General features: G+C 30.7%; 55 protein-coding genes, 1 other RNA gene and 1 pseudogene (1 of these 57 running past the window's edge). 14 read left to right on the top strand and 43 right to left on the bottom strand.

Features of this window, described 5'->3' with window-relative positions:
- On the top strand, positions 1 to 97 hold the 3' portion of the coding sequence (locus ELQ09_RS07400) for a DUF2860 family protein (RefSeq protein WP_070316875.1). It extends 833 nt beyond the left edge of the window; only the last 97 of its 930 coding nucleotides appear in the window; its start codon lies off the left edge, out of view; its stop codon occupies positions 95 to 97.
- Positions 98 to 135: 38 nt separating this feature from the next.
- Here the strand turns inward: ELQ09_RS07400 and ELQ09_RS07395 are convergent, their stop codons facing one another.
- Both ELQ09_RS07395 and ELQ09_RS07390 read right to left on the bottom strand, forming a co-directional pair.
- Positions 136 to 1464: an MATE family efflux transporter gene (locus ELQ09_RS07395; protein ID WP_134263871.1), complete on the bottom strand. Its 1329-nt coding sequence runs from the start codon at positions 1462 to 1464 to the stop codon at positions 136 to 138.
- A 206-nt stretch (positions 1465 to 1670) separates the two neighbouring features.
- A complete protein-coding gene (locus ELQ09_RS07390) occupies positions 1671 to 2606 on the bottom strand; it encodes an NAD(P)-binding domain-containing protein (RefSeq protein WP_070316876.1) in 936 nt (311 codons plus the stop codon).
- 70 nt (positions 2607 to 2676) lie between these two features.
- On the opposite strand from ELQ09_RS07390, the gene ELQ09_RS07385 reads away from it, so the two are divergent.
- Positions 2677 to 3909, top strand: a complete 1233-nt coding sequence (locus tag ELQ09_RS07385; protein ID WP_002933483.1) for a glutamate-5-semialdehyde dehydrogenase — start codon at positions 2677 to 2679, stop codon at positions 3907 to 3909.
- Complete coding sequence (locus ELQ09_RS07380; RefSeq protein ID WP_052785385.1) at positions 3906 to 4991, top strand: FUSC family protein; 1086 nt, start codon at positions 3906 to 3908, stop codon at positions 4989 to 4991. Before ELQ09_RS07385 ends, ELQ09_RS07380 begins: the two co-directional genes overlap by 4 nt.
- Here ELQ09_RS07380 and ELQ09_RS07375 read toward each other — a convergent pair.
- The 6 genes from ELQ09_RS07375 to efp all read right to left on the bottom strand — a co-directional run bounded on the left by ELQ09_RS07375 (position 4988) and on the right by efp (position 10582).
- Positions 4988 to 5785 (bottom strand): amidohydrolase, encoded by a 798-nt coding sequence (locus ELQ09_RS07375; RefSeq protein ID WP_052785384.1) that lies wholly within the window; start codon positions 5783 to 5785, stop codon positions 4988 to 4990. The genes ELQ09_RS07380 and ELQ09_RS07375 overlap by 4 nt on opposite strands.
- Positions 5786 to 5795: 10 nt before the next feature.
- The gene (locus ELQ09_RS07370; RefSeq protein WP_075888367.1) at positions 5796 to 7088 is read right to left on the bottom strand and encodes an SLC13 family permease; all 1293 of its coding nucleotides are present in this window, start codon (positions 7086 to 7088) and stop codon (positions 5796 to 5798) included.
- A gap of 117 nt (positions 7089 to 7205) precedes the next feature.
- Complete coding sequence (locus tag ELQ09_RS07365; protein ID WP_134263870.1) at positions 7206 to 8210, bottom strand: DUF2891 domain-containing protein; 1005 nt, start codon at positions 8208 to 8210, stop codon at positions 7206 to 7208.
- Between the two features lie 9 nt (positions 8211 to 8219).
- Positions 8220 to 9173: a DUF979 domain-containing protein gene (locus ELQ09_RS07360; protein ID WP_070316879.1), complete on the bottom strand. Its 954-nt coding sequence runs from the start codon at positions 9171 to 9173 to the stop codon at positions 8220 to 8222.
- On the bottom strand, positions 9160 to 9852 hold the full coding sequence (locus ELQ09_RS07355) for a DUF969 domain-containing protein (RefSeq protein ID WP_002856730.1): 693 nt from the start codon (positions 9850 to 9852) through the stop codon (positions 9160 to 9162). Before ELQ09_RS07355 ends, ELQ09_RS07360 begins: the two co-directional genes overlap by 14 nt.
- Positions 9853 to 10012: 160 nt before the next feature.
- Positions 10013 to 10582 carry an elongation factor P gene (efp, locus tag ELQ09_RS07350; protein WP_002855210.1) on the bottom strand — a complete coding sequence of 190 codons (570 nt, stop codon included), beginning with the start codon at positions 10580 to 10582 and terminating at the stop codon, positions 10013 to 10015.
- 113 nt (positions 10583 to 10695) lie between these two features.
- Between efp and rnpB the strand changes: the two genes are divergently transcribed.
- Positions 10696 to 11016, top strand: an RNA gene (rnpB, locus tag ELQ09_RS07345) — RNase P RNA component class A.
- Here the strand turns inward: rnpB and ELQ09_RS07340 are convergent.
- The 21 genes from ELQ09_RS07340 to ELQ09_RS07240 all read right to left on the bottom strand — a co-directional run bounded on the left by ELQ09_RS07340 (position 11013) and on the right by ELQ09_RS07240 (position 32839).
- Positions 11013 to 11288, bottom strand: coding sequence for a hypothetical protein (locus tag ELQ09_RS07340; RefSeq protein WP_134263869.1), 276 nt, complete (start codon positions 11286 to 11288; stop codon positions 11013 to 11015). The two genes, rnpB and ELQ09_RS07340, sit on opposite strands and share 4 nt — an antisense overlap.
- Entirely contained in the window at positions 11269 to 11655 is a 387-nt protein-coding gene (fliS, locus tag ELQ09_RS07335) for a flagellar export chaperone FliS (protein WP_134263868.1), read from the bottom strand. The genes ELQ09_RS07340 and fliS overlap by 20 nt, the downstream gene beginning before the upstream one ends.
- An 11-nt stretch (positions 11656 to 11666) precedes the next feature.
- Complete coding sequence (gene fliD / locus ELQ09_RS07330; RefSeq protein WP_134263867.1) at positions 11667 to 13688, bottom strand: flagellar filament capping protein FliD; 2022 nt, start codon at positions 13686 to 13688, stop codon at positions 11667 to 11669.
- A gap of 2 nt (positions 13689 to 13690) precedes the next feature.
- A complete protein-coding gene (locus tag ELQ09_RS07325) occupies positions 13691 to 14053 on the bottom strand; it encodes a FlaG family protein (RefSeq protein WP_070316882.1) in 363 nt (120 codons plus the stop codon).
- Positions 14054 to 14209: 156 nt separating this feature from the next.
- Positions 14210 to 16012, bottom strand: a complete 1803-nt coding sequence (locus ELQ09_RS07320; RefSeq protein WP_134263866.1) for a menaquinone biosynthesis decarboxylase — start codon at positions 16010 to 16012, stop codon at positions 14210 to 14212.
- On the bottom strand, positions 16009 to 16932 hold the full coding sequence (hemC, locus tag ELQ09_RS07315; protein WP_134224938.1) for a hydroxymethylbilane synthase: 924 nt from the start codon (positions 16930 to 16932) through the stop codon (positions 16009 to 16011). The genes ELQ09_RS07320 and hemC overlap by 4 nt, the downstream gene beginning before the upstream one ends.
- Entirely contained in the window at positions 16929 to 17318 is a 390-nt protein-coding gene (locus ELQ09_RS07310; protein ID WP_052794795.1) for an FxsA family protein, read from the bottom strand. Before ELQ09_RS07310 ends, hemC begins: the two co-directional genes overlap by 4 nt.
- Complete coding sequence (locus ELQ09_RS07305; RefSeq protein ID WP_096702595.1) at positions 17315 to 19024, bottom strand: proline--tRNA ligase; 1710 nt, start codon at positions 19022 to 19024, stop codon at positions 17315 to 17317. Before ELQ09_RS07305 ends, ELQ09_RS07310 begins: the two co-directional genes overlap by 4 nt.
- Positions 19008 to 20306 (bottom strand): glutamyl-tRNA reductase, encoded by a 1299-nt coding sequence (gene hemA, locus ELQ09_RS07300; RefSeq protein WP_096702593.1) that lies wholly within the window; start codon positions 20304 to 20306, stop codon positions 19008 to 19010. Before hemA ends, ELQ09_RS07305 begins: the two co-directional genes overlap by 17 nt.
- Positions 20306 to 21199, bottom strand: a complete 894-nt coding sequence (locus ELQ09_RS07295; protein ID WP_096702591.1) for a hexaprenyl-diphosphate synthase — start codon at positions 21197 to 21199, stop codon at positions 20306 to 20308. Before ELQ09_RS07295 ends, hemA begins: the two co-directional genes overlap by 1 nt.
- A gap of 13 nt (positions 21200 to 21212) precedes the next feature.
- Positions 21213 to 21749, bottom strand: coding sequence for an exporting protein (locus tag ELQ09_RS07290; RefSeq protein ID WP_096702589.1), 537 nt, complete (start codon positions 21747 to 21749; stop codon positions 21213 to 21215).
- Between the two features lie 2 nt (positions 21750 to 21751).
- Positions 21752 to 22015 carry a DUF2018 family protein gene (locus tag ELQ09_RS07285; RefSeq protein WP_052782879.1) on the bottom strand — a complete coding sequence of 88 codons (264 nt, stop codon included), beginning with the start codon at positions 22013 to 22015 and terminating at the stop codon, positions 21752 to 21754.
- 138 nt (positions 22016 to 22153) lie between these two features.
- The gene (locus ELQ09_RS07280) at positions 22154 to 22711 is read right to left on the bottom strand and encodes a 2-oxoacid:acceptor oxidoreductase family protein (protein WP_002870949.1); all 558 of its coding nucleotides are present in this window, start codon (positions 22709 to 22711) and stop codon (positions 22154 to 22156) included.
- Positions 22708 to 23553, bottom strand: coding sequence for a 2-oxoglutarate ferredoxin oxidoreductase subunit beta (locus ELQ09_RS07275; RefSeq protein WP_002854895.1), 846 nt, complete (start codon positions 23551 to 23553; stop codon positions 22708 to 22710). The genes ELQ09_RS07280 and ELQ09_RS07275 overlap by 4 nt, the downstream gene beginning before the upstream one ends.
- Complete coding sequence (locus ELQ09_RS07270) at positions 23554 to 24678, bottom strand: 2-oxoglutarate synthase subunit alpha (protein WP_002921590.1); 1125 nt, start codon at positions 24676 to 24678, stop codon at positions 23554 to 23556. It abuts the gene before it with no gap.
- 8 nt (positions 24679 to 24686) lie between these two features.
- On the bottom strand, positions 24687 to 24998 hold the full coding sequence (locus ELQ09_RS07265) for a 4Fe-4S binding protein (RefSeq protein WP_052782880.1): 312 nt from the start codon (positions 24996 to 24998) through the stop codon (positions 24687 to 24689).
- Positions 24999 to 25011: 13 nt separating this feature from the next.
- Entirely contained in the window at positions 25012 to 25881 is an 870-nt protein-coding gene (gene sucD, locus ELQ09_RS07260) for a succinate--CoA ligase subunit alpha (protein ID WP_052782881.1), read from the bottom strand.
- A gap of 9 nt (positions 25882 to 25890) precedes the next feature.
- Positions 25891 to 27054 carry an ADP-forming succinate--CoA ligase subunit beta gene (gene sucC / locus ELQ09_RS07255; protein ID WP_052782882.1) on the bottom strand — a complete coding sequence of 388 codons (1164 nt, stop codon included), beginning with the start codon at positions 27052 to 27054 and terminating at the stop codon, positions 25891 to 25893.
- Positions 27055 to 27957, bottom strand: coding sequence for a malate dehydrogenase (locus ELQ09_RS07250; RefSeq protein WP_052785375.1), 903 nt, complete (start codon positions 27955 to 27957; stop codon positions 27055 to 27057).
- Positions 27954 to 30158 carry an NADP-dependent isocitrate dehydrogenase gene (locus tag ELQ09_RS07245; protein ID WP_134263865.1) on the bottom strand — a complete coding sequence of 735 codons (2205 nt, stop codon included), beginning with the start codon at positions 30156 to 30158 and terminating at the stop codon, positions 27954 to 27956. The genes ELQ09_RS07250 and ELQ09_RS07245 overlap by 4 nt, the downstream gene beginning before the upstream one ends.
- Before the next feature lie 116 nt (positions 30159 to 30274).
- Positions 30275 to 32839, bottom strand: coding sequence for a DUF3971 domain-containing protein (locus ELQ09_RS07240; RefSeq protein ID WP_134224940.1), 2565 nt, complete (start codon positions 32837 to 32839; stop codon positions 30275 to 30277).
- Here ELQ09_RS07240 and mltG point away from each other — a divergent pair.
- The 5 genes from mltG to ELQ09_RS07215 all read left to right on the top strand — a co-directional run bounded on the left by mltG (position 32754) and on the right by ELQ09_RS07215 (position 36888).
- The gene (gene mltG / locus ELQ09_RS07235) at positions 32754 to 33755 is read left to right on the top strand and encodes an endolytic transglycosylase MltG (protein ID WP_052785373.1); all 1002 of its coding nucleotides are present in this window, start codon (positions 32754 to 32756) and stop codon (positions 33753 to 33755) included. The genes ELQ09_RS07240 and mltG overlap by 86 nt on opposite strands.
- A gap of 79 nt (positions 33756 to 33834) precedes the next feature.
- Entirely contained in the window at positions 33835 to 34266 is a 432-nt protein-coding gene (flgB, locus tag ELQ09_RS07230; RefSeq protein WP_070316889.1) for a flagellar basal body rod protein FlgB, read from the top strand.
- Between the two features lie 9 nt (positions 34267 to 34275).
- Positions 34276 to 34770 carry a flagellar basal body rod protein FlgC gene (gene flgC / locus ELQ09_RS07225; protein ID WP_002855235.1) on the top strand — a complete coding sequence of 165 codons (495 nt, stop codon included), beginning with the start codon at positions 34276 to 34278 and terminating at the stop codon, positions 34768 to 34770.
- A gap of 6 nt (positions 34771 to 34776) precedes the next feature.
- Positions 34777 to 35073, top strand: coding sequence for a flagellar hook-basal body complex protein FliE (gene fliE / locus ELQ09_RS07220; RefSeq protein ID WP_070316891.1), 297 nt, complete (start codon positions 34777 to 34779; stop codon positions 35071 to 35073).
- A gap of 6 nt (positions 35074 to 35079) precedes the next feature.
- Complete coding sequence (locus ELQ09_RS07215) at positions 35080 to 36888, top strand: penicillin-binding protein 2 (protein WP_134263864.1); 1809 nt, start codon at positions 35080 to 35082, stop codon at positions 36886 to 36888.
- On the opposite strand, the gene ELQ09_RS07210 is transcribed toward ELQ09_RS07215, so the two are convergent.
- The 11 genes and pseudogenes from ELQ09_RS07210 to ELQ09_RS07160 all read right to left on the bottom strand — a co-directional run bounded on the left by ELQ09_RS07210 (position 36885) and on the right by ELQ09_RS07160 (position 46482).
- Complete coding sequence (locus ELQ09_RS07210) at positions 36885 to 38654, bottom strand: Na/Pi cotransporter family protein (protein ID WP_134263863.1); 1770 nt, start codon at positions 38652 to 38654, stop codon at positions 36885 to 36887. The genes ELQ09_RS07215 and ELQ09_RS07210 overlap by 4 nt on opposite strands.
- Before the next feature lie 3 nt (positions 38655 to 38657).
- Positions 38658 to 39092, bottom strand: coding sequence for a hypothetical protein (locus tag ELQ09_RS07205; protein WP_002893739.1), 435 nt, complete (start codon positions 39090 to 39092; stop codon positions 38658 to 38660).
- On the bottom strand, positions 39092 to 39409 hold the full coding sequence (locus tag ELQ09_RS07200; RefSeq protein ID WP_002870957.1) for a rhodanese-like domain-containing protein: 318 nt from the start codon (positions 39407 to 39409) through the stop codon (positions 39092 to 39094). The genes ELQ09_RS07205 and ELQ09_RS07200 overlap by 1 nt, the downstream gene beginning before the upstream one ends.
- Complete coding sequence (htpG, locus tag ELQ09_RS07195) at positions 39406 to 41232, bottom strand: molecular chaperone HtpG (RefSeq protein WP_070316894.1); 1827 nt, start codon at positions 41230 to 41232, stop codon at positions 39406 to 39408. The genes ELQ09_RS07200 and htpG overlap by 4 nt, the downstream gene beginning before the upstream one ends.
- 72 nt (positions 41233 to 41304) lie before the next feature.
- The gene (crcB, locus tag ELQ09_RS07190; RefSeq protein ID WP_134224942.1) at positions 41305 to 41673 is read right to left on the bottom strand and encodes a fluoride efflux transporter CrcB; all 369 of its coding nucleotides are present in this window, start codon (positions 41671 to 41673) and stop codon (positions 41305 to 41307) included.
- On the bottom strand, positions 41667 to 42359 hold the full coding sequence (locus ELQ09_RS07185; protein ID WP_070316895.1) for a lysophospholipid acyltransferase family protein: 693 nt from the start codon (positions 42357 to 42359) through the stop codon (positions 41667 to 41669). The genes crcB and ELQ09_RS07185 overlap by 7 nt, the downstream gene beginning before the upstream one ends.
- Positions 42340 to 43536, bottom strand: coding sequence for an SH3 domain-containing protein (locus ELQ09_RS07180; RefSeq protein WP_134224943.1), 1197 nt, complete (start codon positions 43534 to 43536; stop codon positions 42340 to 42342). The genes ELQ09_RS07185 and ELQ09_RS07180 overlap by 20 nt, the downstream gene beginning before the upstream one ends.
- Positions 43508 to 44180: pseudogene (gene purQ, locus ELQ09_RS07175) on the bottom strand (phosphoribosylformylglycinamidine synthase I). Before purQ ends, ELQ09_RS07180 begins: the two are co-directional and overlap by 29 nt.
- A gap of 1 nt (position 44181) precedes the next feature.
- A complete protein-coding gene (purS, locus tag ELQ09_RS07170; protein ID WP_002857003.1) occupies positions 44182 to 44427 on the bottom strand; it encodes a phosphoribosylformylglycinamidine synthase subunit PurS in 246 nt (81 codons plus the stop codon).
- Between the two features lie 8 nt (positions 44428 to 44435).
- A complete protein-coding gene (gene purC, locus ELQ09_RS07165; RefSeq protein ID WP_134224944.1) occupies positions 44436 to 45146 on the bottom strand; it encodes a phosphoribosylaminoimidazolesuccinocarboxamide synthase in 711 nt (236 codons plus the stop codon).
- A gap of 1 nt (position 45147) precedes the next feature.
- Positions 45148 to 46482 (bottom strand): S41 family peptidase, encoded by a 1335-nt coding sequence (locus ELQ09_RS07160; RefSeq protein ID WP_040966503.1) that lies wholly within the window; start codon positions 46480 to 46482, stop codon positions 45148 to 45150.
- A gap of 117 nt (positions 46483 to 46599) precedes the next feature.
- Here ELQ09_RS07160 and ELQ09_RS07155 point away from each other — a divergent pair, with 117 nt between their 5' ends.
- Positions 46600 to 46890: a metal-sensing transcriptional repressor gene (locus tag ELQ09_RS07155; protein ID WP_002855280.1), complete on the top strand. Its 291-nt coding sequence runs from the start codon at positions 46600 to 46602 to the stop codon at positions 46888 to 46890.
- Between the two features lie 111 nt (positions 46891 to 47001).
- A complete protein-coding gene (locus ELQ09_RS07150; RefSeq protein ID WP_134263862.1) occupies positions 47002 to 49575 on the top strand; it encodes an AAA family ATPase in 2574 nt (857 codons plus the stop codon).
- Positions 49576 to 49603: 28 nt separating this feature from the next.
- Here ELQ09_RS07150 and ELQ09_RS07145 read toward each other — a convergent pair whose 3' ends face one another.
- From ELQ09_RS07145 to alaS, 3 genes are read right to left on the bottom strand one after another with little or no spacing between them, the layout of a single operon-like run.
- The gene (locus ELQ09_RS07145; RefSeq protein WP_134263861.1) at positions 49604 to 51535 is read right to left on the bottom strand and encodes a penicillin-binding protein 1A; all 1932 of its coding nucleotides are present in this window, start codon (positions 51533 to 51535) and stop codon (positions 49604 to 49606) included.
- Positions 51532 to 52083 (bottom strand): septum formation inhibitor Maf, encoded by a 552-nt coding sequence (gene maf / locus ELQ09_RS07140; RefSeq protein ID WP_070299690.1) that lies wholly within the window; start codon positions 52081 to 52083, stop codon positions 51532 to 51534. Before maf ends, ELQ09_RS07145 begins: the two co-directional genes overlap by 4 nt.
- Positions 52083 to 54611 (bottom strand): alanine--tRNA ligase, encoded by a 2529-nt coding sequence (gene alaS, locus ELQ09_RS07135; RefSeq protein ID WP_134263860.1) that lies wholly within the window; start codon positions 54609 to 54611, stop codon positions 52083 to 52085. Before alaS ends, maf begins: the two co-directional genes overlap by 1 nt.
- A 114-nt stretch (positions 54612 to 54725) precedes the next feature.
- On the opposite strand from alaS, the gene ELQ09_RS07130 reads away from it, so the two are divergent.
- From ELQ09_RS07130 to hemH, 3 genes are read left to right on the top strand one after another with little or no spacing between them, the layout of a single operon-like run.
- Positions 54726 to 55799, top strand: coding sequence for a DegT/DnrJ/EryC1/StrS aminotransferase family protein (locus ELQ09_RS07130; RefSeq protein ID WP_088303900.1), 1074 nt, complete (start codon positions 54726 to 54728; stop codon positions 55797 to 55799).
- A 4-nt stretch (positions 55800 to 55803) separates the two neighbouring features.
- Complete coding sequence (locus ELQ09_RS07125; RefSeq protein ID WP_134263859.1) at positions 55804 to 56670, top strand: Gfo/Idh/MocA family oxidoreductase; 867 nt, start codon at positions 55804 to 55806, stop codon at positions 56668 to 56670.
- A complete protein-coding gene (hemH, locus tag ELQ09_RS07120) occupies positions 56667 to 57596 on the top strand; it encodes a ferrochelatase (RefSeq protein ID WP_134224948.1) in 930 nt (309 codons plus the stop codon). Before ELQ09_RS07125 ends, hemH begins: the two co-directional genes overlap by 4 nt.
- Positions 57597 to 57671: the final 75 nt, after the last annotated feature.

Here is a 57671-nt window from a genome sequence, read left to right as displayed (position 1 = left end):
TTTTGCAAATTATGGTATAGAAAAAAGAAATAGCGATATAGGATTTTATGATGAAACCTATCAAGTTGTTTTAACTGGAATAGGATATAAATTCTAAAAAAGCTCCTTTGATAAAATTTAAAAAAGATCTATCCACTATAAAGATAGATCTTTAAAAATCCTTTTAAAAAAAATCCAAGCTAAAATCAAAACACAAAATTCAGCAAAAAATGGACTTAACCATACTCCATTTAAACCTATAAAACAGGATAAAAGCAAAAGAAAAAATAAAGGCATGAATAAATTTTGCGTTAAACTTAGAACCAAAGAAAAGCTTGCCTTATTAAAAGCTGTCAAAAAAGAACCGCTTAGAATATTAAACCATGCAAAAAGATAATTAAAAGCAAAAAGCATCAAAGCTGTATAAGCAAAAGTTTTAAATTCTTGATCATTTTCTTTTGCAAAAAGTGTTATCAAATTTTCTCCAAATATCAATATAAACACTATAGAAAATAAAGATAAAATTCCCCCTGCAAAAAATACCACTTTTATAATGGCTTTAATCCTTAAAAAATCTTTTTTAGCATAATTATAACTAAGCGCAGGTTGCATCGCATCCCCCATAGCAATAATAAGCATTATGATAAAACTATCAATATATAAAATAATAGAAAAAGCTGCCACGGCTTGAGTGGTAGAAATTTTTAATAAAACAAAATTTGCAAAAATACTATATAAAGAACCCGAAACATTGCCAAAAAACTCGCTACTTCCATTATAAAGAATATTTTTAAAAATTCTCAAATTTATATATAAACTTGAGAATTTAAGCTCTAAATTTTGAAATAAAAAAGGAATAATTCCAAAAATACCACTTAAAACAATTCCTAAACAAGTTGCAAGGGCTACCGAAAACAAGCCCCAACCAAATACAACTATAAAAAGATAATCAAATACAATATTACTTAAAGCTATGATTATATTCATAATCATACTATAGGTTGTTTTTCCACAAATTCTTAAATAATTGTCCAAGGCAAAAGAAAGCATGGTAAAAGGTGCAAATAAAGCAAAAACAAACATACATTTTTTAGCCATAGTTTTAATCTCATCACTAACATTTAGACAATCAATCAAAACAGGTCCTAAAAAATACTCCAAAATTCCAATAAAGCAAGAGATTAGAAAAATAATCAATATACTAGAACTAAATATCTTTCTAGCTAAATTCTTCTTGCCCAAACCCAAATGCATAGAAATTTGCACTGCTGAACCTATAGCTATCATATCAGCCAAAGCAAAAGACATCATAATAAAGGGAATAATCAAGGCTAGTGCCGCTAAAGCATCACTTCCTAGATATTTTCCAACAAAAATTCCATCAACTATATAATAAAAAGAAATAAAAGCCATGCTTATAGCATTTGGCACGGCGCATTTTATAAAAAGCCTAAAAGGGCTTAAAGTGCTAAAAATATTTGACATATAAATCCTTTAAAAATATTAAAATAAAATATTTTTAAAGACGCTAGTATAGTGCTTGAAGTCCTAAAATATAGAAATTTAGACGATAAGTTCTTATTGTTGTTTTTGTATTGATTTTATTTTGCATTTTCATAGATTTAAATTAAAATAATAAGAATTATAAAATTTACTTATTAATAAGTCAAATTTAGCCCAAAGGCTAAATTTTAAAGCACGGAAAGAATTTTTACAGCGTCATTTAACCCTGTAACTATACTTGCTCCATTTTTAGTAGCAATATCTCCTGCTACAAAGATACCTTTAACATTGCTTTGTTTATTTTCATCCATTAAAGGCACACCTTTATCATCAACATTAATCCCGCATTTTTGTAAAAAATCAAGTGGAGTAGAACCACCAATAGCATAAATGATTCTATCATAAATATCGCTTGTACCATCGGTAAAATTTACCTTAGCCTTGCCACTATCATCTTCTACTTCATTAATGTCGATTCCTAGTTTTAACTCTACTTTACCCGAATTTCCAGCTTCGTGAATATCTTTAAGATTGATATCATTTAATCTTGTAAATTCTTTTTTACGATAACAAAGGCTAACTTGATTTGAATTAGCCAAATCCACAGCGTATTCTGCTGCTGAATTTCCGCCACCTACAACAAGAATTTTTTCATTTCCCAAAACTGAATTGGCATTAAAATTAATGATTTTTGTTAAAGTCATAGGAAGTTTGTAATCAGGCTTATTAGGTTTGCCCATTCTACCTATAGCAACGATAATGTTTTTACACTCATAAACACCTTTAGCTGTGCTTACTAAAAAAACTCCATTTTCATTTTTAACACTCTCAACTTCAGAGCCAAATTCAATTTCTATATTGTGCTCTTTCAATGCGTTTTGAAAAGTTTCTATAGTGCTTTCTTTGGTGCCATCTTCAAAAGGAACATGTCCATGATTAGTTCCTTCGCATCCCTTATAAGCTTTATCTACTCTCTTGCCATCTTTATAAAATTGCATTAAAGTTTGGCAAATGTTATTTGATTTTTCCAGTATCAAAACTTCTTTGTTTTTAAGCTTGGCTTCAACCGCACAGCCTATGCCTGTTGGACCTGCACCTACTATAATTAAATCTATTTTTTTCATTTATATTTACCTTTCAATTCTGATTTTTTTTGTATAATTTATCAAGTTTTTTGTAAATAAAGGATTAAAAATGCGAAATTTGCTTGAAAATATTAAGAAAAATTCTCAAAAACTACTTAACTTAACACCCAAAGATAAAGAAAAAATTATTTTAAAATTAGCTCAAAATTTAAGAGAAAATTTCAAAATTATCCTAGAAGCAAATGAAAAAGATATAGCAAATTTCACAAAAAGTGAAGCAATAAAAGATAGGCTTTTGTTAGATGAAAAACGCATTTTAACTCTTTGTGAAGGCCTAGAAAAAATCGCTTGCATCGAGGATCCTATAGGCAAAATTTCTAAAGCTTGGAAAAATTATGCGGGTTTGAGCATACAAAAAATAAGCATTCCTTTAGGACTTATTTGTGTTATTTACGAAGCAAGGCCTAGTCTTAGTGCTGAAATTGCAGCTTTAATGATAAAAAGTTCTAATGCTTGTGTATTTAAAGGTGGAAGTGAAGCAAAATTTACAAACAAAGCTATATTTACTCTTGTTAGCAAAGCACTTAAGGAATTTAGTTTGCAAGATTGTTTTGCCATGCTTACTCAAAGAGACGAGATCAAACAAATTCTAACTTTTGATGATTTAATCAATGTGATCATACCTCGCGGTAGTTCAAATATGATACAAGAAATTGCAAACAATACTAAAATTCCTCTCATTAAGCAAGATAAGGGCTTGTGTCATGCTTTTGTAGATCAAAGTGCTAACTTAGATATGGCTTTAAAAATAATCCTTAATGCAAAGTGTCAAAGAGTAAGTGTTTGCAATGCTTTAGAAACGCTTTTAATCCATGAAAAAATTGCTAAAAATTTTATAAGTCTTTTAATCCCTGAATTTAAAAAATTTAAGGTAAAAATTCACGCTCATGAAAATGCTTTGGCTTATTTTAACAACTCAAATTTAGAAGTTTTTAAAGCAAATGAAAATACCTTTGATACAGAATGGCTTGATTTTGCTTTAAGTGTAAAATTAGTAAAAGATTGCGATGAAGCTATAGAGCATATCAACAAACACAGCTCCTTGCATTCTGAAAGCATTATCTCAAATGATGCTTCAAATATCGCTAAATTTCAACGCCTTATAAACTCATCTTGTATTTATGCTAATGCTTCAACGCGTTTTAGTGATGGAGGAGAATTTGGCTTTGGTGGAGAAGTTGGAATTTCAACTAACAAATTGCATGCTAGAGGTCCTATGGGGGTTGAAGATATTTGCACTTATAAATATATAATCAATGGGGAAGGACAAATTCGAGAGTGAATAAATTAGAAATACTAAAGCAACACTTTAAAGAAATTGCTAAACTAAATTCAAGCGAACAAGTTTGGCAAATGCCTTTTTTTGCGGCTTTGGGTGTGGGTATAGTTTTAGGGTTTAGTGTATTTTTTGGAAAATTAAACTATGGGCTCATTGCCATGATAGGAGCTTTATCTTTTTTATATGTTCCAAACACTCCTTTATATCATAGAATGGCTGTTGTGATGTGCTGTTCTTTTGGCATAGTTTCTAGTTTTTTCTTAGGAATTTTAACTCATTTTTTGCCTTCAGTTTTTGCCTTCATCCCTATAGGACTTGTGGCCATGGGAAGTTCTGTTTTAATTAGATATTATAACATTGGCGCACCTGGATATTTCTTCTTTGTATTTTCTTGTGTTTTAGGAGCTTATTCTCCTTTTGAAGCTAAGGATTTTATTTTTTTAGTGGGTCTTGTTTTTCTTGGAGCAATGGTGGCTAATTTAATGGCTTTGTTATATTCTATCGTTGTGATTTATGGATTTAAAAATGCTTTACCTGGCGAAATTCCACCTAGAGAATACATAGGTTTTGATGCAGTTTTTGTGGATTCTTTGATTATGGGTTCTTTTGTGGCTTTTTCTATATTTTTAGGAACTTTTTTAGAACTTGAAAGAAGTTATTGGATAGCCATTTCTTGCACAGCTATTATGCAAGGTGTAACTTTAAACTCTATATGGATTAAACAAATTCAACGTATCATAGGAACGGCCTTAGGAGTATGTTTTGCATGGTGGCTTTTATCTAAACAATTTCACAATATAGAGCTTGTTTTACTTATGATGTCTTTGTTTTTTATAGGACAATTTTTAGTCAATCGAAACTATGCTTTAGCTATGATTTTCTTTACTCCTTATGCTACTTATCTTTCAGAAGCAGCTAATTTTATGAGTGAAAATGCAGATACATTGATACTCGCTCGTTTGATTGATGTCGTAATAGGAAGCATTTTAGGACTTTTGGGTGGTTTTGTAATTTATAAACCTTATCTAAGGGTACATTTTGAACGCATTGCAAAATACATCTTTAGGATAAAACAAAAAGCTTAAAAGTCAAATAAAGCACAAGCATTATCCCCCAAAATTTGCTCTTGTTCTTTTTTAGATGCGACAACTTCATTGAAAGCTACTAGAGCCGATGAAAAATTAACATTTACTTCAAAATTTGTATGCGGCCAATCGCTTCCAAAAACAAAATTGCTAAGTGGAAAATGTTCTTTTAAAATTTCATATATTTTCTTTGCAAATTTTACAGCTTGTTCATTATTAGCATAATCTATTTTTGCCCTATAAAAACCGCTAATTTTAAAAAATATTCTAGAGTTTTTTAAACAAATTAGATCCTCTAAATTTGTTAAGTTTGTATTAGCTCTTGCTAAATGATCGATAACAATATTACAACCATAAGGAATTAAATTTTCAACAATATCAACAAGATTATTGTCTAAATCTCTTTGAATTTCTATTTGCATTTTAAGCTTACTTAAATTTTCAAAAAATTGAGTCCAAACCGTACTTTTAAAATTTGGCAATTCTTTGCCAATTAAATTTAATCTAACTCCACAAGCTTTTCTTTGTTTTAGTTTTTTAAGCTCATCAAATTTAATACCTTCATCAACCACAACTATAGCTTTTATATTTTCATCTTTTTCGATACTCTGAAGCAAAAATTCATTATCAACACCTAAAAAACTTGGCTGAACTAAAACCCCTTTATCAAAATCATAATGATCTAAATTTGCTTTATAATCTTTAAAACTAGCGTCATAATCAGGTTTATATCTTGCATTTGCAACCGTATTTAACTTTTTCAAAAATATATGTGCATGAGTATCAATCTTCACTAAATTATCCTTATAAAATAAAACTCATTATAATAGTGGCTAAAATCGCCGCCATAAATCCTATAGGCACAGCTTTAATAAGCAAATCTTTAAATAATTTTTCCTTATATTTATCAGGACAAGATCCTAAAATTAAACTTCCTCCAGAAGAAAAAGGAGAAATAGCAGAAGCTTGAGCCCCTATAACAATACAAGAAAAAAGCAATGCCTCGCTTAATCCACTGCTTGCAGCAATGCTTGGAACTATAGGAAAAAGCGCTGGAGTAACCACACCCAAAGTACTTGAAAAAAGCGACATAAAAGCTGCAATAGCACACATTATTAACGGAATAAAAATCACATTGATCTCATTTTCTACAAGATCTGAAAATAATTTTATAGCCCCCGCTTCAACCGCTATACTAATTAACATCCCTACTCCACAAATCATTATCAAGGTTCCCCAAGGAATTAAAGCAACAACTTGTTTCTCATCGGCTAATTTTAAAAATAAAGCAATGGCAACAAAAATCATGGCTATCATGGCTATATCTATTTTTTTATTAAAATAACTAATTGTCTCATTATGTGGAAAAATAATATTTAACACAGGAAAGATTAAAACAACAATAATCATCATAAACATGAGAATTAAAGTAGTTTTTTGTTTATAATCAAATGGATCAGGTTTTGAAATAACACTGATTTGCATCTTATTTTTAAAAGCATTAAACACAAAAAAAGATAATACTATAATAGGCAAAATTATAGTAAAAGCAAAAATAATACTAGAATTTACAAAAGCTTCATTTGCTTCAATACCTGAATTTTCCATCAATCCTCGAAAAATAATCCCACTTTGAGAAGTCATAAAATTTGCTCCTCCCAAAGCACCATAGTTTATAGCCATAGCTCCAGCAATTTTACTTAAACCGATTTTATCGCAAAGTAAAAAAGTAAGTGGTGCCATAAAAGCCAAAACCGTATAAAAACCCGCTCCTAAAGCAGCTATAATAGCACTAACCACAAAAATAACAAAAGGAAGCAAATAAGGATGATTAGCAAAACGATACATCAAATGTCCAGCTAATTTTTCAAGAGTTCCATTTACGGTTGCAAAATTATAAAACAATGAAACAGCAAAAATAACAAAAAATATAGAAATAGGCCAAAAAGCTATGATTTTTTTAGGAGCCAAATCCATAAAAAAAGCTCCTATAACATAAGCAAAAATCATAGCAAAAATTCCAACATTATGTCTAGTAATATAGCCTAAAATGATGGCTACTATAATACTAGAGATGATTAAAAAAACCATTATCATCCTTTAAAATATTATAGGGCTTATGATATCAAAAATATATTTTTCAAAGCATAAAAACAAAATCTAAAATTTAAAAAATATCTATTTAGTAACAAATTTACTCATCTTATGAAATTTTTATAAAATATCCACATCCATAGCAAGCAAAGCAAAGCTTCCTAGCCAATGCGACCCAAGATAATCATCTTCTATATGAGCTATGGCTTTATCAAAATGCTCTGTAGCATTGTTTCTTAAAAGAATTTTTAAATTTTCATCGCAAAAATTTGAAAGTATTTTAAAACACCAAGCACGACTTAAATTCAGCCCATCTAGATGTGCTATTTTACCATCGCTCCTATCACTCACACTCACAGGGGTAAATAAAGTTGCAGGTTCTTTTGTTTCTAAATTTGGCAAATATGCTTTAAAAAATTTTACAAAATCATTTTTAGGTAAAACAGCACTTAAAAGCACCGCTTCCATCAAAACAGGAGATAAAAACTCATCTCCACAAGGCTCTAAAGCTTGCATATTTTTATCATTTAAAAACCACTTTTTAGCACTTTGGATGATGCAATACTCCAATTCTTGATCTTTTTTAAATCTTGCATATTCTAAAGCAAAATACAAAGCAAAAGAGCTATTAAAATGAGTTCCAACTCGTATAGGATAATCCATCTTAGGCAAAAACTCCTTAAATTCTTTAACAAAAAAATCAGCTATACCTTCTAAATTTTTAGCCCAAATTTCAGCTTTGTCATTTTCCTTAGTAAGTAAATTTATCTCCAAAGCCAGTTTTAAAAACCATCCCCATCCATAAGGTCTTTCAAAACCTTTGTGCGCAGGGTTTTGAAGATACTTAAGCTCTCCTTCTGCTTTTTCTTTGGTAAATTGAGAATCTAGGGCTTTGATGATTTCATCCTTTGGAGCAAAATGAGAAAAATCTTTTAAAATTTTCACCAAAAGCCAGTGAGAATGCACACTAGAATGCCAATCATAAGAACCATAAAATATAGGATACATAAGTTTTGGTGGTTTAATATCATTGATATCATTAAAAGAATGTGTAATTTTATTTGGTAATTCTCTAAAAATATTTTCTAGCGCAATAAAGCTAAATTGTTTTATAAATTTTTCCATTGTTTCTCCTTAAAATCTAAAAGCTAAAAAATACATTAAAAAGATATTAGCTACAAGCAAAACAAGTCCTGACATAAACTGGGCTTTAATTACGCCATTTTTATCATCTAAATTTAAAAGTGCTGCAGGAACTATATTAAAATTTGCAGCCATAGGCGTCATTAAAGTTCCGCAAAATCCACTAAGCATTCCAATTGCACCTATAATAGCAGGATTTGCATACATTTGTATGATTAAAACCGGCAAAGCAATGGCAGCAGTAATCACAGGAAAAGCTGCAAAAGCATTGCCCATTACTATAGTAAAAATCGCCATAGCGATACAATACACAGCTACTGCAATAAAAGCATTATCTAAACTAATATAACTAGATAAAAGTTTAGATACTTGATCGCCCATTCCTGTAGAAACAAAAACTACCCCAAGTGTAGCCAAAATTTGCGGTAAAAGCGCCGCCCAACTAATGTGATCCATAGTATGTGCTGCATCTTTAACGGCTCTTTTAGGAGAAGCCTTAAACATAAAACAAGCAACCACTGAAGAAATAATTATACCTATAATCAAAGCCATCAATGTAGCATTTTTATTTTCAAAAAAACTCAAATGGGGAAATAAAAAAGTCCCAATAAGTGTAATCAAAGGAACCATTAAAGCAGGAATAAAAAGTTTATTTTTATAAATATTTGCATGTTTTATCTCGTATTCTTTTTCTTCTTTGCTAACTTCAATCTTTGCTGGTTTTAATAAATTAAACCCTGCTATAAGTGCTAGTAAAATCACTATACAACCCATCACAAAATGAGGCAAAACTCCTGCTAGCAAAAAAGTAAAACTATAACTTATCCAAAATACCCCGCCGCTTATTCTTGATTTTATATCTTTAGCTTGATTAGAAAAACTTAAAATTCCAAAAATTAAAAATAAAATTCCTACAATATAATAAAGTAAATCAAGACTTATCATCACTCAACCCTTTATAAGTTTTTTCTAATCTTTTATCAAATAAATAAAGTCTAGAACAATGGATAATTAAAGCCAAAATTCCAGTTGGTATAGCCCAAACTGATAAATGCAATGGCTCAACAATAATACCATTGCTCTCATAAAAAGCTTTAATAAATAAAATAGAATGCACGGCTATAAAAATATCCTCTCCAAAAAATACAGCAACATTATCCGTTCCCGCAGAAAAAGCTTTGATTTTTTGACTATCTTTATGTGTTAAGTTTTTAAATTTAAGCTTAGCTGCAGCTTCTGCCATAGGGGCTATTAAAGGTCTTATCATCTGTGCATGTCCGCCTAAAGATAAAAGCCCTAAAGCTGCAGTAACTTGTCTAAAAACAAAATAACACATTAAAATTCGTCCTGTACTGGCAACTTTTATTTTGGATATTAAATTTTTAGCCTGCTCTCTTAAGCCTTTGCGTTCCAAAACAGCAAGTAAAGGTAAAATAAGCCAAATTATAGCAACATAGCGATTATCTACAAAAGATTTTCCTATATCACTAACAACCTTAACAAAATCAAAACCTGAAACAAGTCCAGCATAAATTCCAACTGAAGTTACCACTAAAAAAGGATTAATCTTTAAAGCAAAACCTAAAACAATCAAAGGTATAGAAGCAAGAAGTAACCATTCCATCAACCATCTCCACAATATAAATTAGGAATATTATAGAAATTTTAAATTGAAGAAAAGTTTAAAAAAATATTTTTAAGAATAGAATGAGAAATTAAGTAACAAAATAAATTTTATATAAATTTAAAAAAGCCTTGGAATAGTCCAAAAGCTTTTTTTTGTATTATTTGTTCGCTCTTTCTATATACTCACCACGCACAGTATCAACACGTATAACTTCACCTTCTAATACATGAAAAGGAATTTGCACTACCGCACCTGTTTCTAATGTAGCTGGTTTTTTATTTGATCCTTGAGTATCACCTTTGAAATTTGGAGCCGTTTCGATGATTTTGAGTTCAACAACTTGTGGAACTTCTACGCCGATAGCTTTACCATTGTGGAAAAGCACATCTACCATCATACCATCAAGCATCCATTTTTTTGCCTCACCCACATCATCATCACTTATAGCTACTTGCTCATACGTTTGTGTATCCATAAACTGGCAATTTTCACCATCATCATAAAGATACTGCATGGTTTTATCTTCTAGATTTGGAGCTTCGCATTTATCGCCTGCATGGAAAGTTTTTTCAAGCACTTTACCATCAATAAAAGATTTGATTTTAATACGCACAAAAGCAGGGCCTTTACCTGGTTTTACATGCTGATACTCAACTATTTTAAAAGGAATTCCATCAATTTCTATTTTAAGTCCCTTTTTTAAATCACCCATTGAATAAGATGCCATAAATTTCCTTTGTTAAAAAATAAAAAATAATTTTATCAAATTTTGATTGATATCGCAATAAAATTATTTTATTTGATGAAAAAATAAGTAAAATTACGCTAAAATTTAAATTTAAAGCATAGTAAATGCTCGCTTCTTTTTAGAAGAGGAAAGTCCGAGCTGCTAAAGACAAGCATTCCATCTAACAGATGGCTAGGGCAACCTAAGGGATAGTGCAACAGAAAGAAAACTACCACACAAGTGGAAAAGGTGAAACGGCGGGGTAAAAGCCCACCAGCGATTTTGGTAACAATTTCGGCTATGTAAACCCAATGTGCAGCAAGAAGGGATGGTTAGCGTCTTTGTTTTAACCCTTCGCTTGATTTTGTTTGCAAAAACAAAACTAGATAAATGAGCATTCAAGACAGAACTCGGCTTATCGCTATGCTTTTTAAGATCTAACATAGGTCAAAGCTTTTTGAAATTTTTGAATTTCAACAGCCTTTGTTTTTTTCTTTTGTTCGATTAGTGTAACAGCTTCTTGCAAAAGAGCTTGAACTTGATAAAATACATCATTTGCATTTTCTTTTAAAAAATCTTCTGAAGACGATTTTTTGGCTAAATTTTTAACAAAAGCTTTCATATCAAGTTCATCAAGTAAATTTTTAAGTTTGTTAACATCTTCTTGAATTAATGCGAGTTTAAAATCATTGAGCCATTGTTTCATTACTATGCACTTCTCTCCAAGCCTCTAGTAAACCTTTGGTTACATTTATAACTTCATTAATTCTTTCTTCGTTATTTTCTAAATTTGCCAAAGATAGAAGTTGAATTTCTCTAGTATAAAGGCCACTTAAATAATGCGCCACTTCTCCACCTTTTTCATAATCTAAAGTATTGATTAATTCTATAAAAATAGCTGTAGTTCTTTTAACAAAATAAACTCTTTGCTCTATATCTTCATTTCTAATAGCTACTTTAGCTCTAGCACAAAAACGCAAAATGCCCTCATAGAGCATTTCGATCAATTTTTGAGAAGATTCTATCCCTACTTGATTTTGGGAATAAGCATTATAAGCCAAACTATTTTGCATCGATATTTTCCTTAATTATTTGAATTATTTGCAGCATTAATCATATTTGTAACTGTGGTCAACTGCTGATTAAGTTTATTTAAAATACTTTCATATTGCAACCACTGATTTGCCATTGTATCATATCTTGCATCGATCATATCTTGAGCTGATTTTTTTGATTCATTTAAAGATTTAGTATCATTAGTTAAACTCTCATCATATTTAGTTAATGAACCATTTGTTCCTGTCATCCCTTGAAGTGTTGATTTAAGTTGAGCAAAGATACCTTTACCTTCTATAGGTTTTGCAGCTATAGTGGTTTCACTTAAACCAAATAATTTTAATTTTTTAGCATCTCCTTTAATCGAAAAATCAGAACTTCCATCGCCACTAAATTTAAGTTTAAAACCTTTTTCGTTATTTTTATTATATTCTTCAACTTTAACCTTTAAACCATCTATACCAAGACTATTGATATGAGTAGCCAAATTTTTAAGCATTTCTTCTTCGGTTGAGCCAGTAAGTACAAAATTTTCACCACTAGTAGTCTTTGATATATCATAGGTTTGACCATTATAAACTATCTTAAAATCACCTGGCTTAAATGTAATTCCTTTATTTTTTTCATCTTCACTTCTTGTTTCAACACTATCACTAGTTTCTTCTTTAGGAGTTAAATAATCTTTTAAACTATCTTTTTCAATCAAGTCTCCAGTATGAGAAATATCTTGATATTGGGTGATACCTGCAAAAAAACTTTCCGCAAAATCAGGATTTTCTTTTACCTTGCTTTCAAATTTAGAAGAATCAAAACTTAAAGTCCCAGCATCATTCAAAGTTAAACCAAAATCTTGCATAGAAAGCATAACTGTAGCATTAACTTTGTTGCCATTATCATCAATTACAGTTCCACTAACTGATTGAGAATCAAACAAAGCAGAAAGTATACTAGAGCGTATAGAATTTACTTCAGTTACACCTTGTAAAGTTCCTTTAGTTCCTGTTTCAGAATTATAATCAGTAGCAGCATTAAGATTGGTTACTAAGTCATTATAAGCATCTACTAATTCTTGCATAGCCTTAGTTACAGCTTCATTATCTTGCTGAACATCAAAATCAATTTCTCCAGTTTTATTCAAGGTTAAAGTAAGTCCAACACCAAGATCTGTCACAGTATTACTTTGGCGTATCATCTTAACCCCATCAAGGGTAAATTCAGCATTTTGAGCTTTTTGTATATGTAAAGGACTTTCTTCATTATCTTTTATCCCATAACCCTTAAAAGTTTCTGAATCAAGAGTAAGAATATAATCACCATCGACACTTCCTTCTCTTCCTGCAGTATCTGATAAAGGTTTATCTAATTCCCAACCAAGATTTGAAAAAAGCTTTGAAGCATTTTTATCAACTACATATCTTCCTTTATCATCTTTATATCCATCAAAAAACCCGATAGCATTATCTTCTCCGGTTTCCTTGCTGGTTAAAGTTAAACGATAAGGAGCATCTTTTTCACCTGTATTTACAATCTTTGCAACGATCTCACCACCTGTAGCTTCATTAATTTTATCAGCTAAATCTCTATAGGTTGTGTTTTTATCATAGGTAACAGTATATTGTTTTCCATTTTGAATAAGTGTAAAAGAAGCTTGTTTATCCCCTAAATTAGGATCAACATACCCACCATCATTTGCTAAACCTTTGCTTTGATAAACATCTTTTTGAGCAAGTTGCTTAACATTTATTTTCATGCTTTGTAAAGATACCCCACTGCTAGCTGTTAGGCTTGCTGGAGGATTAGTGGTAACACTAGCACTTACTTTTCTTTTTGCAAAAGCTGTTGCATCTGCTAAAGAAGAAACTGCGGTTTGAAACGTAAGCAATTTTGTTTTTATTTCAGTTAAATCTTTTTGTTTAGTTGTATTTTCTTCGATTTTTTTAGTATAAGGATCAATGCGAGCTTTTTGTTCAGCTTCTTTCAACTTATCTAAAGTATCTTGAGTTAAAACTCCAGAACCAAATCCTAAACTAGATAAACTACCAAATGCCATTTTTAACTCTCCTTATCAAATATCATTCCTATCACATCCCTAAAATACTCAGCTAATCTCATAGCTTCTTCACTAGGGATTTGACGAATTTCCCTTCCAGTACTTTTTTCAGTCACGCTAATATACATAGAATTAATTTTATCGCTATAACCAAAACGAACATTAGTATCTAAAGAATCCATTTGCTCATTTAACTTTTTTGTAATATTAGCTAACTTTTCACTCACACCTTGTTGTCCATCATCGCCTCCTTGGCTTTGACTTCTATCGGTTTGAATGTTTGAACTAGCCTGTGTCTCACTTGTTCTTTGGCTAATGTTTGCCAAAGCTGTATCCATTTGCCCATTTGCCTTCGATATTTCCATTTTAAAATCCTTTTTAAAATTTCTTATTGCTAGTTACAAGCTTATATCGACAAATTTATAAATTTATGAACACTTAGTAAAGAAAAATTTTATTTTTCAATATAAAAAAACAATAAGCAAAAACTGTACCAAAATTTTAAAAAAATCTCAACTATCTTAAAAAATTTCAAATTTATTAAAAAGATCTGGATTATTTTCTAAAATATTACGCAAGATTAAATCTTCTATCACGCTTTTAGTGCAATCTGTTTGCTTAGGCCAAGTTCTTAAATAACCCTCGGCTTCACCCTTAGCACTTGCATCCACTCCAAGTCTTTCTTCTTTGATAAAAATATCTCTTTTAGCATCTATATTATTTACCACACGCCAAACAAGCATATAAGGGTTTTCAAGCTTATTTTCGGTATCCAAAAATACTAAAATCCTAAAATGTTTTTTAAATTCTAAAAGTTTATTAAAACTTTGTTCGATTTTTTCTTTTTTATCAAGCAAAATGCAAACTATAGGACTTTTGCTTTCTTTATAAAATTGCTTTAAATTTAAAAGCTCTACCTTGGTTTTAAAAAGTTCTAACAATTTTTCATCTTCTAAAATTTCAAGCTCTTCTACTTGTGTTTCCTTACAAGCATCAAGTCCTGCTTTACCCCCAAAACAAGCATTAGGCGAAGCATGATCTAATTGATCGCAAATTCCTTCTGAAATTAAAATTTTCTTTGTATCAAAACGATTTAAGATATAAGGAATTAAAGCATCATAATCTTTCAAAGAAGGTGCATTTTTATCTACAAAAATCGCATGTTTAACAAAACTCATTTGCCCCACTCCCCAAAATGCATGCATGATTTGTTGTGCATGAGCTGGATATTTTGCATCAATTTTTGCCAAGATAAGATTATGAAAAACTCCATTTTCAGGCATATTATAATCAATTAAATCAGGCACTGAAGTTTGAAGCAGAGGTAAAAAAAGTCTTTCGGTACCAAGCCCCATGATCTTATCTTCTAAAGGAGGCTTTCCTACAACCGTTGCTTGATAGATCGCATCTTTTTTAGCATAAATTTTTTCTATTTTCATCACAGGAAAAAGTTCAGCAGGAGTGTAAAAACCCGTATGATCTCCAAAAGGACCTTCGATTTTAAACTCTTCTAAATCCACATAACCTTCAATAACCACATCACTATCATAAGGTACAAAAATACCATTTTCACAAGGGGTAAGTTTTGCAGGAGTTTTTTTAATAAAACCATAAAGCAAAAGTTCAAAAATTCCTTTAGGTAAAGGTGCTTGAGAACACCAAATATAAAGCGGATCTCCGCCTATAGCTATACTTACAGGCATTTTTTTAAAACCAGCATTTTTATATTCGTGATAAAAATTTGCTCCATCTTTATGAATTTGCCAATGCATTAAAAGTTCATTTTTATCACTCATTTGCAAACGATACATTCCAAGATTATTTTGACTTTTATCTAAATTTTGTGTATAAACTTGCCCCATGGTGATAAATTTACCCGCATCATCTTCCCAAGTTTTTAGTATAGGAAGTTCTTCAAGTGAGTTTAAAATTTCATAATCATACAAGGCTTTATTTTTTTTCAGTCTTTTAGGAGGAACATTTTTAAAACTTAACAAATTCATAAAAAAATCCATTTTTGCTTTAAAACTCGTAGGAATATGAAGCTTGGTGAGTTTTGAAATTTCTTCAGCCACCTCTTCATAATCACGCCCAAAAGCTAAATTTAAAGCCTTTTCATTGCAAAAAGTATTCATCAAAACAGGAAATTTATATTGTTTATTTAATTTTTTATCTATAGGATTTTTAAACAATAAAGCCTTACCTTTTTCTCCTTTTTTAGCTTCTATATAAGCTAAATGAGCGATTTCAAGATCTACATCTACAGGCTCTTCAATTACCCTTAAAAGATCATTTTCTTTTAAAATTTGAATAAATTCTTTCATAGCATGCTCTCAGCTTTTTTTAAAAGTTCTTTAGCACCTTTAGCAATAAACTCCTTAGCCAAACTCTCCCCAAAACCTTTAAAATCATTCTTTTTAATCATTCTTTTATCTTTTAAAATTTCACTTCCATCAGGAAGTCCAAGCACTGCACGCACACAAATTTCATCTCCTAAAAGCTCTGCGTTAATACCTATAGGAACTTGACAACCCCCTTCTAAAGTAGCAATAAATTCTCTTTCAATGCTTGTTTCAATCAAAGCATTTTCATCATTTAAACATTTTAAAAGTTCTAAAATTTTTTCATCATTTATGCTTTCTATACCTAAAGCTCCTTGAGAAGCCGAGGGAATAAGCTCATCCTTGCTAAATTCATAAACAAAATTCACTTGCTTATCTAAGTTTAAACGTTTAATTCCCGCCATAGCTAAAATGATCGCATCAAAATCATTATTTTTTAATTTCTCTATACGAGAATTAACATTGCCACGCAAAGAAATAATCTCTAAATCAGGTCTTAGTAATAAAATCTGCATCTTGCGTCTAAGACTAGTAGTGCCTATTTTTGCACCTTTTGGTAAAGAAAGAAAATCTTTATAATTTTGACTTAGCATGGCATCATTGCTTTGCTCTCTTTTACTTACCGCTGCCAAAACTAAACCTTTAGGAAAAAAACTAGGCACATCTTTTAAACTATGCACCGCCAAATGCGCTTCTTTTCTTAACATACTTTCTTCAAGTTCTTTTGTAAAAAGTCCCTTACCGCCAATTTTTGCCAAAGGAGAATCCAGCAAAACATCACCTTTTGTTTTAAAACCTTCTAAAAGCACTTCAATTTGATGTGTATTTTTTAAAATTTGGGCTACATGCTCACTTTGCCAAAGGGCTAATTGACTTTTTCTTGTTGCGATAATAAGCTTCATTTTCTATCCTCTATAATTTCAACATCAATGATTTCTTCATTAGAATTTTGATACTCTTGCTTAGCGTATTGATATTTTGATTTAGTTATTAATTTCAAAGCAATACCAAAGAAAAATACAAAAATTCCAAAAACACTTGTAATAATCCCTGGAACAACAAGCAAAAATCCTGCGATAACAAAAGAAAATTGTGTTAACATATCCTTTAAGCCACCCATTTGAAATTCAAGCATATTTTTCCAAAAAACACCCAATAAAACCACCCCAAAAATCATACTCAAAAGTATGAAAAACAAAAAATTACCAAAACCAAAAAAAACTATAAAAAGCACACTTGCAATAATTTCAAGTACAAACAAAGGACTTAAACTTAATTTATAATTCATAACACTTTCTTTTTAAGAATTTCCATAAGTTCATCAGTTTTTATAAGTTCTTTTATCAAACCTTCTCTTTGGATAAGCTCTATTTCATTCTTTTCTAATCCTTTACCAACAACTAACGCATAAGGAAAGCCCATAAGTTCAAAATCATTCATTTTAACCCCAAAACGCTCATTTCTATCATCAAGCAATACCTCTAATCCAAGATTGGTTAAATCCTCATAAAGCTTATTGGCAAATTCTAAAGCCTTTTCATCTTTGAGATTTGAAACAATAATTTCAAGCACAAAAGGAGCTAAAGTTTTATTCCAAATACATCCTTTTTCATCATGACTTGCTTCAATAGCTACAGCCAACAAGCGTGAAACACCTATGCCATAACATCCCATGTAAAAAGGCTGACTTTTGCCATTTTCATCTAAGAAATTTGCATTCATCGCTTTGGAATATTTTTGTCCTAGTTTAAAAATATGCCCTACTTCTATACCTTTGCTTTGTTTTAATTTTGCTCCACATTTAGCACAGCAATCCCCTTCTTTAACTTCAATCAAATCTTTAAAACGATCTTTGTTTAAATTTACAACATCAATGCCGATTAAATGATAATCTTTTTCATTCGCACCCATAATCATTTGTTTTTCGTTTTCAAGCTCAAAATCTATATAAAAATCTATATCTTTTAATCCCACAAAACCTATAAAACCAGCTACTAAACCAGCTTTTTCCAATTCTTCTTCGCTTGCATCGACTAGTTCAAGGGCATTGCAAGCATTTTGAGCCTTGATTTCTTGTAAATCATCACTTCCTCTTATAAAAAACACAACTAATTTGCTTTCATTTTCATAAATAGCTTTTTTTACCACTGCTTTAATCGTATAAAAAGCATTAATTTTAAAAAATTGCGCTAAAGAATCTATAGTTTTAATATTTGGAGTGTGAAATTTACTTGCATAATTTGCTTCAGGACGCTCATCTTGACAAATTTTTTTAGCTCTTTTTGCAGCTTCAACATTAGCCGCATAATCACAATTTTCACAAATTAAAATATCATCTTCCCCATTTTTTGCCAAAACCATAAATTCCTTAGAACCGCTTCCACCAATAGCCCCACTATCAGCTTCAACTGCTCTAAAATCAAGTCCCATTCTTTGTAAAATTTGAGAATAAGTTTTATACATAAGCTCAAACTCACGCCCTAAATCTTCTTCATTAGCATGAAAACTATATCCATCTTTCATCAAAAATTCACGACATCTTAAAAGTCCAAATCTAGGCCTTGCTTCATCACGAAATTTAAGTCCGATTTGATATAAATGTAAAGGAAGTTGTTTATAACTTGTGATTTTGTTTTTTACCAAAGAAAGCATAGCTTCTTCATGTGTTGGACCTAAAACAAATTCATTTTCTTTTCTGTCTTTAAAACGCAAAAGTTCTTTTCCAAAAACATTATAACGCCCACTTTCTTGCCACAAACTTGCAGGAGTAATAAAACTAAGATTTACTTCTTGTGCTCCAGCCTTATCCATTTCTTCTTTAACTATATTTTTAATTTTGTCCAAAACTCTTTTTCCTAAAGGCAAGAAATTATAAAGTCCGCTACCAATTTGTTCTACAAAACCTGCACGCGTTAAAAAAATATGACTAGGCAAACTCGCATCTTTTGGCGCTTCTTTTAAACTTGGTGCATAAAATTTAGTAAATCTCATCATTATTCTCCATATCAAATTCACATTTATATTGATTTAAACCTTCAAGATTATTTTGTAAATCAAAAACATAACGCATAGCATTAATCACTGTATCACTTTGCATTTTACCTTGTAAATGTTTCAAATTTACAGTAGGCGTGTGTAAAAAAGCCTTAAAAACTTGATGAATCAACTTTCTAGCCTCTTCTTTATCGGATTTTTTCAAATATCCTTTTTTTAACGCAATTTCAAGTTGTTTATCTGCATATTCTTTAGCTTGCAAGCGCATAGCTTTGATAATAGGCATCAAAGCCAAATCGTTTAAATACCTAAAAAATTCACTTGTTTCACGACCTATTATCCCATAAGCCATGCGAGCTTCTTGTTCTCTTAGTGCTAAATTTTTTTGAACTACAATCTCAAGATCATCTACAGCAAAAACAGATATATTTTCATTTTCATTGATATCAATATCCCTTGGAACTGCAATATCAAAAAAATACCTTTTGTAAGGAAGTTCTTCTATTAAAGAATTTGTAATAATAGCATTTGGTGCATTGGTAGCTGAGAAAAAAAACTCGTATTGATTTAAATATTTTTTTAAATTTTCTAAACTATCATATTCGCTTAAAACACCAAGTCTCTCGCACAAATCTTTGGCTTTTTGTAAATCACGATTTAAAATAATCACTTTAGCACTTGCAGCAATTAAATGTTTTGCCGCAAGTTCCCCCATCTCTCCAGCTCCAATAACAACAGCTTTTTTTTGCGTTAAATCTGCAAGTTCTTTTGCTTTTGCTACAGCAACGCTAGCTACAGAAATAGGATTTTTAGAAATTTGAGTTTCATTACGTACCTTAGCAGCACATTTAAAAGCACTATGCACTGCTCGTGAAAGGTGCACTCCGCAAAAATTATTTTTTACAGCAAAAGCAAAAGCATCTTTTAATTGCCCTGCTATCTGAGTTTCTCCAATCACCAAACTATCTAAAGAACTTGCTACAGAAAAAAGATGGTGGATTGCTCCACTATCTTCAAAAATATCAGCTTTTTCAAGTAAAATATCTTTATCCACATCACAAAGCAAAGCCAAAGATTTAACAATAAACTCCGCACAGGCCATTTTTACAAAAGCAACAATTTCAACACGATTGCAAGTACTTATAACCAAACATTCTTCAATATTTTTATGAGTACTGATAATTTTTAAAAACTCACTTTTTTTAGCTTCATTGGAAAAGCTTAATTTTTCCCTTAAGGCAATATCTGTATTTTTATGAGTAAAAGATATACAATAATACATTAAAATTCCCTATCTATCATAGCTTTAATAATATCATTAAGCTTGTTATTATCATATTTTTCAATCGCTTTGCTAGCCTTTTTTGCATAAGTTTTAGCTTCTAAAATAGCTTTTTCCAAAGCTTTTTGTTCTTCAAATTTAGTTTTTAGCCACTCTTTTTCATTTTCATTTAAATCTTTTTTAAATAAAGTCTGCAAATATATCCTATCTTGTTCTTGTAAATTTTCATAAAGATAAATATAAGGTAAGGTAGTCTTACCCTCTTTAAAATCATTCATAGCAGGTTTTCCAAGAATTTTTTCATCACTCTTAATATCTAAAATATCATCAATCATCTGAAAAGCGAGTCCTAAATTTTTTCCATATTCTGCAAAATCTTTTTCATATAATCCAGCCAAAATAGCTCCGCATCTCGCACTTGCTTCGATCAAAACAGCTGTTTTATTATAAATCATTTTCAAATAAGCTTCTTTATTGATATTAAATTTCTCTCCCAAATCAACATCCATAAGTTCACCTATAGCAAGCTTTACAACAGCATCTGAAATAATACTTGCAAATCTAGCATCCATTTTGCTCAATTCATAAAAGGCTTTTGAATACAAAATATCACCCAACATAAGAGCATTTTTTGTACCAAATTCAGCATTGACAGATCTTGCTCCACGCCTTAATTCACTCTCATCGATAATATCATCATGTAACAAACTAGCAAGATGTATCAATTCTATAGTTGCACAAATTTTAAAAGCAATCTCACTCTCATCTGCGATAGCTAATAATAATTTAGAACGTAACTTCTTTCCTGATTTTACATTTGAAAGCATATTTAAAATAGGTTCATAGTCAAGCTCTTGTAAAAACTGTTTTATTAATTCATCTATTTTTTGCACTATCTTTTCCTTGTTAATTGCTATTATTATTTTCTTTGTTTGTTAATGGTTTTACCTGAGGTTTGTTAAAATTAATCATAGGAACAACCTGATTGTTTTGCGGTGGATTTTGTAAAGCTTTTTTTCTCGGATCTAAAAATTCTACCATTAAACGAGATTCCTTATCTTCTATATAAACTGTAAAAGTTGCCAAACCTTTATTATAACCACTAAATTCTAAAATCAGTCTTGCTCTATCAATATGTGGATTGGTATAATCAGGTATTAAAGTTTGAGTTACCCAATCTAAATTTCTTCTTAAACTCATCACAAATTGACGCGGATATTTGCGAAATTTCGAATGTACGATGATATTAGTATTATCAAACAAAGTCCAATAAAAATCAAAATTTTGCACCTTATCTTCATAGCCTATTTCTTTAATCTGCACACTAGCTCTCTCATCTTTTTTAAGTATAAATTTATAAGTATAATCAAAAGTTGGTTCAGATGCTAAAACATTACCAAAAATAAAAAAAATACAAATTAGATAGGGGCTTATTTTAAACAATTTTAGCCTTCGTGTCCTAAAATTTTTGCGCCTAATTCTATATAAATATCATTTTGTCTTTCTTCTATGAAATCACCATTTTCTAATATGAAATTTTTTACATCCATTTCTGTTAAACCTTGTTTTTCTAAAAGTTCTATCATGGCAATATGATCAGCAAAAAATTCCTCAAAAACTTTTTCTAAGGCTCCTAAATTTCCATTTTGTATAATTTCTATAAATTTTTCTTTTGGAGTTTTATTAAACATTTCATCAAAAAAATCCATTAATTTTCCTTGAAAATATAAGTTTTTGATTATAAAATTTTAATCGTTAAAAGTAGCTAAATTAAAATAATTAAAATTTAAATTTTATTTGCAATATATAAAATTTTAGAAGTTAAATTCCGCATAGTGCGGAATTTATTATGAATGTGGTTTTGCTTGAGTAGCGTATTTTACACCCAGATCAAAAGCTTTAGCATTTGCGTCACGAGTTTTTGCAGGAACCATATGAAGCATAGTTTCTTTTAAAACATCTAAATCTATACATTTGCTCATATAAGCAGCAATTGCAAGTGCTACAACTGATTGAGTAGCCACATTTCCTACCTCATCTTTAGCTATGGTAATAATAGGAATTTCAAAAATTTGCCATTTTTTATAATCTTCACTTTCAGGATGTACTAAATTTGGCTCTACAACTATAATGCCTCCTTCTTTTACACCCCCACGAAAACCTTTATAACCCTTATCTGCGGTTGAAAGCATAAAATCTATCTCTCCTTCTACAGCATAAGGAAATAAAATTTCTTTATCATCAATGATAATATCTACCTTAGTAGGACCGCCACGCACTTGCGAAGTGTAAGTAGAAGCCTTAAAAGCTTGGCGACCTTCTTTAATAGCTGCTTCTGCCAAAATTTCTCCTGCGGTGATAACACCTTGTCCACCTTCACCGCCAAATCTTAATTGATATTTCATTTTAAAGCTCCTAAATCCACCATTCTTTTTTCCTTAGCAGCACGACGCACTTCTTCATAAGCATGGCAATATTCTGGCTGAGAATTATCCTCATGTAAAATTCCTGTTGGAAATTTATCTTTTCTTTCTTCAAAATCCATGCTTTCAAATTTAGCTTTATCTACAACACGGTTTTTAATCCAATCAAGCATAGCCACAGCTTCACCCATTTTGTTTTTTCTGCCTAGATTGATATGACAATTTGAAAAAACATCTACAAAACTATAACCTTTATGTGCTAAAGCTTTGTAAATTAAATTTTCAAGCTTATTAGCTTCAATCACATTGCCCCTTGCCACAAAAGAAGCTCCTGCAGCTTTAGTTAATTCACACGCATCAAAATTAGGGTCAATATTTCCAAATTGAGCTGTTACTGTATAAAAACCTTTTGGAGTAGTTGGACTTGTTTGAGAATTCGTAAGTCCATAGATAAAGTTATTGATCACAATGTGGGTTAAATCAATATTTCTACGACAACCATGTATGGTATGATTTCCACCAATTGCCAAAGTATCGCCATCTCCGCTTACTACAATAACATGTTTGCTAGGATTGGCTAATTTAATACCTGTTGCATAAGCTATTGCTCTACCATGAGTAGTATGAACTGTATTGCAATTTACATAAGAACTCATTCTACCACTACAACCTATACCCGAAACAAGACAAACATCATCCATATTCCAACCAAGTTTTTCTATTGCACGGATAATACATTTTAAAACAACACCATCGCCACATCCCCAGCACCACTGAGTAGGCATTTTATCTACTCTTAGATATTCATCATAATTAAAAGCCATTTATATATTCTCCTTTACCTTAGCAATAATTTCACTTGGAGTGATAGGACGACCATTTGCACGGTGTAAGCTAATAAAATCGCGACGCGAAGTTACTCTTTCAATCTCTTCAAGATATTGTCCCATATTAAGCTCGCTTACCATTACTTTTTTAAATTTGCTTACAACTTCAGCAATTTTTTTCTCAGCCACTGGATAAAGAGTAATTGGACGGAAAAGTCCCACTTTAATCCCTTGTTCTCTTAATCTTTGTATAGCTTCTTTTGCTGAACGACTTACGCTTCCATAAGCAATGATTAAAAATTCAGCATCATTAAGCATATACTCTTCATAAGCACAAATATCTTCTTGATTGTTTTTTATTTTACCTATGAGTCTTTCCATATTTTTTTTCACTATAACTCCATCTTCAGTTGGAAAACCTATATCTCCATGATGAAGTCCTGTAACATGATAACGATAACCTGTAAAGAAAGGATTTAAAGTTGCAGGCTCATTTTCTCCTGCTGCATAAGGTTTGTAATCCTTTTTATCTCCTTCAAATTTTTTACGGTTATACACTTTAATATCTTTTAAATCAGGTAAAACCGCTTTACCATTCATGTGCCCTACAGTTTCATCCATAAGTAAAAATACTGGAGTCATATATTTTTCAGCTAAATTAAACGCTCTAATGGTTTCTGTATAAGCTTCTTCAAGACTTGCAGGAGCAATAGCAATACTTGCAAAATCCCCATGAGTTGGTGCTTTAGCCTGAAACAAATCTCCTTGTGCTACACGGGTTGGAAGACCTGTTGAAGGACCACCTCTCATAACATTTACAATCACAAGTGGAATTTCGGCAATAAATGCAAGTCCTATTTGCTCTGCTTTTAAAGAAATTCCAGGACCACTGCTTGCAGTCATGGATTTTACTCCACTCATTGCCGCACCAATAGCCACACTAATACCTGAAATTTCATCTTCCATTTGTATAAAAGTTCCATCATTTGCAGGAAGCATATGGCTTAATTCATGAGCTATCTCACTACTAGGGGTAATAGGATAGCCTCCAAAAAATTTACATCCACAATCAATCGCAGCTTTGGCGATTAAAACATTACCTGTTGCTATAACTTCTCTCATTATTTTTCCTATGCTAATTTTTTGTATTTGTTATTTTTTACGGCTACAGCTCTATCTTTAGACTCAGCAGTAAGTTTGGCAAATTTAAATTCATCTCTTTTTGCCACCATAATAGCAAAATCAGGGCAATGTGTCTCACACTCGGTACAGCCTATACAGGATTCAGGGTGTACTACCTCTATCATTTGTCCTAAAACTGCATGCACATCATCGCGCATAGCTAAAACCCCAGCGGGGCAATAGCTAACACAAATATTGCATGCTTTACATCTATACTCATCTACCCAAACAGGTGTATCTTTTGGAGCTGTCATACTCATGTTTTTTCCTTTATTAACCTAATATTTTTTGAATTTCTTCACCAATTAAAGCCGGAGAATCCACCACATGAATTCCATAGCTTTTTAAAGCTTCTTTTTTAGCTGCAGCGCTTTCATCAGCACTTCCTACTATGGCACCTGCATGCCCCATTCTTTTACCTTTTGGAGCAGTTGCACCTGCAATGAATGCTACCACAGGTTTGCTAATATTTTCTTTAATAAATTTAGCTGCTTCCACTTCCAAACTACCGCCAATTTCACCTATCATTACAATAGCCCTAGTTTCATCATCTTTTTGGAATTCACTTAAAAGTTCTTTATAAGCAAGACCTATAATAGGATCACCGCCAATTCCTACTGCAGTAGAAATTCCATAACCACCTTGAACTACCTGATTAGCAGCTTCATAAGTTAAAGTTCCACTTTTTGAAATAAGCCCCACGCAACCTTTTTTAAAAATAAAACCTGGCATAATACCTAACTTACATTCTTCAGAAGTGATAATACCTGGACAATTTGGCCCAATGATTTTCATACCCTTTTTATTAGCATATTGCTTAGCAAACATCATATCCTTTACAGGCGTATGCTCTGTGATTACAACTGCAAGCTTAATACCAGCATCAGCTGCTTCAACCACGCTATCACCCACAGCAAAAGCAGGCACAAAAATCAAGCTCACATCAGCCTTTGTTGCTTTAACCGCATCTGCAACAGTATCAAAAACTGGTTTACCTAAATGAGTTTGTCCACCTTTATGAGGAGTAACACCTCCAACTATATTTGTACCATAAGCCATGCATTGCTCAGCGTGAAAAGTTGCTTCTTTACCTGTAAAACCTTGAACTATTACTTTTGTATTTTTATTAACCAATATACTCATTTTCCATCCTTATCCTACTAAACTTTTTACAAGCTCTGCACCGTTTTTAAGATTGGTTGCTGCTTTGATATTTTTAAGATTTGAATTATCTAAAATTGTCTTTGCTTCTGCTGCGTTAGTACCATCAAGACGCACTACAATTGGAATATTTACCTCAACATTCTTAGTAGCTTCTAAAATTCCATTTGCTATCCTATCACAACGAACAATACCGCCAAAGATATTGATAAATATAACTTTTACATTCTTATCTCTTAAAATGATTTCAAAAGCCTTTGCAACAGTTTCAGGAGAAGCTCCCCCACCTACATCTAAGAAATTTGCAGGTTTTGCACCGCTATAATTAATAATATCCATAGTTGCCATTGCTAAACCCGCGCCATTTACCATGCAAGCTACATCTCCATCTAATTTCACATAGCTTAAACCAAATTCAGCCGCTTCTCTTTCAGCAGGATTTTCTTCGGTAATATCTCTAAGTTCAGCAATTTCAGGATGACGATAAAGTGCACTATCATCAAAACTGCATTTTGCATCAAGGGCATAAAAATCCCCTTCTGCAGTTTTAATTAAAGGATTGATTTCAAGCATATTCATATCTTTATCCATGTAAAGCTTATAAAGTTTAGCTATCATGGAAATGAGTTTTTTGCCTTCATCTTTATCAAGTCCTAAAAATCTCGCTACTTCAAGTCCATGAAACATTTTAAATCCAATTTGTGGATCAATGCCTACTTTTGCAATTTTTTCAGGGCTTTCTTTGGCTACTTTTTCTATATCCATCCCTCCTTCACTTGAAGCGATAATGGTAATTTGCTCTGCCATTCTATTAAATAAAATAGCCAAATAATACTCTTTTACTATATTAGCACCACTTTCTATATAAAGTTTTTGCACGAGCTTACCTTCAGTTCCTGTTTGATGAGTTACCAAATTCATTCCTAAAATTTTACTTGCGTAATCTTTTACCTCATCTAAATTTTTAGCGATTTTTACACCACCACCAAGACCACGACCTCCTGCATGAATTTGAGCTTTAACTGCCCAAACACTACCACCTAATTCTTTAGCATTAGCCACAGCTTCATCTACGCTAAATGCAACTTTTCCCTTTAAGGTAGGGATACCATTATCTGCAAAAATTGCTTTTGCTTGATACTCATGTATGTTCATTTATTCTCCTTTATATTGATATTTGATTAAAGATTTTTCTAATTTGTCTTTTTCTTGCAAACTAAGATCTAATCTCATGATTTCAATCACACCTTCAAGTCCTAATCTTGCCATCACTCCTAAGGCTTTGTTTTGCACTCCAAATTCTCCATGTAAAATCACACTCATAGGTAAAAACTCTCCACTTCTTATAGACTCAAGCATTCTTATACAAGCACTAGCGGGAGCTAAATAAGCTGAAGTTTTAAGATGTTTGATTACTTTAGCTCCACCTGTTTTAACTTCATTTTCCAAATCATCAAATTCTTCTTCATTTAAAAATTCGCTTATATTTTTATTTTTAACACTTGCGTAAGATTTTACCAAAACCATATCATCATTATGAAAACCAATAAGTCTTGTATCCACGCTTGACATTTTGACATTAAGTTTTTTGGCAAGCTCATACTTAAATCTTGCATTGTCTAAAACTCCTGCCATGGCTATAATTTTCTTTGATGAAAAAATTCCGCTTTCATAAAGAGTATTAAGTAGAAAATCCACAGGATTGGTTAAAATAATAAAAAGTGGATCTTCTGTAAAATCTTTAATTTTTTTAGCGCAATCAAGCATAATACTTGTATTTAACTGAAGCAATTCTTCTCTACTTTGCCCATCTTTTCTAACAAAACCTGCACTAAAAAGCACTATATCTGAATTTTTAGTATAAGTATAATCTTTAGTGCAAAGTAAATCTATATTTAAATTTAAAGCAGCTATGCTTTGAGTAAGCTCTAGTTCTTTTGCATAAAGTAAATCCTCATTGATATCTACTAAAACAATTTCATTTGCTATCTCTCTTAAAATCAAAGCATAAGCTACGCTTGAGCCTACATTGCCAGCCCCTATAATAGTGATTTTCATCTTTGTCCTATTTTTTCTAAAATAGCGTTAAAAGTTGCACTTGGGCGCATAATTTTATTTGCTTTTTCATCATCAAATTTATAATACCCACCCAAATCCACTTTCACACCTTGTGCATCGTTAAATTCAGCTCTGATTTTTTCTTCATTAGAAGAAAGCTCTAGGGCAATATCTTTAAAAAAGCTTTGAAGCTCCATATCACTTGCTTGTCTTGCTAAATGATTTGCAAAATACATTGCTAAATAAAAATGACTTGTTCTATTATCATCTTCTTTAACTTTTCTTGATGGAGCTTTATTATTTTCAAGCCATTCGCCTATAGCCTCATCGAGACATTCCGCCAAAACCTTAGCTTTATGATTGCTACATTTATTTGCATAAAATTCCAAACTTGCTTGCAAGGCCAAAAATTCACCCAAACTATCCCAACGCAGATGATTTTCTTCGACTAATTGTTCTACTTGTTTAGGTGCTGAACCCCCTGCTCCTGTTTCAAACATAGCTCCACCATTTAACATAGGCACAACAGAAAGCATTTTTGCACTTGTTCCAAGCTCTAGAATAGGAAAAAGATCAGTTAAATAATCCCTTAAAACATTACCCGTGATAGAAATAACATCTTTACCTTCTCGGATTAACTCTAAACTTCTTAAACAAGCTTCTTTTGGAGCTAAAATAGCTATATTTTTACCCTTTTCTTTTAAACGATTTTGTACCAAAGTTATCATGATTTTATTACTAGATCTTTTGCTATCTAACCAAAAAATGGCCTCGGCTCCACTAAGTTCTGATCTTTCTATACCTAAATCAATCCAATTTAACACCGCATCAAATTTAGCCTGATTAGCTCTATAAATATCGCCCTTTCTAACCTTATGTTCTAATAAAACTTTACTGTTAGAAACTATTTTAAAAGTCCCTTCTTCCTTAGCCACAAAAGTTTTATCATGAGAACCGTATTCTTGAGCTTTTTTAGCCATTAAGCCTACATTAGATACACTGCCAAGTTTTGAAGGATTTAAAGTGCCATTTTTATGTAAATCTTCAATAACCGCCTCATAAATAGTTGCGTAAGTTTGATCAGGAATTACGGCATTTGTATCTCTTTCCTCACCTTCCTTATCCCACAATCTTGCGCCATTTTTAAGCATTGCAGGCATAGAAGCATCAACGATAACATCGCTTGGAACATGAAGATTTGTAATGCCTTTATCTGAATTTACCATAGAAATATCAGCAGATTTAGCTAAAATTTCATTGTATTTTTTTAAAATTGCATCTTTTTTGCTTGAATTTTCGATCTTACTTAAAAGCTCACTTAAACCATTATTTGGATTAATACCTAATTTTTCAAATTCATCTTGAAATTCGATAAATAATTCTTTAAAAAATACTTTTACCGCATAACCAAAAAGTATAGGATCGCTTACTTTCATCATTGTAGCTTTTAAATGCAAAGAAAAAAGCACATCATCATCTTTGCTTGCTTTAATTTCTTTTGCATAAAATTCCTGAAGTTTTTGCACATCCATAAAAGTAGCATCTAAAATTTCATTTTTTTCAAGCTTTAAACCCTCTTTTAAAATTTCACTTTTACCATCAATACTTGTAAATTCTATATTAGCCACACAATCTTGATCGATTAAAACCGCTTTTTCATTAGAGAAAAAATCCCCCTCTTTCATGTAAGAAACACGAGTTTTTGAGTTTGGATTAAACTCAACCACACGATAAGGATTGTTTTTTGCATAGTCTTTTACCGCTTTTGTTGAACGACGATCTGAATTTCCTTGTCTTAACACAGGATTAACCGCTGAACCTAAAACTTTTTGATATTTTGTTTTAATTTGCAATTCTTCATCATTTTTTGGCTCATCTGGGTAATTTGGTAACATGTAACCCTTATCTTGCAATTCTTTAATCACTGCCTTAAGCTGAGGAATAGAAGCTGAAATATTTGGAGTTTTAATAAGATTTGCATCTGATCTTTTTACAAGCTCGCCTAAAAGCTCCAAAGCATCTTCACATCTTTGTTCCTCTTTTAAATACTCGCTAAAGGTAGCTAAAATCCTTCCAGATAAAGAAATATCTGAGGTTTTTACTCCTATATGCGCCCTACTTAAAAAAGCTTTCACTATAGGTAAAAACGAATAAGTCGCAAGAGCTGGCGACTCATCTGTTAAGGTATAAGTAATTTGCATTTTTAGTCCTTTAAAATACTTATTTTTATTTTCATTTTTAAGTATATTACAAATAAAAAAAAATGCAAGAGTAAGTTTAAAGTTTGTTTTAGTTTTCAAACAAACTTTAAATATTTTTAATTAAGTAAATTAGCAGGAAGTTGTATGATATTTTTAATAAGATTAAAAGGAGTTTTTAGAGTGTCTGTTAAAATTTCGGTATGAAATTTAGGGTCATCTATACTTCCATCTATTTTTAAGTTTGTGCTAATTTCTTGATTTTTACCTAAAATTACATAATTTAAAATTGGAACCTTGGATATAGCTTCTGAAGCTGATTTTAAAGTTTTAAGCTCTAAGCTAAAATCCACTGTATTTAATCTTAAATTTGCTGATCCTAAACCATATATATCTACACTATCGCCATTTAAATTAATAGCCGAAACACTCAAAAGATCTTTTTTTCTATTAAAAATAATCTTTCCATCATGTAAGCTTAAACCTTTTTGATTAAAAGTTGGAGATTTAAACATTAATAAACTTGGTACAGTATCGATAAAGGAAATAAGCTGATTTATACCTTTTAAATCCTTCACATAAGTATTTTTAAAATCGATCTGTCCATCAAAATACTCCAATCCACTTCCTTTTATACTTAAGTTAAATACTCCATCTTGAACAGCTTGTTTTTGCAAAAATTCATTTAAATAATTATCATCAATATTGCTAATGTTTAAATTTAAATCATTAGAAGAATAATAAAGATCAAATTTTGCATTTCCTCTAGAACCTTTAAGATCCAAAGCATTGCCTTTTAAATCAGCCTCTACCCTATCAAAAGCCAAAGTTTTATTAGAATCTGGCAAAATTAAAGCTACATTTGCTCCACCAAAACTAATATTTTGGGTATTAGTAGAAATATCAAATGTTGAATTTGAAGAATCTTCTCTATAAATATAACTTAAATTTTTTAAATGAATTTCTTTATTATCAGAACTTATTTTAGCACTTGCTGTATCACTTTGAGTATGAATTTCGATAATGCCCTTATTTTTTACAATATCAAAGCTATCATTTTCATAAGGAGTTTGACCGTTGATAAGTAAATTATTTTTAAAATAAGCATCATTAACGCTTGCATTAAAATCTTTAAAATTTAAAGTTTTATAATAAACATTTTTAGCATCGATAAACCCAAACTTTTTAAGTAATGGAGAAAATGAAAATAAAATCTTAGGATTATTAAGATTAGCCTCAAATCCATCTTTAAAATTTAAAATCAAATTCCACTGAGGAATACTAATGTTAACATTTTGCGAATAATCTAATTTTACTTCTACATTTTGATTTTTTAAATCTAAAAGCTCTCCATTATCAAAATAAAGCCTTGAAATCTGAGTATTGAAATTTCCTTGCTGTTTTTGTAAGTCAAATTTAGCATTAAAATCAGCCTCTAAAAAGCTATTTTTAACACTAGCATTTTCTATATTTAAATCATTTTGATTTAATATTACAAATGCTTTTGTAATATTAAAATCAGCCAAAGAAATACTAGCATTCTCTAAAGCTAAAATACCACTATAAGAAATTTCACCCTTATCATGAAAATCAATTTTAAGCTCCAAATCACTTTTAATTTTTCCGCTTTTTTGATAAAAAGGTAATGAAAAATGATAATCCTCTAAAGCTTTAGCAAGTTTTTCATCAAATTTTAGATTACCAGACTTAATACGCAAATAAATCCCAGCTTTTTTTTCATCGAACAAATCATATAGATAAACCTTGCTAGAACTTAAATCAGCACCATTATAGAAAGCTTTATTAAAAACAAAATCAAGTTTTTGTTTGTTTAAATTTAAATCGAGTTTTGGAATTTCAATAGCATTCATTTTATCATCCAAACGAACTTTGACATTATTAACATAACCTGATGCGTTAATATTATCTAAATAATAATTATTTTTAGCAAAATCTATAAAGCCCTGCAAATAATCCAAATGATAAAATTCTCCCTTAGCCTTATATGCCACCCAGAGATTTAAACTCTGCGGAAGTTCTATTCTTTTATTAACTCTTTTAAAAATTTCCGTAATATTTCTAATGTTTAAATCTTCTATTTTATAAGCTAAATTTTTATCTTTGTAAGAGATACTTGCGTTAAAGTCAAGCAATTCTCCGCTTGCTCTACCTTGAAAATAATAAAACTCGCTCTTAGTATTGATACTTAAATTTCCATCAATATTTAAATCATAATCTTTTAATAAAAGTTTTTTAATATCAGCTATAAGTTCTTTATTTTGACGCTGTAATGTTAATTTTAAAAATAATAAATCATTATCTATAAAAAATTCATTATCTTTAAATAAAATACGCACATGATTATCTTCTATATTTAAATTTTGTATATCAATCTCTTCAACAAAAGTATATAGATATTTTAAATTTTTTGTTATTTTTAAAATCTCTGTTGAAGCATTATCAGAAGAGTGAGTTTGTGATGAAATTTCGGAATTTTGAGTCTCATTTATAGTGATATTTTTTGCTCGTACAATTAATTTTTTATCTAATTTAATATATAATTGTTCTAATTTTAAAAAATCAAATTGGATACTAGAGATGACAATCCCATTTTTAAGCACTATAAACAAAGCTAATATAAACACAACAAAAAATACAACAATATATAAAATTTTCTTTTTCATACGCAACTTCTTTTTGATATTGTTTTTGGGGATTTTTTATTATCTAACTCAGCCTTTAAAAAGCAATTCTGTGGTATTTATTCCCCAAGGTTCAATTTCTCAAATTATAACATATTTAAAGCAAAATAAATATCAGATGAGTAGTATTGATAAATATATTTTATTTTTTTTAGGACACCCCCAATCAGGCTGGATCAACATAGGTACTAAAGATTTAAATAGGGCTGAATTTCTACATAAACTTACTATTGCTAAAGCAGCACTTCAAACCATTACTCTTATCCCAGGAGAAACAAGCGTAATCTTTTTAGAACAAGCAGCCAAACAACTTGGACTTGATAAAGATATACTTTTAAAAGAATTTCAAGCTCAAGCTCCTTATGATGAAGGAGTTTTTTTACCAGAAACTTATAAAATCCCAAAAGGCATTACAGAAAATCTACTCATTCAAATGCTTTTAAACTATGCTGAAATTTCCAATAAAAAAACTTCTGAGAAAATTTTCGGTGATTATAATCCAAAAAAATGGCACCAATATATCATCATCGCTTCTGTAATACAAAAAGAAGCTGCTAATGAAAATGAAATGCCTATAGTTGCAAGTGTAATTTACAATCGACTTAAAAAAGGTATGAAGCTTCAAATGGATGGAACTTTAAATTATGGAATTTACTCCCATGTAAAAGTTACCCCACAAAGAATAAGACAAGATAATAGCTCTTATAATACCTATAAATTTACAGGATTGCCCAAAGAAGCGGTTTGCAATGTTTCTTTAGCTGCTATTCGTGCAGCTATTTTTCCTTTAAAGACAGATTATTTATATTTTGTGCGTGATAAAAATACTGGGGTTCATATTTTTAGCACAAATATAGATGATCACAATAAAGCCATAAATTTACAAAAAGGAAAATAATTTTGATATTTTTATACAAAATAGTTAAATTGGAACGGTATTTGCTTGTTAATATTAAAAATTATAAAAAGGATAAAAAATGATTAACCCATTTAAATCAAAAGAACTAGTCACTGGTGCTTTAGCGGGTAGAAATCTAAGAAATCAACTCATCAATGCCAATCTTGCAAATGTTGATACTCCTTTTTATAAAGCAAGAGATATTGAATTTGAAACAGCTTTGGTAAATCGTGCAAATGAAATTTTCAAAAAAAATGACAATAAAGAATTGCAATTAGCTGTAACTGAAGAAGGGCATCAAAAACCTTGGAAATTCCCTGATCCTAATAAATCTACTATTTACTTAAGAGATGGTCATTTAGCAAGAAATGATGCAAATACTGTTGATCTAGATGTAGAAACTACAGAAATGAGTAAAAATACAGTTATGATAACAGCTCTTGATGGAGTTTTAAGAAGACAAAGCAATATCTTTAGTTCTATACTTGATGCAAGCTCTAAATTAAGTTAAAGGTAAATTATGGCATACTTAAGTGATTTTGATATTAGTGGTTATGGTTTAAGTGCTCAACGTTTTAGAATGAATGTTATTAGCTCTAATATAGCTAATGCAAACACTACAAGAACAGCTGAAGGTGGGCCTTATAGAAGACGCGAAGTGATCTTTAAAGCAACAGATTTTGATAAGCTTTTAAATGAGCAAATTAACAAAGATAATAATTTTTTAAAATATGAAAATCCTTTAAATGATCCAAGTTCACCAGAAGAGGCTAAACCCGCTATTCAAAGTGTTGTAGTGGATAAAGTGGTCAGAGATGACAAAGATTTTCGTATGAAGTATGATCCAAGCCATCCTGATGCAAATGCTGAAGGTTATGTAGCGTATCCAAATGTAAACCCTGTTATTGAAATGGCAGATTTAATTGAAGCTACAAGAGCTTATCAAGCCAATGTAAGTGCTTTTACAAGTGCAAAAACTATAGCTCAAAGTGCGATTGATTTATTAAGAGGATAATAAAAAATGAACAATATTAATGATTTAAGATTAAATAATAATATTTCAAATACCAACAAAAGTCAAAATTCCAGAGGAATTGGTGATGAATTTGCCAAGATGCTTAAAAATGAAATCGATGATTTAAATAAAGCACAAGAAAGTGGAGAAGCTGCAATGACGGACATTGCCACAGGACAAGTAAAAGATTTACATCAAGCAGCTATAGCTATCACTAAAGCTGAAAGCAGCATGAAATTTATGCTAGAAGTAAGAAATAAAGCGATCAGTGCTTATAAAGAAATCACAAGAACTCAAATTTAAACCCTAATGCAAGAATATAAAAAAAATAGGGTTTCAAAAGTTGCCTTTGCCTACTGCATGGCACTTTTGTTTATGATTATTTTTATCAGCTCTACTTTTTTTCTTACATCAAAACGTCATATACCTAACACCGAAAAAGATCAATACGCTCTTGCTCTAAGAGGATCGATTATAACTAAAGATAATTTTACTATCACAAGTTCTAAACAAATTTATCGCGCTGAAATTGATCTTAGAAGTATTAACAAAGATAAATTTGATCTATTTTTAAAGCTTTTTCAAATTTATAGTGGGATAAGTAACGATCAAGTAGCAGATATTAAAAAAAGAATGCAAAATCAAAAAAAACGCTCTTATAATTTTGTTCTTTTGCAAAACTTAGATTCCAAGCAAGCAAGCTATCTTAAAGACCTTGCTAAAAAACTTTATATACAAGGTTTTTTCAAAGCTTTTACAAACAACTCTGGAAGAGTTGAAACAAGAGGATTAAATATCATCGAACATGAAGAAGATAGAATTTACATGTCAAAAGATTCTTTTACTCCTATTATCGGTTATACCAAAATGATATTAGATCCAGAAAGTGGAATTTTAAAAAATATAGGAGTTAAAGGTTTAGAAAAATACTACGATGAATGTCTAAGTCCTGTTCAAAATGAAAAAATTCAAGGACTTAAAGATATAGGTGGAAATATTATTTTAAATCTAAATTCACTACAACAAAAAAAGATCAATGGTTGTGATTTATATTTAAATCTTTCTTTAAAACTGCAAAAAAGTATAGAGAAAGCTATAGATCAAAGAAATGAGGATTTAAAAGCCAATGAAATCATAGTTGGAGTAATGGAAAGCAAAACAGGAAGAATTTTAGCTCTAGCAAGCTCAAGGCGCTATGATCCGCAAAATCGTGGAAAAGATCTATCAGTTCTTAATGCAAGCGCTATAGAATACGGCTATGAAGCAGGTTCTGTTATCAAACCTTTTATCTTTACAACAGCCTTAAGACTTGGTAAAATAAAAATGGATGAAGTGATTAATACTTATGGCGGTTCTTACAAGCTAGGACGTTTCACCATCAAAGACGATCACAAAATGGACAAAATGACTATGGAGGAAGTTATAAGATATTCTTCAAATATAGGCATGATACAAATTGCTAAAAGGCTTAACAATATAGAAATCGTATCAGGACTTAAAATATTTAAATTTGGCGAAAAAAGTGGTATTGATCTACCCTATGAACAAAAAGGAGAAATTCCAAATTCTAAGCGCTTAAGAGATATAGAAAAATCTGTTTTAAGTTATGGTTATGGACTTAAAACAACCTTTATACAACTCCTTGCAGCTTATAATGTTTTCAACAATGATGGGTTTTATATCACACCACGTTTAGCTGAAAAATTCTATCAAAATGGACGCTTTACAAATCTTGATGATGATATAAAAAAAGAAAAAATTCTTTCTAGCGAAGCCGCTAAAACGATGCAAAATGTTCTTATAAATGTTATAGAAAAAGGAACAGGAAAAAAGGCAATTACACAAGGTATTATTGCAGGAGGTAAAACAGGAACGGCAAGAATAGCCGAAAGACAAGGTTATACCTCAAATCGCTACAATGCATCCTTTTTTGGTTTTGCAAATGATTTAAATCACGCCTATACCATAGGAGTTCTCGTAAGACATCCTACTAAACCTTATAGTTATTATGCTGCACAAAGTGCTTTGCCTATGTTTAAAGATGTTGTTGATATTTTAATCAATGAAGAATTTCTAACGCTTATACAAGACAATAACCAAACTAGCACAAACAACTAGTTTGATATATCTTTAGAAAATATCACCTCAACAGCACCTATAAGTTCTTCAGCAATCTTAGCAGTAAAAGTTGTATCATTAAGTATTGAAATTCCTTCAGCTGTTGTGATTTTTCTTACTGCAATAAGATGTTCAACATTGCTCAAGGTTAAAGTATCGATTTCTTTTAAAATTTCTTTTCCTTTTTGAAGATTTTTAATAATCAAATAAAGCTTTTCACGATCTTCAACCACTCTAAGCTCTTCAATACTTCTTAAAAGCTCTCCTAAATTCGATCTAATTTTATTGTACTCTAAAGCCAAAAATTCATTAGAAGAACTAGAATATTTCTTAATATTTGCTTGGATAATTTTTAAATTTTTAGTTGTTTCGGCTAAATTTTTAGCTGCCATCTTAAAGGTAAAAATTTTATGATTCTTTGTTTCATCGTTAATATAAACTTGTGCTTTAGTTGAAAAATCGATAATAGCTTCAAAAAGAACCTTTATCCTAGTTTGATACAAATAGTCCAAATCCACATTTTTACTAAACCACTTTTTATTTTCTAAAATTTCTTTAAAACTTTTATCACTTTGTATATCTTTACGACTAAAACCTATAGCATGAGCAACAATTGCATAGGTATTGTTATAAAGATGCTCGCTTTCTTTCCTTAAAGCTTCGATGGCTGTGTCACTAAACTTAACCAAACTACTATCAAGATATAAAGGCTTGTCTTTATTCTTATCTTTAGGAGCTTTTACTATCTTATTTAAAAAAAGAACAATTTGAGGAGTAAAGAATGAAAAAAGCACAACACCAATTAAATTAAACAAAGTGTGAAATAATGCTACTTTCAAAGCTATATCTTCTATGTTTAATACAATGGATAAAAAATTAAGAAAATGTATAAAATAAGGAAAAATAAGCACTATTAAAAAAGCTATACCAAAATTAAAAATACAATTTGCAAACGCTAATTTCTTTCCTTCAATATTGGTACTTAAAGAAGCTAAAACAGCCGTTACAACTCCTCCAACACTAGTGCCTAAAGTTGCTGCTAAGGAATTTTCCAAACTGATTTGTCCTGCAAGTAAAGCAGCGACAATAATAGCCATTGTAGCTGTGCTTGATTGTATAACTCCTGTAAGCAAAGCACCTAATCCTAAAAAAACAAAAACTCCTTTAAACCCAGCAAAATCAAAACGAGAAAGATCAATTATATGTTTAAAATTTTCAAAACCACTTTTAATATAATCCACACCCAAAAAGAAAAATCCTATACCAATAAAAATATTACCTAAACCTTTTAAAACACTATCTTTTTGAAAGAAAAATAATACTCCAATAATCAAAAGTGGGATAGCTAGCATTGAAATTTTAATATTTGTCAAACCAACAATCAGCCAAGAACTTGTCGTATTTCCTAAATTTGCTCCAAAAATAATCCCTATGCCCGCACCCAAAGAAATAAGCCCTGCGCTCAAAAAAGAAATCGTAATAATAGAAACTAAAGTTGAAGATTGCATAATTAAAGTACTTAAAGTACCAAAAAGTATACTTTTTATCTTTGTATCGGTTGACTTCGCTAAAATTTTTTCAAGCAAACCACCACTAAAAGCTTTAAAACCTATACCTAAATTAGTCATTCCAATAAGAAGTATTGCCACTCCTGCTAAAAGATTGGCAAGCTCGTCATAACGAATTAAAATAAAAATCAGAACTAAAGTAAAAATACTCCATGAAATAAATTTAAAATATTTTAAAGAATTTCTTTCCTCTTGCAATGCCTAACCTTTTAGTTTTTCAAATTCATTCATCAGAAATTCTCTTAAATTTTCGGCTTCTTCTTCGCCTTTTTCTAGATACTCAAGCAATAAATTTTCTAATTCCTTTAAAAAAGAAAAAAGTTCATTTTGCCAGATACTATCGTTTTTATTGCTTAAATTCATGGTTTGTATGAAAGTCAACTCTCTGCTTAAATCCCCAAGTTTTTCTAAAAATTCATCTTTTTGATCAGAATTTTTTAATGCTAAATTAGTATTTTGGACATTTTCTTTAAATTCTCTGATTTTTTCATCGATTAAATCGCAAAATTTCGGATAAACATCCATTTTAATAGGCTCTAAAAGGGTTTGCTCGTCTATATTTAAAGTAAGCTTTTTAACAGCAAAATAAAGAGCTAAAAAAGACAAAGCTGCTATGAGTAAATAAATTCCTAGCATTAATAACCCTTAAGGGCTAGCATTCCGCCATCTAAATTGATGCTTTCAAGTCCCAATTTTTCAGCTATAAATTCAGCTGCAACCATGCTTCTATGGCCACTACGACAAATAAAAGCAAGTTTTTTACTTTCATCTCTTTTGCTTTGAAATTCATCTAAAAATTTAGCATTTAAAAGCCCTTGATTATCATATAAAGCCACACATTGCGCATTAGGTAAAATACCTTCTTCCCATTCTAAAGGAGTACGCACATCAAAAATTTGATATGCGTTTAAATCTTGCTTTGTCCAAAGACTTGCAGGGATATTTTCTATCATGAAAAAGCCTTATTGATAATTTTTGTAAGACTTGCATTAAATTCAGCAGGATTATCCACCCCCATACCTTCGCTTAGTTTTGCCATATTTAAAACTAGTGTTGCTATATCTGCACTAAAATTTTCGTTGTTTTTAAGACCTGTAAAAATAGCGTGTTTTGGATTGATTTCTAAAATAGGTTTGAAATTTTGCTCTTGACCCATTTGTTTTAAGAGTTGTTGCATAGCAAAATCAGGTTTATTTTTATCATAAACTATACAACTTGGGCTATCTTTTAAACGACTGGTTAGTCTTACATCTTCAACTTGATCTTTTAGAAGTTCTTTAAATTTAGCTACAAGTGGAGCAAAAATATTTTTTTCTTCATCGCTTAGTTCATTTTTATCTTCTACTTGATTGATGGCTACAAATTTTAAACCTTCAAATTCTAGCATAGGAGTTACCAAAGAATCAATCTCATCATCCATAAGTAAAACTTCTATATTTTTTTGTTTATACTCTTCAAGTAAAGGAGAAGTTCTTAATAAACTTTCATTATTTCCTGCTATATAAAAAATTTCCTTTTGTTCGCCTTGAAGGTCATTTTTATACTCCTCTAAAGAGCGTAAATTTTCACCTTTAGTGCTTTTATAAAGCATGAGTTTTAAAAGACTGTCTTTTTCTCCGCCAAAACCATAAAGTCCTTCTTTTAATACCTTACCAAAAGTTTTAAAGAAAGATAAGTATTTTTCTTTATCATTGTTTTTGAGTTTTTCAAGTTCACCTAAAATCTTTTTAACGCTAGCTTCTTTAACACCTTTTAAAATTTGATTTTCTTGTAAAATTTCACGACTTACATTAAGCGGCAAATCTTCTACATCGATAATCCCACGCACAAAACGCAAATAAGTTGGTAAAAGTTCTTTATCGTCATCACTGATAAATACACGTTTTACATAAAGTTTTAGGCCACTTTGATAATCCACACGAAATAAATCAAAAGGTGCATTTTGTGGTATGAAAAATAAAGAATTGTATTCTAATTTTCCTTCACTTTTAGTGTGAAGATAAAATAAAGGTTTGTTTGAATCATGAAAATTTTGCTCATAAAATCTTTCATAATCTTCTGCTTTAAGGCTTGATTTTTGCATTCTCCATAAAGCATTGGCTTTATTGATTTGAGAAATTTTAAGTTCAGTTTTTCCTTCTTCTTCGCCTTCTTTAGCAGGAGTAAATTCTTCTTTTTCCATGAAAATTGGAAATTGAATATGATTGGAATATTTTTCTATAATGCTTTCGATTTTATAAGTATTAGCAAACTCATCATCTTTTAAGTATAAAGTAATGCTTGTGCCTTGTTCTTCTTTGCTTGCGTCATCAATCTCATAACCATTTGCATCAGAACTCCAAAGATAAGCTTTATCATCTAAAGCTTTTTTGCTTAAAACTTCGATTTTACTAGCCACCATAAAAGCAGAATAAAAACCTACTCCAAATTGTCCTATGAGTTGAGAATCTTTTTTAGCATCACCGCTTAAATTTTCTAAAAAGCTTTTAGTACCGCTTTTTGCTATGGTTCCAAGGTTGTTGATAAGATCATCTTTATCCATACCTATACCATTATCACTAATACTTAAAGTTTTTTTATCTTTATCAATTTTGATTTCAATTTTAGGTTCGAATTTTAAGCTTTTATATTTATCATCACTTACGCTTAAAAAATTAAGCTTATCTAAAGCATCACTTGAGTTTGAAATAAGTTCTCTTAAAAAAATTTCTTTATTAGAATATAAAGAGTGTATCATAAGCTGTAAAAGCTGATTTACTTCGGTTTGAAATTGCATTTTAGTCTCCTTTGTGATTTTTTAAAGTGGTATTTTAGCAAAAAATACAAATTCTAAAGTAAATTTAAAGATTTATTTGAAAATTATAAAACCAAGCCATGCGGCAAATAAACAAAGAAAGACATTTAAGATAATATTTAACGCAAAATGAAAACAACTTCCACTTTGCAAAAGAAGTAAATTTTCATAAGAAAAAGTAGAAAAAGTTGTAAAAGCTCCTAAAAAACCTGTACTTATAAAGCTTTTAAGTAAAGGAGATAAACCTTTATTTTGTGCATAAGAAAACAAAAATCCTATGATAAAAGAACCCAAAACATTAACAAAAAGAGTTCCAAAGCTGATAGAATAAGGAAAAAATTTATTCACTAAATTAATAGAAAGCATTCTTAAGATTGCTCCTATAAATCCCCCAAAACCAACAACTAAAAGGGTATTTAGCAAAGCTTAGCTCTTTCTTGATCGAGTAATTCTTGCATTTTTTTTCTGGTCTTTTCAAGCCATTTGTCATCATTTATATCGACTAAATCCATACAAATGATTTTAAGCACTCCGCTGCTTGCACTAAAACTTTTTGTGTCTAAAATTTTTGCAGAATCCACAATTAAAATGGGTTGAACTTTAAGATTTAATTTTTCACTTAAAATTTTTGCTCCACTTTGAAATTTAAGCATTTTTTCATTTTTAGATCTAGTTCCTTCTGGAAAAATAGCCAAAACCCTATCTTCACTAATTCTTTCTTTTGCTTCTTTTAAAACTCGTACTAAATCACGCGGATTTTTTCTATCTATACAAAGAAGTTTTGGTTTTTTCATAGCAACTTTGAAAATAGGAATTTCTCCTAATTCTTTTTTGGCAATCCAGCATAAATTTTTAGGATATAACTCTTCTAAAGCGATGATATCTAAAGCACTTTGATGATTCATTAAAATCATCTGAGCTTGTGGATTAAAAGTACCAATGATTTCTTGTTTATAAGAGATGGTATATCTTTGAAATTTAGCCCAAATTTTTCGGATTTTCCAAAGTGTGTTTTGAGATTTTGTAAAGCAAAAACAAAAAACCACCAAAGCAACGCTTAAAACAAAAAAAATCCAAAAATAAAGAGCTTTAATTTTTTTGTAAATCATCTTTATTAACCCAACCTATTTTTCCATCAGAAAACAGTACTTTAATATAATTTTGTCGTTTGCCTAAAACTTCTACTTTTTCATCTACATTTGCCGTATAAAAATAAGTTGAAGGCTCTGTAGGTAAAATTTTAGCCCTAGAACCAGCCTTGATAATTGCATTTTGAGTATTGGTATCTACAAGAAAACTAAGTGCAAAACAAACAACTGCCAAAGCCAGAATAATGTAATTTTTTCTCCATACAAATAAAGCTCCAAATAAAATCGCTAAAAACCATAAGGTATATTGTTTATAAATATTTAAGTCTTTATTTACAGGATTTAAATCACTCTGAGTGCTAATCTCATCGTCACTAATTTTTAATTTTAAATTTATATTTTCAAGCTTTTTACTATCTTTATTGAAATACGAAAATTCAAAATTTGTTTTACTTAATGGCAAAATAGCATAATAAAAAGCACTAGAGGCATTAAAATCCCCTTTTAAATTTTCAATACCTTGCTTTTGAATTCCTTCTATAAAAAAGCTTTTAAGATTTGTATTGGTTGCGTTTAGTTCTACCATCATAATGATATTAGCATCATCAAAATAACTCGCTTTAACCTTTTTAATTTCCAAAGAACTTGCCACAAGGTGTGAAAAATCTTTATTGGATAAAGTATTTTCAAATTTGATAGGATTAAGATTGATATTAGCCTCTTGAAAAGCTTCATTATTTCTAAGAAGTTTGATAGAAATTTTACTCAAACTAGCGTTTGAATTTTTAGCTTCAAACCATAAAGTTGTTTTATATTCGTTATTGATAAATTCCCATTTTGCATCTGGATTTAAAAAAGATAAGTTGGTTTTTTCTACGCTTATGTTAAAATCAAATTTTGTATTTTCCGTAGTGCGAGCATAGATCGTAATAGGAAAAACTTCTCCAACATATACCCTACTTGGATATTCATCATTTGTAAGAACCAAACTCCCTTTAGCTACAAAAGGATCATCTACATTGCTTTCAAAGTCATTGTTTTCATCACTTGGCGGAATATTTTGATAAATTTTTTGTTCTTCTTGGGGTAATTTTTGTAATTCTTTTTGCATATTTTCATCTTGGCCACTAAATACAGAAATTTCACCCCTGCCAAACAATACAACAACGCTAAAAATTAAAGTTAATAAAATTTTCAAAATAAAAAGCCTTTAAGCATTTTTAAACCTATATCATTACCTAGGACTTTTTCACAAGCACGCTCAGGATGTGGCATGAGTCCAAAGATTTTTTTGTTTTCATCACAAATTCCTGCGATATCAAATACAGAACCATTTGGATTTGGCTCGTATTTTAGAGTAATAAGATCTTTATCTTGCAATTCTTTTAAAGTGGCCTCATCAGCATAATAATTTCCCTCTCCATGAGCAATTGGCAAATTAATAATTTCATCTTTTTTGAAATTTTTCAAAAAGGCATTATCATTAGAAACTACTCTTAAATTTTGGTTTTTTGAGATAAAACTAAGATTGTTGTTATGCTTCATTGCACCTTTTAAAAGACCACTTTCAAGTAAAATTTGAAAACCATTGCAAATGCCTAAGATATATCCTCCCTTTTTTGCATGATTAAAAACACCTTGCATAGCAGGAGCAAGTTTTGCAATAGCTGCACATCTTAGATAATCTCCATAAGAAAATCCGCCTGGCAAAACAACCAAATCTGCATCAAATTCTTTTTCTTCATGCCAAACAATCTGCGTTTTTACTCCAAGTTTTTCAAAGGCATAAGCTGTATCAAATTCACAATTTGTCCCTGGAAATCTAATAATAGCAACTTTCATTTTACTCTTTCTCAATTACAAGCTCATAATCTTCAATGACGCTATTTACCAACAACTCTTCACACATTTTTTTTACTTGTTCTTTGGCTAATTTTTCATCTTTCTCATCAAGAGAAATTTTGATTTGTTTTGCTATTTTTACTTCTTTAACACTATTAAAATTTAAAGAATGCAAAGCTTTTTCCACCGCTTTGCCTTGTGGATCTAAAACCCCATTTTTTAAAGAAATATTTACAATAACTTCCATATTTTTCCTTAATTTAATATTCTTTTTAAAACTTCTTCATAAGCCATTTTTACATTACCTAGATCTTGACGAAATCTATCTTTATCTAATTTTTCATTGCTAAATTTATCCCAAAATCTACAACTATCAGGGCTTATTTCATCAGCTAAAACAAGCTCATTATCTTTAGTTAAACCCAGTTCGATTTTAAAGTCAATCAGCCTTAAATTTTTATTATCAAAAAATGGAGTTAAAATAGAGTTAATCTTTCTAGCCATATTTTTAATTTCACTAATTTGAGCTTCATTTTGCACTAAATTTAAAATCAAACAATGCTCATCATTGATAAAAGGATCGCCTAAGGCATCATCTTTAAGACAAAATTCCACCAAAGCAAAAGGTAGCACAGTACCATCTTTAATACCCAGTCTTTTTATAAGAGAACCTGTTGCAACATTGCGTACTATAACTTCAATAGGAACAATTTTACATTTTTTAACCACTTGTTCTGTATCGCTTATAGTTTCTACCAAATGGGTTTTAATCCCATTTTTTTCGAGCAAATGAAAAATTTCAGTACTGATTTTACAGTTTAATGCACCTTTTCCACTTTCATTGCCTCTTTTTTCTGCATTAAAAGCAGTTAAATCATCTTTAAACTCACTAATTAGTAAATTTTCATCATCAGTTTTGAAAAGTTTTTTACCTTTTCCTTCGTAGAGCATTTCTTTTTTTGTCATTTTATTGTCCTTGTTTGATATTTAAAATTTTAATAGTATCAATAGCTGATTTTAACTGTGCGTCATCATTGATTTGTTTTTGACTGATTAGATTTTTATTGTCTTTATTTTCTTGTTTATCTTCTTTTTTATTTTTATCTATTTTTTCAAGCTCACTTTCTAAATGTTGTTTTAAGTCGCTTTCTTTTATAGAAAAACCATCTTCTTGAGTATTTACTTTACCTGGAAAAACTTCAATATCAGGTTTTACACCCACTGCTTGAATAGTACGCCCGCTTGGAAGATAATATCTTGCAATAGTAAGCCTTAAAGCTTCAGTTTTATTAATAGGTATGATTTGCTGAACACTACCTTTTCCAAAAGTATTTTCACCCACAATAACACCGCGTTTAAGATCTTGTAAAGCTCCACTTACAATTTCACTTGCACTAGCACTTCCACCATTTACAAGCACAACCAAAGAAGCATTAGAAATTTTGTTTTTAGGATCGGCTTTATATTCTTGATTTTCACTTGCGATGCGTCCTTTTTGAGAAACAATAACACCTTTATCTACAAATAAATTTACAAGTCCTATAGCTTGATTTAAAAGTCCACCAGGATTATTTCTAAGATCTAAAACAACTCCTTTAACATTAGGATATTTTTTAAGTTCTTTACTTGCCACATCTACAACATTTTTATCAAAATTTGTAACCCTAAGATAAAGAATGTTTTCATTTTCTATCATTTTTGCATAAACACTTTCTATCTTAATAATTTCTCTTGTAAGTGTAACATCAAAAGGTTTTGTTGCACCTTTTCTAAAAATGGTTAAAGTGATTTGAGTTTTTGGCTTACCACGCATTTTATCTACCGCATCATTGAGATTAATTCCTAAAGTGGCCTCATCATTAATTTTTAAAATAATATCTCCCGATTTTATCCCTGCTTTATCTGCTGGTGTTCCTTCTATAGGAGAAACAACTGTTAAAGCACCATCTTTCATACCTACGGTTATACCAAGGCCACCAAATTCGCCATTGGTTTGAATTTTCATATCATTAAAATCTTTTTCATTTAAAAAAGAAGAATGCGCATCAAGATTGCTTAAAAGCCCTGATAAAGATTTATCCACCAAATCGCTGATATTTTGATCATCCACATAATATTGCTCTACTATGGCAAGAGTTTTTGTAAGCTTATCTAAAGCTTCTAGGCGTTTTTGAACCTGCTCTTCTTTTTGATCAACTTTAGCTTGTAAATGACTCGTTAAAAATAGACATAAAATAAAAGTAGTGGCAAAGCCTGCAAGACCTGCAAAAAATCGTTTTGTTTTCAAAATAAGCTCCATCATTGAGTTTTAGTTTAAAGAGTAAATTTTAATAAAAATTACTTAAAACTTCGTAAATAAATTTAAATTCTTAAAAATATGTTAAAATAGACTAAAAATTCCAAAAAGAAAGTTAATACAATGTGCCAAGAAAAACATACTCATACACATTCTCAAAAACATCTTAAAGCAGTTTGCAATCGTCTAAGTAGAACCATAGGGCATTTAAGCGCTATTAAAAGAATGGTTGAAAATGACAAAGACTGTAGTGAAATTTTAATCCAGCTTGCTGCCGTAAAAGCCGAAGTTAACAATACTGCAAAAGTAGTTTTAAAAGAACATTTAGCTCATTGTATGGTACATGCTGTAGAAGAAAATGATATTCAAAGTATAGAAGAATTAAACAAGGCTATAGATATGTTTATGAAATAATCTAAAATTAGTTATTTATCCTATTATTTAAAAAATTTTACTCAATTAACTTGACATTATATGACTAAAGTTATATAATAGCAAGTATATAAACTAAATAAAGGATAAAACATGGCAAATATACAAGATTTTTTAACTGATAATATGCTTTCAAACCTTGAAAGTGCAGCATCTTTAGCTATACATTCTAAAAATACCGAAGTCGTATCTTTGCACCTTTTATGGGCTTTAAGCGTAGATAGTACAAGTATTTTAAATCAAATTTTAAATAAATTAAATATTTCTAAAGAAGCCTTAGAGCTTGAAATTAAAAGCAGAATTTCAAAACTTACAACGAGTTCAAATGTAAGCCGTGAAAATATACGCTTTTCCAATGAACTTATAAATTCATTAGAAAATGCTAAAGGATTGATGAGTGCTAATGGAGATAGTTATTTAAGTGTGGATACTTGGCTTATAAGTGAAAGTCAAAAAAGTCCTATTAAAGAAATTTTAGCGCAATTTTTAGATTTAAGAGAATTTCAAAAAGAGCTTGAAAGTCTAAGGGCAGGACGCAAAATAGATAGCAAAACAAGCGATGAAACCTTAGATAGCTTAAATAAATTTGGTATAGATTTAACCTTAAAAGCAAGTGAGGGTAAACTTGATCCTGTTATAGGTAGAGAAGAAGAAATCGAACGCTTGATGCAAATTTTAATACGTAAAACCAAAAATAACCCTATACTTTTAGGTGAACCAGGTGTAGGAAAAACAGCTATAGTAGAAGCTTTAGCGCAAAGAATTATCAAAAAAGATGTTCCAAAATCTTTACAAAATAAAAAAGTCATCGCTCTTGATATGAGTGCTTTAATTGCAGGTGCAAAATACAGAGGAGAATTTGAAGATAGATTAAAAACTGTGGTTAATGAAGTGATAAAAAGTGAAAATATCATTCTTTTTATTGATGAAATTCACACTATAGTAGGTGCTGGAGCGAGTGAAGGCAGTATGGATGCGGCAAATATTTTAAAACCCGCTCTTGCAAGAGGTGAACTCCATACCATAGGCGCAACTACTTTAAAAGAATATCGTAAATATTTTGAAAAAGATGCAGCCTTGCAGCGCCGTTTTCAGCCTGTAAATGTAGGTGAGCCAAGTGTTAATGAGGCTTTGGCTATGTTAAGGGGTATAAAAGAAAAGCTTGAAATTCATCATAATGTAACTATAAATGATAGCGCTTTAGTAGCCGCAGCTAAACTTTCAAAGCGTTATATAGCGGATCGTTTTTTACCTGATAAGGCTATTGATTTAATCGATGAAGCTGCAGCTGAACTGAAAATGCAAATTGAAAGCGAACCAAGTTCTTTAAGAAAAGTACGCAAAGATATAGAAACTTTAGAAGTTGAAAATGAAGCTTTAAAAATGGAAAATGATGAGAAAAATCAAAAAAGACTCGATGAAATCACAAAAGAACTAGCTAATTTAAAAGAAAAACAAAATGCCCTAAATTCACAGTTTGAAAATGAAAAAAGTGTTTTTGATGATATAAGCACTAAGAAAAAAGAAATTGATCTACTTAAAAATGAAGCTTCTTTAGCTAAAGCTAGAGGTGAATTTCAAAAAGCAGCCGAGCTAGAGTATGGAAAAATTCCAAGTCTTGAAAAAGAAGTAGAAATTTTAGAAGATAAATGGAAAAAAATGAGCGAAAATGGAGTTTTACTTAAAAATCAAGTAGATGAGGATTTGGTTGCTGGAATTTTAAGCAAATGGACAGGTATTAGCGTGCAAAAAATGCTAACCTCTGAAAAACAAAAATTCTTAGAAGTGGAAAAACATTTAAAAGAAAGTGTCATAGGACAAGATAAGGCCTTAAGTGCTTTAGCTAGAGCCATTAAACGCAACAAAGCAGGACTTAATGCGGACAATAAACCTATAGGAAGCTTTTTATTTTTAGGGCCAACAGGGGTAGGAAAAACACAATCAGCTAAAGCTTTGGCGAAATTTTTATTTGATGATGAAAAAGCAATGATTCGCTTTGATATGAGTGAATTTATGGAAAAACATAGTGTTTCAAGACTCTTAGGTGCGCCTCCAGGATACATAGGGCATGAAGAAGGTGGAGAGCTTACTGAAGCTGTACGAAGAAAACCTTATAGCGTGCTTTTGTTTGATGAAGTTGAAAAAGCGCATAAAGATGTATTTAATGTGCTTTTAGGGATTTTAGATGATGGTAGAGCAACCGATAGCAAAGGTGTAACAGTGGATTTTAAAAATACCATTATCATTTTAACTTCTAATATCGCCTCAAGTGCTATTATGAATTTAAGTGGAAAAGAACAAGAAGATGCGGTAAAAAATGAGTTAAAAAATTTCTTTAAACCTGAGTTTTTAAACCGCTTAGATGATATTATCACCTTTAATCCGCTTGGAAAAGATGAAGCTTATGAAATAGTCAAGCTTTTATTTAAAGATTTACAAATGAGCTTAGAAAACAAGGGGATAAAAGCAAGTTTAAGCGAAAATGCAGCCCTTTTAATCGCTAAAGATGGTTTTGATCCTGATTTTGGTGCTAGACCTTTAAGAAGAGCTATTTATGATCTTATAGAAGATAAATTAAGCGATATGATACTTGCTGATGAACTTCATGAAAATGATAGCATTATCATTGATGCAAAAGATGATGAAATAATCATCAAAAAAGCTTAATCATTTTGAAAGTAGAAAGGAACTACTTTCAAAATATAATCTCACTTTCATTAAATTTCATATTTGCTTTTGGTAATGGTGATTTGGTGGTATAATAAGCACTTTCTCCTTTATAATTTCCACGATAAACTCCATTAGGAACGCTAAATTTTCTAGTTGTATCAGGGAATTTTTCTATATATTGAGTTAAAAATTCTCTAAACACAGGAGCAGCTGTTCTAGCCCCACCTTCTGTATAACGCATAGGCTTGTTATTATCATTTCCATACCAAATGATTGCTTCTATTTCAGGCGTAAGTCCACAAAACCAAGCATCAACACTTTTATTCGTTGTTCCTGTTTTTCCTGCTATTTCTATATCTTTTACTCTTGCATTACGCCCTGTCCCTTTTTCAACAACATTTCTCATCATATCTAAAACCAAAAAACTTTGCGCTTCATCGCTGACTTTACGCTCATTTGAGTTAAATTCCATGATGGTTTTACCGGTTTTATCCTGAACTTGTCTGATAATTTGAGGATCTTTAATCGTTCCATAGTTCCCAAACATGGTATAAAATTTCGAATACTCCAAAGGAGAAATACCAAAACTTCCCAATACGATTGATAAATTAGGCGGTATATCTTTAAATCCAAATTCCATTAGTTTAGAGTAAAGAACATCAAGCCCCATATCAAGTGCGAGATTAATGGTAGCTAAATTTCTTGATCTTGTTAAAGCTTCTTTTAAGGTAATTAAACCTAAAAATTTACCCCCTTCATTTTTAGGTTTCCAATCCTCATTATTACCCGCTCCACCTTCAAAAATTCTAGAAATATCAGCAATTTCACTCATAGGTGAATATCCTAAATTAATCGCCACTTGATACACAAAAGGTTTAAAAGAGCTTCCAGGTTGACGCATACTTTGAGTAGCACGGTTATAATTACTTTTTTCATAATCAATCCCACCTACCAAAGCTAAAACATCGCCACTTTGATGATTTACCACAACCATAGCTCCATTTAAAGTGCTTAAATTTGCATTTTTATCACGTTTTACTATCTCATCATAACCAAATTTCAAAGCATTTTGCGCCATATTTTGAACATCTAAGTCTATATTTAAAATGATTTTATATCCACCTGTTTTTAAGTCTTTGATATTAGGACTTAATTGTTTAATCACTTCATCTACGACATAAGGAGCAGCATTTTGAGTAAGCGTATCATCATAAACTTGCGGAATTTCTTTAATGGCTGTATCATAATCTGCTTTTGAAATCCAACCTAGATTATACATTCTTGAAATAACATTATTTGCTCTTGAGATGGAAAGATCTAAATGCTTTGTAGGATCATAACTGCTAGGTGCTTTTGGCATACCTACTAACATAGCAATCTCTTTAAGGCTTAATTCATTTAAATTTTTATGAAAATACCCCAAAGCTGCGGTTTTTACTCCATAATACCCATGTCCAAAAAAGATAAAATTTAAATACCTTTCTAAAATTTGCTCTTTAGTTAAAATGGTTTCCATTTTATAAGCAAGCAAAGCTTCGCGAATTTTACGCGTAATAGTTCTTTCTGGGGTTAATTCTGTGTTTTTAATAAATTGCTGGGTAAGAGTGGAAGCTCCCTCCATGGTTTTTCCACCGCTTTTTATGATTTTTACAGCAGCTCTAAAAATGGCATCGATATTAACTCCATTATGTTCAAAAAAGCTTGTATCTTCTATAGCAACTAAAGCTTCTATAAGGCGTGGAGGAAGCTCTTCATAAGGAGCGTAAAAACGATGCTGTTCAAAAATATTAGCCACAAGCTTGCCATTTCTATCGTAAATTTGTGTTGTAAGAGGAGGTTTGTATTCTTTAAAAGTATAACCCTCAGTATCAGCACTTGTGAAAAGATAAGCCACATAAATAAATCCAGCTATAAACAAAAGAGTAAAAAATGAAAAAATATATTTTAATATTTTCATAAATAAGCCTTTAAAGTTTGGATATCAAGCCCTAAAGCAGTGCTTAGATTTCCTACTTGTTGAGTGATGAAATTTTGATGAAAACCCTCACACATAATACAACCCGCCTTGCCTTTATAAAGATCATTTTCTACATAATCTCTTAAAACATTTTCATCAAAATTTTTAAAATAAAGCGTAGTTTTTGAAAGAGAAAAAACTCTTTTTTCAGGTTTTACAAGCAAAAAAGCCGATAAAATACTTGCATACTTGCCATTTTGCAAAGCAAGCATTTCATAAGCTTCTTTTTTATCCTTTGCTTTGGTAAGAATTTTTTCATCTATACAAACTATACTATCTGCAAAAAGCAAATTTTGGTTTTGAAAATCTTTGCCTAAAGTACTTAAAAATTGTCTTTCTTTTTCAAGAACTATTTTTTGAACATATAAAAAAGGTGAAATATTTTTATTTAAATTTTCATCATAATCAAAACTAACTTGCCTAAAATCAATCTTTGCGGTTTTAAGCAAGTTAGCTCTTGAAATGGAACTTGAAGCAAGAATTAACATTAAAGTGCTTTTTCTATCGTTTCTAAGCTTTGTTTTAAAGCTTCATTGATTTTGCTTAAATCTTTTCCACCTGCAGTAGCAAAATCATCTCTTCCGCCACCATTTCCACCTAAAATTTGCGCCGCTTCTTTAACCAAAGCTCCTGCTTTTAAAGGTGCATCTTTAACACCAGCTGCTAAAGTGATTTTTTCATCTTTTACTTGAATAAGTAAAATCACCGCTTTAGCAAATTTATTTTTAAAATCATCAATCATAGCTTTAATATCGCCATTATCTACGCGTTTTACGCAAATTTCAACACCTTGGATATTTTTAGAATCAAGCTCGGTTTTACTTGAATTTTTAAGCTCATTTTTTAAACTTAAAATTTCATTTTTAAGCTTTTTAACCCCGCTTAAAATATCATTATTTTTAAGTTCATCTTTTGCTTTAAAAAGTTCTTCAAATTGATTTTTTACAAATTCTAAAGCCGCTTTAGAAACCACAGCTTCAATGCGTCTAACTCCAGCACTCACACCGCTTTCTTTAACTATGTAAAAACTTCCTATTTGAGCAGTATTTTTAACATGGGTTCCTCCGCAAAGTTCCTTGCTTTCACCTAGAGTTAAAACACGCACATTGCATTGGTATTTTTCATTAAACAATGCTATAGCACCGCTTTTTTTAGCTTCTTCTAAAGGCATATTTTCTAAGATAGCTTCGCTTGAGTTTATAATCATTTCATTGACTCTTTTTTCAATGCTTTCTAGCTCTTCTTTGCTTAAAGCTTTATGATGAGTAAAATCAAATCTTAGTTTATTGCTTTCAACCAAAGATCCTGCTTGGCTTACATGAGAACCTAAAATTTCTCTTAAAGCATGGTGTAAAAGATGAGTAGCTGAGTGGTGACGTGCGATTTGCTCTCTTTTTTCTGTATCGATTCTTGCATGAACTATATCGCCAACTTTTAGTTCTTCGCCTGCTTTTACAAAGCTAAGATTGAGATTAAAAAACTTTTGCGTATCTAAAACTTCACGCTTAGCTATAAATCCACTATCAGCACTTTGCCCCCCACTTGTTGCATAAAAAGGTGTGTTTTCAAGCATCACCCAACCCGCATCTTTAAGGGTGGAAACTTCTTTAAAATCTTCATCTAAAAGGGCTAAAATTTTACTTTCGCATTCTGCTTTTTCATAACCTACGAAATGATTTTCTCCAAATTTTTCAAGCAAGTTTTTAAAATCTCCGCTTGCAGTTTTATCTCCACTTCCTTTCCAAGAAGCCTTAGCACGTGCTTTTTGCTCATTCATTAAAAGTTCAAATTTTTCTTCATCAACTTTAAGATTTTTTTCTCTTAGCATATCAGCCGTTAAATCAAGCGGAAAACCATAAGTATCATAAAGTTTAAAGGCTACTTCTCCGCTAAAAATTTCTTTAGTGTTTTTAAGCTCTTCATTAAAAATTTCAATCCCATTTTCTATAGTGCTTAAAAATCTTTCTTCTTCAAGGCGAATTTGTTCTTTTATAAAGTCTTTTTTCTCATTAAGATAGCTATAATGTCCGCCCATTAAATCGCATACAACATCAACTAGTTTATACATAAAAGCTTGTTTAAAACCTAACAAATATCCATGTCTTAAAGCACGACGCAAAATACGACGCAAAACATAACCTCTACCTTCTTTATCAAAACTTACCCCTTGTGCAAGCAAAAATACACTTGATCTTATATGATCAGCTATGACTCTAAAACTTGCTCCGCTTTCATAAATATAAGTTTTATTGCAAAGTTTTGAAATTTCATTGATGATTGGCATAAAAAGCGAGCTATCAAAATTGCTGAATTTACCTTCTTTAATTGCAGTTACTCTTTCAAGCCCCATTCCTGTATCAATACTTGGCTTTGGCAGTGGGCTAAGCACTCCATCAGCACTTCTTTCGTATTGCATAAAAACAAGATTCCAGATTTCTAAAAATCTATCTCCATCTCCGCCCATATAATCTTCGCTTGAGTTAAAATGCTCTTCTCCTTGGTCATAAAAAATCTCACTACAAGGACCACAAGGACCAGTATCGCCCATTTGCCAGAAATTATCTTTATCACCAAATTTGTAAATTCTTTCTTTTTGAATGTGTTTTTGCCATAGATTAAAAGCTTCATCATCGTTTTCATGCACAGTTACACAAAGTCTGTCTTTAGGTAGTTTTAAAACTTCAGTTACAAATTCCCAAGCATAAGCTATGGCTTGTTCTTTAAAATAATCTCCAAAACTAAAATTCCCAAGCATTTCAAAAAAAGTATGATGGCGTGCGGTATATCCTACATTATCTAAGTCATTGTGCTTTCCACCCGCTCTTATACAAGTTTGACAGCTTGTTTTGCGTGGAGGGTTTGGGCGTGGAATTTCTCCTGTAAATATACTTTTAAAAGGCACCATACCCGCATTAGTAAAAAGTAAAGTTGCATCATCAGGAACTAAAGGACTTGACGGGGTTATCTCATGTCCTTTTGATGCAAAAAAATCCAAATAAGCTTTTCTAATATCCATGAATTTTCCTAAAGAAATTTTTATAAAAACATATCATACCAAAATTACTTTAAATTAAGTAAAACTAAAATACAATAAACATTTTTATTTAATTTTATTTCTCTAAGGTTTTTTATGAATTTTATCAATCTTCAAGCCCAATATCTCGCATACAAAGATGAAATCAATGCTGAAATTGAAAGCGTTTTATCAAGCTCTTCTTTTATAGGCGGTACAAAGCTTAACGAATTTGAGCAAAATTTAGCTCATTTTTTAGGTGTTAAACACGCTATAGGTTGTTCAAGTGGAACCAGTGCTTTATATCTTGCCTTAAGAGCCTTAGATATTGGCAAAGATGATGAAGTTATAGTGCCTAGTTTTACTTTCATAGCAACAGCTGAAGTTGTGGCCTTAGTAGGCGCAAAACCTGTTTTTGTAGATATAAATTTATCAAATTACAATCTTGATTTTGAAGCAGTGCAAAAAGCAATAACCCCAAAAACCAAAGCTGTTATAGCAGTGAGTATGTTTGGACAAATGAGTGATTTAAGGGCTTTAGAAGAAATTTTAAAAGATAAAAATATCACTTTGATCGAAGATGGTGCACAAAGTTTTGGCGCAAGTTTCAAAGGAGAAAAATCCTGCTCTATAGCTAAAATTTCATGCACGAGCTTTTTTCCTTCAAAACCTTTGGGAGCTTATGGCGATGGTGGGGCTATTTTTTGCCATGATGATGAAATTGCTAAAAAAATAAGAATTTTACTCAATCATGGACAAACTCAGCGTTATAAACATGAATTTATAGGTATAAATGGACGCCTTGACACCTTACAAGCGGCGATTTTAAATGTTAAGTTAAAATACCTAGAAAAAGAATTAGACAAAAGACAAAAATTAGCACAAACTTATAATGCAAATTTAAAAAACTGCCAAATTCCGCAAATTGATCCAAATGCTTTTAGTGCTTATGCACAATACAGCGTTTTAGTTGAAGATAGAGCTAGTGTATTGCAAAAATTTGAAAAAACTAATATACCTTATGCTATACACTATCCAACCCCTTTGCATAAACAACCTTGCTTTAGTGAGTTTTCAAATTTAGAACTTAAAAATTCAGAATACGCAAGCGAACACATCTTATCTTTGCCTTTTTCACCTTTTTTAAGTGAAGAAGAGCAAGAGCAAGTTATTTGTATTTTTAAAGATTAATTCCATGAAAATAGGTATCATAGGCCTTGGAAAAATGGGGCAAAACCACTTAAATGAACTTAGTAAAAATTCTCATTTTAAACTTAATGCACTTTTTGATCTTTGCAAAAATCCAAATCTAAATATTTTTGATGATATTTTTTATGATGATTTGGATAAATTTTTAAATCAAAATAATGATATTATCATCATAGCAACACCTACAAATTCACATTTAGCAATAGCAAAAAAAGTTTTTAAACAATGCAAATGCGTTTTAATCGAAAAGCCTTTAGCTCTAAATTTAAAAGAAATAGACGAAATTTCAAATTTAGCTAAAGAATACAGCGTAAAAGTAGGCGTAGGTTTTTGTGAAAGATTTAATCCTGCGGTTTTAGCCCTAAAAAAAGAGCTTGAAAATGAAGAAATTATCAGCATTAACATACAAAGATTTTCACCCTACCCGCAAAGAATCAGCGATGTAGGGATTTTGCAAGATTTGGCTGTGCATGATCTTGATTTGCTTTGTTTTTTAAGCAAACAAGAAATAACAAAAACCAATTTGCTTAAAAAATACACCCAAGATCAAACAAGAGAAAGTGAAAGCATTATTCTATGTGGGCTTGAAAAATGTATTGCTAGCATACATCAAAGTTGGAATAGCACACAAAAACTAAGAAAAATTCATCTTATTACTAAAAATCATTTTTATGAAGCCAATTTAAATGACTTTTCTTTATTAAAAGATGGAAATTTTATAGAACTTACTCAACAAAGTCCACTTTTTTCAGAACATGAAGCTTTATTAAAACTTATCGATAATCAACCCAATCATCTAGCCAGTACGAGCGATGCTTGCAAAGTTCAAGAAATTTTAGAAAGGTTTGCGTGAAATTAGTTTTATTTTTAAATATGGGCGGAGCTACGAATTTACAAGATTGTGAAGTTTTTTTAAAAAATATGTTTAATGATCCTTATATTTTAGGAATCAAAAATCGATTTTTAAGAAAATTTGTAGCATGGATCATAACAAAGGCTCGCGTTAAAGCCATGCAAGAAAACTATAAAAAAATGGGTGGAAAATCCCTTTTAAACGAACTTACTCAAAGCCTGTGTAACAAGCTTAATTTAAAACAAGATGAATTTAAATTTGATTTTGTAAATCTTTATGTGCCTCCTTTTGCCACAGAAATTTTGCAAAAATACACTTTAAATGAAAGTGATGAAATCATTCTTTTTCCACTTTATCCGCACCATTCTTGCACCACAGTAACTTCATCTTTAGAAGTTCTACAAAATGAAATTTCAAAGCAAAAAATTCAAGCAAAAGTAAAAACTATAGATATTTTTTACAAAAATGAGCTTTATAATGAGATGATAGTTTCGCACATTTTGGATAAAAAAAGTAAATTTGATGCCAAAATTTTGATTTTTTCAGCGCATTCTTTGCCACAAAGCATTATTGACAAAGGTGATTTATACGAAAAACATGTAAATGATCATGTAGAAATTTTAAAAGAAAAACTAAAAGATCATTTTGATGAATTTATTTTAGCTTATCAGTCTAAACTAGGCCCTGTAAAATGGCTTGAACCAAATACAAGTGATGTTTTAGCAAATTTAAACGATAAAGCTTTGATTTATCCTATTTCTTTTTGCATTGATTGTTCTGAAACGATTTTTGAGTTAGGTATGGAGTATAAACATTTAGCAAAATGTGATTATGATTTGATAAGTTGCCCTAATGATAGTGATGAATTTATGAAATTTATTTTAAATTCTATAAATTCACCCTTAACAAGAAAAACTTCTTGCTAAAACTCAAAAATACTTCCCAAAGCTCACATAAGCTTTAGAACTATAATCATCATCTAGTTTATACTTCTTTAAAGC

The organism is Campylobacter sp. CH186 (assembly GCF_004378925.1).
Lineage (GTDB): Bacteria > Campylobacterota > Campylobacteria > Campylobacterales > Campylobacteraceae > Campylobacter_D > Campylobacter_D jejuni.
The sequence above is the reverse complement of the archived record's forward strand: the minus strand, read 5'-3'. Positions and strand labels throughout refer to the sequence as shown.

Excerpts from the sequence above, each read along its gene's own strand:
- maf (WP_070299690.1), bottom strand. The coding sequence starts at position 52,083 with ATGTTAATTCTTGCTTCAAGTTCCATTTCAAGAGCTAACTTGCTTAAA.
- efp (WP_002855210.1), bottom strand. The coding sequence starts at position 10,582 with ATGGCATCTTATTCAATGGGTGATTTAAAAAAGGGACTTAAAATAGAA.
- alaS (WP_134263860.1), bottom strand. The coding sequence starts at position 54,611 with ATGGATATTAGAAAAGCTTATTTGGATTTTTTTGCATCAAAAGGACAT.
- ELQ09_RS07365 (WP_134263870.1), bottom strand. The coding sequence starts at position 8,210 with ATGGAAAAATTTATAAAACAATTTAGCTTTATTGCGCTAGAAAATATT.
- flgB (WP_070316889.1), top strand. The coding sequence starts at position 33,835 with ATGATTAACCCATTTAAATCAAAAGAACTAGTCACTGGTGCTTTAGCG.
- ELQ09_RS07305 (WP_096702595.1), bottom strand. The coding sequence starts at position 19,024 with ATGATGAGATTTACTAAATTTTATGCACCAAGTTTAAAAGAAGCGCCA.
- fliS (WP_134263868.1), bottom strand. The coding sequence starts at position 11,655 with ATGCAAAATAGTTTGGCTTATAATGCTTATTCCCAAAATCAAGTAGGG.
- sucC (WP_052782882.1), bottom strand. The coding sequence starts at position 27,054 with ATGAACATACATGAGTATCAAGCAAAAGCAATTTTTGCAGATAATGGT.
- ELQ09_RS07395 (WP_134263871.1), bottom strand. The coding sequence starts at position 1,464 with ATGTCAAATATTTTTAGCACTTTAAGCCCTTTTAGGCTTTTTATAAAA.
- ELQ09_RS07250 (WP_052785375.1), bottom strand. The coding sequence starts at position 27,957 with ATGAAAATCACTATTATAGGGGCTGGCAATGTAGGCTCAAGCGTAGCT.
- ELQ09_RS07390 (WP_070316876.1), bottom strand. The coding sequence starts at position 2,606 with ATGAAAAAAATAGATTTAATTATAGTAGGTGCAGGTCCAACAGGCATA.
- ELQ09_RS07200 (WP_002870957.1), bottom strand. The coding sequence starts at position 39,409 with ATGATAGAAAATATCCCTGCAAGTCTTTGGACAAAGCAAGATTTAAAC.
- ELQ09_RS07270 (WP_002921590.1), bottom strand. The coding sequence starts at position 24,678 with ATGAGAGAAGTTATAGCAACAGGTAATGTTTTAATCGCCAAAGCTGCG.
- ELQ09_RS07340 (WP_134263869.1), bottom strand. The coding sequence starts at position 11,288 with ATGAAACAATGGCTCAATGATTTTAAACTCGCATTAATTCAAGAAGAT.
- ELQ09_RS07325 (WP_070316882.1), bottom strand. The coding sequence starts at position 14,053 with ATGGAAATATCGAAGGCAAATGGGCAAATGGATACAGCTTTGGCAAAC.
- mltG (WP_052785373.1), top strand. The coding sequence starts at position 32,754 with ATGACAATCCCATTTTTAAGCACTATAAACAAAGCTAATATAAACACA.
- ELQ09_RS07215 (WP_134263864.1), top strand. The coding sequence starts at position 35,080 with ATGCAAGAATATAAAAAAAATAGGGTTTCAAAAGTTGCCTTTGCCTAC.
- ELQ09_RS07130 (WP_088303900.1), top strand. The coding sequence starts at position 54,726 with ATGAATTTTATCAATCTTCAAGCCCAATATCTCGCATACAAAGATGAA.
- flgC (WP_002855235.1), top strand. The coding sequence starts at position 34,276 with ATGGCATACTTAAGTGATTTTGATATTAGTGGTTATGGTTTAAGTGCT.
- sucD (WP_052782881.1), bottom strand. The coding sequence starts at position 25,881 with ATGAGTATATTGGTTAATAAAAATACAAAAGTAATAGTTCAAGGTTTT.
- ELQ09_RS07265 (WP_052782880.1), bottom strand. The coding sequence starts at position 24,998 with ATGAGTATGACAGCTCCAAAAGATACACCTGTTTGGGTAGATGAGTAT.
- ELQ09_RS07205 (WP_002893739.1), bottom strand. The coding sequence starts at position 39,092 with ATGCTAGGAATTTATTTACTCATAGCAGCTTTGTCTTTTTTAGCTCTT.
- ELQ09_RS07360 (WP_070316879.1), bottom strand. The coding sequence starts at position 9,173 with ATGATAAGTCTTGATTTACTTTATTATATTGTAGGAATTTTATTTTTA.
- ELQ09_RS07145 (WP_134263861.1), bottom strand. The coding sequence starts at position 51,535 with ATGAAAATATTAAAATATATTTTTTCATTTTTTACTCTTTTGTTTATA.
- fliD (WP_134263867.1), bottom strand. The coding sequence starts at position 13,688 with ATGGCATTTGGTAGTTTATCTAGTTTAGGATTTGGTTCTGGAGTTTTA.
- ELQ09_RS07245 (WP_134263865.1), bottom strand. The coding sequence starts at position 30,158 with ATGCAAATTACTTATACCTTAACAGATGAGTCGCCAGCTCTTGCGACT.
- purS (WP_002857003.1), bottom strand. The coding sequence starts at position 44,427 with ATGGAAGTTATTGTAAATATTTCTTTAAAAAATGGGGTTTTAGATCCA.
- hemC (WP_134224938.1), bottom strand. The coding sequence starts at position 16,932 with ATGAAGCTTATTATCGCAACAAGAAAAAGTCAATTAGCCCTTTGGCAA.
- ELQ09_RS07155 (WP_002855280.1), top strand. The coding sequence starts at position 46,600 with ATGTGCCAAGAAAAACATACTCATACACATTCTCAAAAACATCTTAAA.
- ELQ09_RS07150 (WP_134263862.1), top strand. The coding sequence starts at position 47,002 with ATGGCAAATATACAAGATTTTTTAACTGATAATATGCTTTCAAACCTT.
- ELQ09_RS07385 (WP_002933483.1), top strand. The coding sequence starts at position 2,677 with ATGCGAAATTTGCTTGAAAATATTAAGAAAAATTCTCAAAAACTACTT.
- hemA (WP_096702593.1), bottom strand. The coding sequence starts at position 20,306 with ATGTATTATTGTATATCTTTTACTCATAAAAATACAGATATTGCCTTA.
- ELQ09_RS07185 (WP_070316895.1), bottom strand. The coding sequence starts at position 42,359 with ATGATTTACAAAAAAATTAAAGCTCTTTATTTTTGGATTTTTTTTGTT.
- ELQ09_RS07310 (WP_052794795.1), bottom strand. The coding sequence starts at position 17,318 with ATGAATTATAAATTAAGTTTAAGTCCTTTGTTTGTACTTGAAATTATT.
- ELQ09_RS07240 (WP_134224940.1), bottom strand. The coding sequence starts at position 32,839 with ATGAAAAAGAAAATTTTATATATTGTTGTATTTTTTGTTGTGTTTATA.
- ELQ09_RS07285 (WP_052782879.1), bottom strand. The coding sequence starts at position 22,015 with ATGGATTTTTTTGATGAAATGTTTAATAAAACTCCAAAAGAAAAATTT.
- ELQ09_RS07370 (WP_075888367.1), bottom strand. The coding sequence starts at position 7,088 with ATGATAATGGTTTTTTTAATCATCTCTAGTATTATAGTAGCCATCATT.
- htpG (WP_070316894.1), bottom strand. The coding sequence starts at position 41,232 with ATGCAATTTCAAACCGAAGTAAATCAGCTTTTACAGCTTATGATACAC.
- ELQ09_RS07320 (WP_134263866.1), bottom strand. The coding sequence starts at position 16,012 with ATGAAAGAATTTATTCAAATTTTAAAAGAAAATGATCTTTTAAGGGTA.
- ELQ09_RS07160 (WP_040966503.1), bottom strand. The coding sequence starts at position 46,482 with ATGATGGAGCTTATTTTGAAAACAAAACGATTTTTTGCAGGTCTTGCA.
- ELQ09_RS07355 (WP_002856730.1), bottom strand. The coding sequence starts at position 9,852 with ATGGAATGGTTACTTCTTGCTTCTATACCTTTGATTGTTTTAGGTTTT.
- purC (WP_134224944.1), bottom strand. The coding sequence starts at position 45,146 with ATGACAAAAAAAGAAATGCTCTACGAAGGAAAAGGTAAAAAACTTTTC.
- ELQ09_RS07280 (WP_002870949.1), bottom strand. The coding sequence starts at position 22,711 with ATGAAATATCAATTAAGATTTGGCGGTGAAGGTGGACAAGGTGTTATC.
- ELQ09_RS07125 (WP_134263859.1), top strand. The coding sequence starts at position 55,804 with ATGAAAATAGGTATCATAGGCCTTGGAAAAATGGGGCAAAACCACTTA.
- ELQ09_RS07275 (WP_002854895.1), bottom strand. The coding sequence starts at position 23,553 with ATGGCTTTTAATTATGATGAATATCTAAGAGTAGATAAAATGCCTACT.
- fliE (WP_070316891.1), top strand. The coding sequence starts at position 34,777 with ATGAACAATATTAATGATTTAAGATTAAATAATAATATTTCAAATACC.